The sequence below is a fragment of the Kitasatospora sp. NPDC056651 genome, assembly GCF_042792155.1.
In the GTDB taxonomy this organism is placed as follows: Bacteria; Actinomycetota; Actinomycetes; order Streptomycetales; family Streptomycetaceae; genus Kitasatospora.
This window is the reverse complement of sequence record NZ_JBHTWX010000058.1, coordinates 1-52,603: the sequence shown is the minus strand read 5'-3', so window position 1 is coordinate 52,603 and position 52,603 is coordinate 1. Positions and strand designations below refer to the sequence as shown.

The 52,603-nt window shown below is 72.2% G+C and carries 46 protein-coding genes and 3 pseudogenes; 22 read left to right on the top strand and 27 right to left on the bottom strand.

The genetic code is table 11. From position 1 onward, the window contains the following. Positions 1-208: 208 nt before the first annotated feature. Together ACFRAR_RS22550 and ACFRAR_RS22545 are read right to left on the bottom strand one after the other, a co-directional pair. Positions 209-1,777, bottom strand: coding sequence for a S8 family serine peptidase (locus ACFRAR_RS22550; protein ID WP_380699921.1), 1,569 nt, complete (start codon positions 1,775-1,777; stop codon positions 209-211). 417 nt (positions 1,778-2,194) lie between these two features. Beyond that, entirely contained in the window at positions 2,195-2,668 is a 474-nt protein-coding gene (locus tag ACFRAR_RS22545; protein WP_380699920.1) for a hypothetical protein, read from the bottom strand. A gap of 250 nt (positions 2,669-2,918) precedes the next feature. Between ACFRAR_RS22545 and ACFRAR_RS22540 the strand changes: the two genes are divergently transcribed. Together ACFRAR_RS22540 and ACFRAR_RS22535 are read left to right on the top strand one after the other, a co-directional pair. Further along, complete coding sequence (locus tag ACFRAR_RS22540; RefSeq protein ID WP_380699919.1) at positions 2,919-3,941, top strand: hypothetical protein; 1,023 nt, start codon at positions 2,919-2,921, stop codon at positions 3,939-3,941. Between the two features lie 168 nt (positions 3,942-4,109). Then, on the top strand, positions 4,110-4,529 hold the full coding sequence (locus tag ACFRAR_RS22535; RefSeq protein WP_380699918.1) for a hypothetical protein: 420 nt from the start codon (positions 4,110-4,112) through the stop codon (positions 4,527-4,529). A gap of 104 nt (positions 4,530-4,633) precedes the next feature. Here ACFRAR_RS22535 and ACFRAR_RS22530 read toward each other — a convergent pair whose 3' ends face one another. The 5 genes from ACFRAR_RS22530 to ACFRAR_RS22510 all read right to left on the bottom strand — a co-directional run bounded on the left by ACFRAR_RS22530 (position 4,634) and on the right by ACFRAR_RS22510 (position 13,108). Then, on the bottom strand, positions 4,634-6,031 hold the full coding sequence (locus tag ACFRAR_RS22530) for a hypothetical protein (protein ID WP_380699917.1): 1,398 nt from the start codon (positions 6,029-6,031) through the stop codon (positions 4,634-4,636). A gap of 370 nt (positions 6,032-6,401) precedes the next feature. After that, positions 6,402-7,736, bottom strand: coding sequence for a hypothetical protein (locus tag ACFRAR_RS22525; protein WP_380699916.1), 1,335 nt, complete (start codon positions 7,734-7,736; stop codon positions 6,402-6,404). A gap of 176 nt (positions 7,737-7,912) precedes the next feature. Beyond that, complete coding sequence (locus ACFRAR_RS22520; protein ID WP_380699915.1) at positions 7,913-8,077, bottom strand: hypothetical protein; 165 nt, start codon at positions 8,075-8,077, stop codon at positions 7,913-7,915. 75 nt (positions 8,078-8,152) lie between these two features. After that, entirely contained in the window at positions 8,153-12,742 is a 4,590-nt protein-coding gene (locus ACFRAR_RS22515) for an RHS repeat-associated core domain-containing protein (protein ID WP_380699914.1), read from the bottom strand. Positions 12,743-12,907: 165 nt separating this feature from the next. Continuing rightward, positions 12,908-13,108, bottom strand: a complete 201-nt coding sequence (locus ACFRAR_RS22510) for a hypothetical protein (protein ID WP_380699913.1) — start codon at positions 13,106-13,108, stop codon at positions 12,908-12,910. Between the two features lie 528 nt (positions 13,109-13,636). Between ACFRAR_RS22510 and ACFRAR_RS22505 the strand changes: the two genes are divergently transcribed. Both ACFRAR_RS22505 and ACFRAR_RS22500 read left to right on the top strand, forming a co-directional pair. Continuing rightward, a complete protein-coding gene (locus tag ACFRAR_RS22505; RefSeq protein WP_380699912.1) occupies positions 13,637-14,023 on the top strand; it encodes a hypothetical protein in 387 nt (128 codons plus the stop codon). Between the two features lie 335 nt (positions 14,024-14,358). Then, on the top strand, positions 14,359-15,429 hold the full coding sequence (locus tag ACFRAR_RS22500; protein ID WP_380699911.1) for a hypothetical protein: 1,071 nt from the start codon (positions 14,359-14,361) through the stop codon (positions 15,427-15,429). Positions 15,430-15,493: 64 nt separating this feature from the next. Here the strand turns inward: ACFRAR_RS22500 and ACFRAR_RS22495 are convergent, their stop codons facing one another. Beyond that, positions 15,494-16,027, bottom strand: a complete 534-nt coding sequence (locus tag ACFRAR_RS22495) for a DUF2716 domain-containing protein (protein WP_380699910.1) — start codon at positions 16,025-16,027, stop codon at positions 15,494-15,496. A 215-nt stretch (positions 16,028-16,242) separates the two neighbouring features. On the opposite strand from ACFRAR_RS22495, the gene ACFRAR_RS22490 reads away from it, so the two are divergent. Together ACFRAR_RS22490 and ACFRAR_RS22485 are read left to right on the top strand one after the other, a co-directional pair. Next, positions 16,243-17,526: an amidohydrolase family protein gene (locus ACFRAR_RS22490; protein WP_380699909.1), complete on the top strand. Its 1,284-nt coding sequence runs from the start codon at positions 16,243-16,245 to the stop codon at positions 17,524-17,526. Between the two features lie 54 nt (positions 17,527-17,580). Next, the gene (locus ACFRAR_RS22485; RefSeq protein WP_380699908.1) at positions 17,581-17,985 is read left to right on the top strand and encodes a hypothetical protein; all 405 of its coding nucleotides are present in this window, start codon (positions 17,581-17,583) and stop codon (positions 17,983-17,985) included. Positions 17,986-18,030: 45 nt separating this feature from the next. Here ACFRAR_RS22485 and ACFRAR_RS22480 read toward each other — a convergent pair whose 3' ends face one another. Next, the gene (locus tag ACFRAR_RS22480; protein WP_380699907.1) at positions 18,031-18,519 is read right to left on the bottom strand and encodes a GNAT family N-acetyltransferase; all 489 of its coding nucleotides are present in this window, start codon (positions 18,517-18,519) and stop codon (positions 18,031-18,033) included. 258 nt (positions 18,520-18,777) lie between these two features. Next, positions 18,778-18,945, bottom strand: a complete 168-nt coding sequence (locus ACFRAR_RS22475) for a hypothetical protein (RefSeq protein ID WP_380699906.1) — start codon at positions 18,943-18,945, stop codon at positions 18,778-18,780. A 219-nt stretch (positions 18,946-19,164) separates the two neighbouring features. Here ACFRAR_RS22475 and ACFRAR_RS22470 point away from each other — a divergent pair, with 219 nt between their 5' ends. Both ACFRAR_RS22470 and ACFRAR_RS22465 read left to right on the top strand, forming a co-directional pair. Next, positions 19,165-19,635 carry a hypothetical protein gene (locus tag ACFRAR_RS22470; protein ID WP_380699905.1) on the top strand — a complete coding sequence of 157 codons (471 nt, stop codon included), beginning with the start codon at positions 19,165-19,167 and terminating at the stop codon, positions 19,633-19,635. Between the two features lie 87 nt (positions 19,636-19,722). Next, positions 19,723-19,894 (top strand): annotated as a pseudogene (locus tag ACFRAR_RS22465) (IS701 family transposase); the annotation flags it as partial. Here the strand turns inward: ACFRAR_RS22465 and ACFRAR_RS22460 are convergent. Together ACFRAR_RS22460 and ACFRAR_RS22455 are read right to left on the bottom strand one after the other, a co-directional pair. Further along, entirely contained in the window at positions 19,875-20,435 is a 561-nt protein-coding gene (locus ACFRAR_RS22460; protein ID WP_380699904.1) for a hypothetical protein, read from the bottom strand. The pseudogene ACFRAR_RS22465 and the gene ACFRAR_RS22460 overlap by 20 nt on opposite strands. A 233-nt stretch (positions 20,436-20,668) precedes the next feature. Continuing rightward, entirely contained in the window at positions 20,669-21,022 is a 354-nt protein-coding gene (locus ACFRAR_RS22455) for a hypothetical protein (RefSeq protein ID WP_380699903.1), read from the bottom strand. A gap of 67 nt (positions 21,023-21,089) precedes the next feature. On the opposite strand from ACFRAR_RS22455, the gene ACFRAR_RS22450 reads away from it, so the two are divergent. Both ACFRAR_RS22450 and ACFRAR_RS22445 read left to right on the top strand, forming a co-directional pair. Continuing rightward, on the top strand, positions 21,090-21,227 hold the full coding sequence (locus ACFRAR_RS22450) for a hypothetical protein (RefSeq protein ID WP_380699924.1): 138 nt from the start codon (positions 21,090-21,092) through the stop codon (positions 21,225-21,227). After that, positions 21,197-21,343: pseudogene (locus ACFRAR_RS22445) on the top strand (IMP dehydrogenase); the annotation flags it as partial. The gene ACFRAR_RS22450 and the pseudogene ACFRAR_RS22445, both read left to right, overlap by 31 nt. A gap of 27 nt (positions 21,344-21,370) precedes the next feature. On the opposite strand, the gene ACFRAR_RS22440 reads toward ACFRAR_RS22445, so the two are convergent. From ACFRAR_RS22440 to ACFRAR_RS22430, 3 genes and pseudogenes are all read right to left on the bottom strand, one after another. After that, a complete protein-coding gene (locus ACFRAR_RS22440; protein WP_380699902.1) occupies positions 21,371-22,249 on the bottom strand; it encodes a hypothetical protein in 879 nt (292 codons plus the stop codon). A 107-nt stretch (positions 22,250-22,356) separates the two neighbouring features. Then, positions 22,357-22,434: pseudogene (locus ACFRAR_RS22435) on the bottom strand (XRE family transcriptional regulator); the annotation flags it as partial. A gap of 157 nt (positions 22,435-22,591) precedes the next feature. Continuing rightward, positions 22,592-23,185 (bottom strand): TetR/AcrR family transcriptional regulator, encoded by a 594-nt coding sequence (locus ACFRAR_RS22430; RefSeq protein WP_380699901.1) that lies wholly within the window; start codon positions 23,183-23,185, stop codon positions 22,592-22,594. 102 nt (positions 23,186-23,287) lie between these two features. Between ACFRAR_RS22430 and ACFRAR_RS22425 the strand changes: the two genes are divergently transcribed. After that, the gene (locus tag ACFRAR_RS22425; RefSeq protein ID WP_380699900.1) at positions 23,288-24,364 is read left to right on the top strand and encodes a Gfo/Idh/MocA family protein; all 1,077 of its coding nucleotides are present in this window, start codon (positions 23,288-23,290) and stop codon (positions 24,362-24,364) included. A 70-nt stretch (positions 24,365-24,434) separates the two neighbouring features. Here the strand turns inward: ACFRAR_RS22425 and ACFRAR_RS22420 are convergent, their stop codons facing one another. The 3 genes from ACFRAR_RS22420 to ACFRAR_RS22410 form a co-directional block, all read right to left on the bottom strand. After that, positions 24,435-25,766, bottom strand: coding sequence for an NADH-quinone oxidoreductase subunit D (locus tag ACFRAR_RS22420; protein ID WP_380699899.1), 1,332 nt, complete (start codon positions 25,764-25,766; stop codon positions 24,435-24,437). A 206-nt stretch (positions 25,767-25,972) separates the two neighbouring features. Continuing rightward, a complete protein-coding gene (locus ACFRAR_RS22415) occupies positions 25,973-26,569 on the bottom strand; it encodes a helix-turn-helix transcriptional regulator (RefSeq protein ID WP_380699898.1) in 597 nt (198 codons plus the stop codon). A gap of 136 nt (positions 26,570-26,705) precedes the next feature. After that, a complete protein-coding gene (locus ACFRAR_RS22410; RefSeq protein WP_380699897.1) occupies positions 26,706-27,155 on the bottom strand; it encodes an ATP-binding protein in 450 nt (149 codons plus the stop codon). A 266-nt stretch (positions 27,156-27,421) separates the two neighbouring features. Here ACFRAR_RS22410 and ACFRAR_RS22405 point away from each other — a divergent pair, with 266 nt between their 5' ends. The 4 genes from ACFRAR_RS22405 (at position 27,422) to ACFRAR_RS22390 (ending at position 30,475) form a co-directional block, all read left to right on the top strand. Beyond that, positions 27,422-28,681, top strand: a complete 1,260-nt coding sequence (locus ACFRAR_RS22405) for an XRE family transcriptional regulator (protein WP_380699896.1) — start codon at positions 27,422-27,424, stop codon at positions 28,679-28,681. Next, positions 28,678-29,190, top strand: a complete 513-nt coding sequence (locus ACFRAR_RS22400) for a GNAT family N-acetyltransferase (RefSeq protein ID WP_380699895.1) — start codon at positions 28,678-28,680, stop codon at positions 29,188-29,190. The genes ACFRAR_RS22405 and ACFRAR_RS22400 overlap by 4 nt, the downstream gene beginning before the upstream one ends. A 147-nt stretch (positions 29,191-29,337) precedes the next feature. Further along, positions 29,338-29,856 carry a GNAT family N-acetyltransferase gene (locus ACFRAR_RS22395; RefSeq protein WP_380699894.1) on the top strand — a complete coding sequence of 173 codons (519 nt, stop codon included), beginning with the start codon at positions 29,338-29,340 and terminating at the stop codon, positions 29,854-29,856. A gap of 319 nt (positions 29,857-30,175) precedes the next feature. Next, positions 30,176-30,475 (top strand): cytoplasmic protein, encoded by a 300-nt coding sequence (locus tag ACFRAR_RS22390; RefSeq protein ID WP_380699893.1) that lies wholly within the window; start codon positions 30,176-30,178, stop codon positions 30,473-30,475. Positions 30,476-30,508: 33 nt separating this feature from the next. On the opposite strand, the gene ACFRAR_RS22385 is transcribed toward ACFRAR_RS22390, so the two are convergent. Next, the gene (locus ACFRAR_RS22385; protein WP_380699892.1) at positions 30,509-32,896 is read right to left on the bottom strand and encodes a CAP domain-containing protein; all 2,388 of its coding nucleotides are present in this window, start codon (positions 32,894-32,896) and stop codon (positions 30,509-30,511) included. Between the two features lie 550 nt (positions 32,897-33,446). Here ACFRAR_RS22385 and ACFRAR_RS22380 point away from each other — a divergent pair. Then, positions 33,447-34,613 carry a methyltransferase domain-containing protein gene (locus ACFRAR_RS22380; protein ID WP_380699891.1) on the top strand — a complete coding sequence of 389 codons (1,167 nt, stop codon included), beginning with the start codon at positions 33,447-33,449 and terminating at the stop codon, positions 34,611-34,613. A gap of 112 nt (positions 34,614-34,725) precedes the next feature. On the opposite strand, the gene ACFRAR_RS22375 is transcribed toward ACFRAR_RS22380, so the two are convergent. Beyond that, positions 34,726-36,657, bottom strand: a complete 1,932-nt coding sequence (locus ACFRAR_RS22375) for a right-handed parallel beta-helix repeat-containing protein (protein ID WP_380699890.1) — start codon at positions 36,655-36,657, stop codon at positions 34,726-34,728. A 958-nt stretch (positions 36,658-37,615) separates the two neighbouring features. Between ACFRAR_RS22375 and ACFRAR_RS22370 the strand changes: the two genes are divergently transcribed. The 3 genes from ACFRAR_RS22370 (at position 37,616) to ACFRAR_RS22360 (ending at position 39,927) form a co-directional block, all read left to right on the top strand. Next, positions 37,616-38,125, top strand: coding sequence for a hypothetical protein (locus ACFRAR_RS22370; protein WP_380699889.1), 510 nt, complete (start codon positions 37,616-37,618; stop codon positions 38,123-38,125). Next, positions 38,118-38,831 (top strand): class F sortase, encoded by a 714-nt coding sequence (locus tag ACFRAR_RS22365; RefSeq protein WP_380699888.1) that lies wholly within the window; start codon positions 38,118-38,120, stop codon positions 38,829-38,831. Before ACFRAR_RS22370 ends, ACFRAR_RS22365 begins: the two co-directional genes overlap by 8 nt. 139 nt (positions 38,832-38,970) lie before the next feature. After that, a complete protein-coding gene (locus ACFRAR_RS22360) occupies positions 38,971-39,927 on the top strand; it encodes an aminoglycoside phosphotransferase family protein (RefSeq protein ID WP_380699923.1) in 957 nt (318 codons plus the stop codon). Positions 39,928-40,239: 312 nt separating this feature from the next. Here ACFRAR_RS22360 and ACFRAR_RS22355 read toward each other — a convergent pair whose 3' ends face one another. The 3 genes from ACFRAR_RS22355 to ACFRAR_RS22345 form a co-directional block, all read right to left on the bottom strand. Further along, the gene (locus ACFRAR_RS22355) at positions 40,240-40,722 is read right to left on the bottom strand and encodes a nuclear transport factor 2 family protein (protein WP_380699887.1); all 483 of its coding nucleotides are present in this window, start codon (positions 40,720-40,722) and stop codon (positions 40,240-40,242) included. Positions 40,723-41,029: 307 nt separating this feature from the next. Then, complete coding sequence (locus ACFRAR_RS22350; RefSeq protein WP_380699886.1) at positions 41,030-41,404, bottom strand: transglycosylase SLT domain-containing protein; 375 nt, start codon at positions 41,402-41,404, stop codon at positions 41,030-41,032. Between the two features lie 562 nt (positions 41,405-41,966). Continuing rightward, positions 41,967-43,622 carry a PxKF domain-containing protein gene (locus tag ACFRAR_RS22345; RefSeq protein WP_380699885.1) on the bottom strand — a complete coding sequence of 552 codons (1,656 nt, stop codon included), beginning with the start codon at positions 43,620-43,622 and terminating at the stop codon, positions 41,967-41,969. 568 nt (positions 43,623-44,190) lie between these two features. Between ACFRAR_RS22345 and ACFRAR_RS22340 the strand changes: the two genes are divergently transcribed. Next, complete coding sequence (locus ACFRAR_RS22340; protein ID WP_380699884.1) at positions 44,191-45,363, top strand: glycine amidinotransferase; 1,173 nt, start codon at positions 44,191-44,193, stop codon at positions 45,361-45,363. 153 nt (positions 45,364-45,516) lie between these two features. On the opposite strand, the gene ACFRAR_RS22335 is transcribed toward ACFRAR_RS22340, so the two are convergent. Together ACFRAR_RS22335 and ACFRAR_RS22330 are read right to left on the bottom strand one after the other, a co-directional pair. After that, on the bottom strand, positions 45,517-45,942 hold the full coding sequence (locus ACFRAR_RS22335) for a YjdF family protein (RefSeq protein ID WP_380699883.1): 426 nt from the start codon (positions 45,940-45,942) through the stop codon (positions 45,517-45,519). Positions 45,943-46,351: 409 nt separating this feature from the next. Beyond that, positions 46,352-47,269, bottom strand: a complete 918-nt coding sequence (locus ACFRAR_RS22330) for an NADP-dependent oxidoreductase (RefSeq protein ID WP_380699922.1) — start codon at positions 47,267-47,269, stop codon at positions 46,352-46,354. 590 nt (positions 47,270-47,859) lie between these two features. Here ACFRAR_RS22330 and ACFRAR_RS22325 point away from each other — a divergent pair. Further along, positions 47,860-48,564, top strand: coding sequence for a hypothetical protein (locus ACFRAR_RS22325; protein ID WP_380699882.1), 705 nt, complete (start codon positions 47,860-47,862; stop codon positions 48,562-48,564). Between the two features lie 69 nt (positions 48,565-48,633). Here the strand turns inward: ACFRAR_RS22325 and ACFRAR_RS22320 are convergent, their stop codons facing one another. After that, a complete protein-coding gene (locus ACFRAR_RS22320; RefSeq protein ID WP_380699881.1) occupies positions 48,634-49,314 on the bottom strand; it encodes a DUF4232 domain-containing protein in 681 nt (226 codons plus the stop codon). Positions 49,315-50,454: 1,140 nt separating this feature from the next. Beyond that, on the bottom strand, positions 50,455-50,640 hold the full coding sequence (locus ACFRAR_RS22315; RefSeq protein ID WP_380699880.1) for a hypothetical protein: 186 nt from the start codon (positions 50,638-50,640) through the stop codon (positions 50,455-50,457). 329 nt (positions 50,641-50,969) lie between these two features. Between ACFRAR_RS22315 and ACFRAR_RS22310 the strand changes: the two genes are divergently transcribed. Then, positions 50,970-52,559 carry an alpha/beta hydrolase gene (locus tag ACFRAR_RS22310; RefSeq protein ID WP_380699878.1) on the top strand — a complete coding sequence of 530 codons (1,590 nt, stop codon included), beginning with the start codon at positions 50,970-50,972 and terminating at the stop codon, positions 52,557-52,559. Positions 52,560-52,603: the final 44 nt, after the last annotated feature.

The window sequence follows — 52,603 nt, the reverse complement described above, 5'->3', positions numbered from 1 at the left end:
CCTCCCCGCCGGTCCGCGCCCCGGCCGGGGGCGGCCGCCGGGCCGCGGGGGCGGGGGCCCCGCGCCCCCGCTACGGCCCAGCCGGCCGACAGGGCGCCCGGACGTGCCGGGACGTACCCGAACGCGCCTGGAGGTGCCCGGACGCGCGCCCGGCGCGCACGCCCCGCTGCTGATTCCGGCGGCATGGCCTCCGAACGGGCGGTACCGGCTACCTGACCGCGCGCAGGGCGTTGACGATGCCGAAGCCGTAGAAGCCGTTGACGCGTTCGCCACCCGCACAGACGGCGTCCGCGGCGCCGTCGCCGGCCCCGGCGGCCCCGGCGGTCCCCGCGGCCCGGGTCGTCGGGCACCCCGGGTTGTCGGCCTGGGCCTTGAGCATGGCCTGCAACTGCTCCGGCGTCGCGTTCGGATGGGCGGACTTCAACAGCGCGGCCACACCGGCGACATGGGGCGTGGCCATGGACGTGCCCTGCTCGTAGCCGTACTGGTTGTTCGGCAGCGTCGACAGGATGCCGCCCGACCGGGACGGCGTGTCCGAGGCCTGGTACTGGTCGCCGCCCGGCGCCGCGACGTCGATCACGCCGAGGCCGTAGTTGGAGTAGTACGCCCGCGCGTTGGTGGCTCCGATCGCGCTGACCGTGACCACGCCCGGCAGCTGTGCGGGCAGGTCCCAGCAGGTGTGCGGGTCGACCGTCCGGCTCCCCGGGGTGGAGTCGTTGGGGCTGCCGCCGTCGGTGAAGCCGTCGGAGGCCAGGTCGTGGTTGGCGTTGCCGGCCCCGGCGACGTTGAGGGTGCCCTTGCGCTGCGCGTAGAGCTGGGCGCGGTTGACCGCGTCGATGATGGCCTTCTGGTCGGGGTCGTCCAGGCAGTTGTACTGCCACGGGTCCACGTAGTAGCTGTTGTTGGTGATCTGCACGCCGTGGTCGGCGGCGAACACGAAGGCGCAGACGACGCTCTCGGCGTAGATCAGCTGGCGCGGGGTGGGCTGGGAGACCGTGATGCCGGAGACCTTCACCCCGGGGGCCACGCCCGCGACACCGACGCCGTTGCGGGCCGCGGCGATCGTGCCCGCCACGTGCGTGCCGTGGAAGTAGTCCGGGTCCACCGGCCGCCAGGCGCCGTACGTGGTGTCGGCCTTGCCGCTGGCGCAGCTCGCGGACTGCGAGGGGGAGAAGTTCGGGGCGAGGTCCGGGTGGGTGTCGTCGACGCCGGTGTCGATCACGGCGACCGTGACGTTCCTGCTGCCCGGGTTGATCTTCGCGGCCTTGTCCGCGCCGATCGCCCGCAGCGCCCACTGCTCGGCTTCGAGGGGTTCGGTGCCGTCGCCGGACGCCTTCCCGATGCTCGCGGCCTCGGCCTCGGAGAGGCGCCGCACCGAGCCCGCGTCGGCGGCCCCCGCCGGGCTCAGCGGCGAGGTCCGGGTGGCCCCCGCCGACTGCACGCCGGGCACCGCGCGCATGCGCCGGGCGAAGTCGGGGTTCGCCGAGTGGACGACGATGACGCCGATCGCGTCGTGGGTGACGACGATGGTGCCGCCGGCCGCGGTGACGGCCCGCTGTACCGCTGCGATCGTGCGACGGTCGGTCCTGGTGTTGACGACGTACGCCAGCGTGTTCGCGTCCTCGGCCTGCGCGGCGGCCCGCGCGACGCCCTGCGCGGCCGACTGTGTTCCGGGCGTCGCCGAGGCCGTCGCGGGGAGGGCGCCGAGCGAGGCGGTCAGCGACAGCACGATCGGTGCGGCCAGGCCGAGCCGGAGTAAGGAACCTATTCGAGCCATGTGCTCTCCACATCATCCGGGTGCGGGACCCGGCCGGGAACGGAGTGCCGGCCGGGCTGGTACGGGACGGGTGGTGCAGGAGTGAAGCTAACCCGCCGTCTCACGAACCAGCAATGACCTTGCACAAACTCTCCCAACCGCGGCGAAGGAGGCTCTGGGGCCGATCGATGTCCTGGAGTTCAGCCCCAGCCCGACCGGGCCGATCACGCAGGCCGCCCAGACCTCGGTCGCCTCGGCCACCGCGCAGTTCGAGCTGCACGTGCTGGGGGCCGTGGTCGCCGTCCGTGAACGTCCGTTCCTTCACGAGCTTCCGATCCGCCGCCGCTCACGCGTGGGAAGTCGGCCCGCATCGGGACGTCACCACCGGCACATCGCCGACACGTCGCCGGCGCACCGTCGGCCGATCAGGCCGGCGGCCTACCGCAGCGGTCCGCACTCATCGACGAGCACGGTCGGCGCCGACAGGAACACGTCGGCGTCCACGGGGCCGTAGGCGACGTTGAACGTGTCCAGCCAGTACGACCAGTCCCGCACCCCGGCCGCGCTGCTGAAGCGGTAGTTCAGCTGCCAGCGCACCCACTGGCCCGGGCCGAGCCGCACCGCCGGCGGCCTGCGGGAACGAGGCGGCAGCCCGAACAGGGGATGCACGTGGGGAAGCACCCGCAGCCGGCCGTCCGCCTCCCGGAGGCTGACCTCCACCTCCCGGCGCTCCTCCAGGGTCTCCCGCGGCTCGAAACGATCGTGCTCGTGCATGCGGACGACGTGTGCGAAGGAAGCCGGGGCCGGAGGCGCGGCGAAGCCCACCGGGGCCGCGTTCCGTCGAGCGGCGGCCTCGCCTCCCCTGGACTGTTTCGTCCACGATGTTCTGATCCACTGCACCGTGATCTCCAAGGCGCCCACCTCCCGGCGAAGGATACGCAGTCCGGTGAGTGGGTGTCATCGCCTTTTCGGCACAAGGGGAGAGTTCGTCTGCCGACTGCCGTGACTGCCCGACCTGGTACGGCGTCAGAAACTATGTCATTATATGCCCGCTAAGTGGCGTCGCGCTGGCCTTGGTTCCTGGTGCTGCCGCTCACCTGCGAGTGGCCGCCTCACCCGTCTCCCCCCGCAGCCGCGTCTGCCAGTTTTGAAAGAGACTCCAGTGTTTCGTCGCAGCCACCCCACCGCCGTTCTGCTGGCCGCACTGCCGTTGCTCCTCGCCGGATGCTCCAGCGCGGCGCCGAGGGCCGGTGACGGTGATCCAGCCGGATCGGCCGTCGCGCCGCCGGCGAGTGCCTCGTCGGCGAGTGCGCCATTGGCAAGTGCGCCGTCCGAATCCGTGTCCGCCTTTCCGTCCGGCATACCGGTGCTCCAGTCGGCCAACGACAGACCACTGCCGCTCGACCCCTATCTTCTGAACCCGGATCAATGGGTGACGCTCAGCGGAGCGCAGGACAAGCTGTTGTCGCGCTGCCTGGCGCGCTTCGGTTTCAGTGAGAACCGCACGCCCATTCCCATGCGGCGTGACAGCGATGCTCCGAAGACCCGGGTCGACGGCCATTACGGCCGACAGAGCCCGGAGTTGATGGCGAAGTGGGGCTACCACCCCGAAGGCGGGGCCCGTCCCAGTCAGGTCGCCCCGGCCGAGCGGACGCAGACTCCGTCCGCGGAGATGCGGATCGCGCAGACGGGTTCTTCCGATGCCGGCCAGATGTTCGGCCCGGGTGGTCAGGTGATCGGCGGTCAGACCGTGCCCGATCACGGCTGCTTCGGCGAGATGACCCAGCAGCTCACAGGTGCCGTGGACGGCCAACTGGGCGACGCCAAGGCCGCCGAGGACCTCAAGTTCGCGACCTTGAAGGATTCCCGGGACGACGCACGCACCCGTGAGGCGTTCGCCCGGTGGTCGTCCTGTATGAAGGCCGGCGGCTACGACTATCCCGATCCGCCGGCGGCATCAGGCGATCCGGAATGGCCGAAGACTCCCATGCCGACGCAGCGGGAACTACAGGTGGCCACCGCGGATTCGGCCTGCCGGAGCAAGGCCAACGTGGTGGGCGTCTGGTACGCGGTGGACTTCGGCTACGAGGAGCAGGCGATCAAGGAGAACGCCGCTGCCATGGCGGAAGCCAAGAAGGGCCTGGAGGCCCAGCTCGCGGCAGCGGCGAAGGCGCTGGCCGGCTGACGGGCATCGGCCTGTCCGTTGCCGCGACGGTCACCGCGATCGGATCGTCATGCGCTTTCGCTTCCGCAGGTCAGCGGCTGGTCCGACGGCAATGCGGGGAATATGATGATCAATCATATGAACGTCAATTACTAATGATGTGACGTCCTTGAGGAAAGGGATTTTGCGATGCGATTCAAGAAGGCCATAGCCGCGGTCGCCATGGCGGGCGGCATCCTGGCCGGCGGGCTGGCTACCGCCGCACCCGCGTCGGCTCACGCCTGCCCCAACGCGCCGGGTGGGATCTGCCTGTACTACAACTCCGCGGCGAACAACCACGGGGCCTCGGTGGAGGTCGAGATCAACGACTGGTCCTACCACCCGTACACCTTCGCCTGTGACAGCCTCACCGGGAACTGCAACGGTGCGGGGCAGCCCGCCTACAACCGGGCGGCTTCGGTGAAGAACTACAGCATGCACACCTACGTGGTGTACTACAACAGCGGTTGGGACTGCAGCTACGCCTGCCAGACGATCGCCAGGGGGACCTTCCCCGACCTGAACCCGACCATGAAGAACAACAACGCTTCGGGGCAGTGGGTCCTCTAGCCGGTACTCCAGCCGCACTGCGGTGAGGCGGGAGCGGGGGCGGGGCGGCACCCGCCCCCGGCGCCCGTACGGCCGGGTGGGCGGGTGCGCTCCGGGAGGGGCGCCTACAACGGCGGCAGGCGGCGGACGAAGACGTCCTGGACACCGTTGGTGTCACCGGGGGTGAGCGTGCCGTCCTGGGAGACGAACAGGACCGTGCTGCCGGTGGCGTCCACGACGGGGGCGGAGGAGGCGCCGGGGGTCTGGGAGCCGTCCGGGGCCACGCTCACCCGTTCCGTGCGGCCGGTCCACAGGTCGTGGCGGAAGACGTCCGCGACGCCGTTGGTGTCCCCGGGCACCAGGTTCTCGGCGTCGGAGGCGAAGACGACCCACCGGCCGTCGAGGCCCATGACGCCGTTGCGCGAGGAGCGCGTGGTGGTGGTGCCGGGCAGTGGGGTGCTGACCTTCGTCACGGTGCCCTGGCGCAGGTCCCGGACGTACAGCTCCAGGTGCGAGCCGGGGCCGTCCGGCGGGCCGCCGGGCTCGTTCAGGGTGAAGACGGCGTACCGCCCGTCGGCGCTGAGCGTTCCGCCGAAGTCGCCCAGGCGGCGCAGCGCGCCGTCGGCGTCGATGCTGGCGCCGCGGATGCGGCCGGCGCGCGCGTCGTAGACGTAGTACGGGTCGTAGCGGGGGGCGGTGAGCCCCGGCGGGGTGCCGGCGGGCGACGGCGGCGGGGCGGCGGGTCCGTCCGGGGCGAGGAGGTTGGTGGCCGCCGAGCTGAAGCCGATGGTGGCGCCGTCCGCGCTGATCGTGACCGAGCCGGAGCCGGCGTTGGCCGGGGAGCCGTCCGCGCCGACGGTGATCAGGGTGGTGGTGCCGGTGCGGCGGTCGGTGACGAAGTCGTTCCAGGCCCAAGGCCGGTAGGCCGCGCCGGGCACCAGGTCGGTGCGGGTGGAGCTGAAGGCCACGTACCGGCCGTCCCAGCTGAGGACGGGATCGAAGGAGTTGCGGCCGCTCTGGTCGGACGCCGGGTCCCCGGTGGTGACCAGCTCGGTGCGGCCGGTCCGCAGGTCCCGGACGTAGACGTTGGCGATCCGGCCGGGGTGTTCCCCAGGGGCCACGCCGCTCGCCTCGGTGCTGAACGCGACGTACCGGCCGTCGCCGCTGATCGCCCCGCCGCTGGTGGACTCGGCCGGCTGGGTGCCGTCGTCGGCGAGGTTGACGCGTTCGGTGTGCCGGGTCCACAGGTCCCGTACGAAGAGGTCGCGCCGGCCGTTGGTGTCGCCGGGCACCAGGTTGTCGGCCTCGGACATGAAGAGCGCGTACCGGCCGTCGCCGCTCAGGCCGAGCGTCTTCGACCAGCCGTCGGACTTCGCGCCGTCGGGGCCCACGCTCACCAGCTCGGTGTCGCCCCGTCCGGGGGCGGCCTGCGCGGGCGCCGCCGCCGTGCCGGCGAGGAGCGCGGCGGCGAGGGCGCAGCCGGCGCGGATCAGGCGGCCGGTCCTGCTGTTCGGTTGTTCCATGATGGTCTGTCCTCCCCGGTGGCGAGGTCGGACGGCATGCCCCGGCCCCTCCGCGGCCCCCCGTGGACCGGCTCGGGAGAGCCGGCCGCTGCGGGGTCCGGTCCGTCGGCGACCCCGGTCGATGGTTGGCGTGAACCCGCCAACAAGGCCAGTGTGCACGACAGTTGGCGGGTCTGTGGGATTTCGGTGAAGTCGGTGTCCGGTGCGGTCGCCGCGCTCCTGGCGGGACGGTGAGCGTTCCTGTGAACCCACCCGTGCGGAGCCGGCCATGCCCGCCCGCCCGCCCGGTCCCGTTCCTGGGCACGCTCCCGGGAACGGGGCGGGCGAGCGGCTCGGCCGCCCTGCCGGGGCGGCCCTGACCGGTCGACCGTCAGCTGTTCTTCAGCGAACGGAGGTAGACCTGCCAGTCGGAGCCCGTGCCGCCCGGAAGGAGGTTGGAGCTGTTGTCGCCGAACAGCACCGTCCTGCCGTTGTCGGTCACGAACGGCTCACCCGCCGCGCCGTCCTTCGGCGTGCCGTCGGAGGCCGTGGTGAGGAGCTCGGTGTGCCCGGTCCGCAGGTCCTGCCGGTACAGGTCGAAGCGCGCCTGGCCGGCCCGGATGATCGTGTCGGAGCAGCCGCCGGAGAAGTAGATCCACCGGTCGTCGGTGGTGATGGCCGCCGACGGTTCCCCCCAGCAGATCGCGTCCGGGTTGGTGGAGGTCCTGATGCTCTGGACCCGGTTCGTCCGCAGGTCGTTGACGAAGAGTTCGGTACGGGACTTGCCGCCCGGCAGCGGGGTCGCGCTGAGGGCGTAGGCGGCGTAGCGGCCGTCGGGGCTGAGGCGGATGGTCGGGGCCGCCGCACCGGGCGTCCCGTCGGGGTTGAGGCCCGCGACGACGGTGGTGCCGCTGTCGAGGTCGGTGGCGTAGAGGGTGGTGAAGCGCAACCGGGCCAGGCCCGCGGTGCCGGCGTCCGCCGCAGGCAGGAGGTTCCCGGCCTTGGAGGTGAAGCCGACCGTCCGGCCGTCGCCGCTGATCGTCGGGTTCTCCGAGTCGCCGTCGGCGGCCTGTCCGCCGGCACCGACGCTGACCAGGCGGGTGGCGCCGGTGATGCGGTCGGTGACGTAGACGTTCCGCTTGTTCGGTGTGACGGGTGCTCCCGGCACGAGGTCGGTGCGGGTCGACATGAAGGCGATGTGCCGGCCGTCGGCGCTGATGGCCGGGTCGTAGGAGCCGCCGTCGCCCGGGCCGGCCGCGGTGCCGTTGGTGACGGCGCTGGTGCGGCCCTTCACGCGGTCGCGGACGTAGACGTCGAACACCCCGTTCGCCTCGGCGGAGAACACGATGTAGCGGCCGTCGCCGCTGATGCCCGCCGCCTCGGTGGCTGAGCTGAACGCGGTGCCGTCGTCGGCGCGGCTGACCAGCTCGGTGCGGCCGGTGCGCAGGTCGCGGACGTACAGGCCGAAGGCGGGGCTCGCGTCGGCCACCAGGTTCGTCGCGGACGAGCTGAACAGCGCGTAGCGGCCGTTGCCGCTGATGCCCAGGCCGATGGACGACTGGTTCGCCCGGGCGCCGTCCACGCCGAGGTCGACCTGGGTGATGGGGCCCCATACCGGGGCGGCCTGGGCCGGTGCGGCGGTGACGGTGACGGCGGCGGCCACCGCGAGCAGGGCGGCGGCGCGCGCCAGTCGGCGGCCTCGGGTGGTGCGGTTCTTCGGTTCCATGGTGCTGCGTCCTCCCCGGATGGTCGGTCCGGCCCGCCTCTGCTCCCCGTCGGCGGGCCCGGGGACGAGCCAAGCGCCGGACGCCGCCGACGGTCAATGGTTCGGACGGAAACCGGCCGAGAATACGCCCCTGGAGCCCTGGACGGATCATCCGTCCAGGGCTCCACGACTACGGTTCAGCGCCGGCGCCGTTCGAGGAACCAGGCCGCGATCAGGAGCGGGACGGACACCTCGAACGCCGAGGTGCCGTCGCCCCGCTCGAAGACCAGCTCGAACACCGAGCCGACCGCGGCCAGGGCGACGCCGCAGCAGAACACCACGACGGACCGCGAGTGACGCATCTCAGTACCGCCTGCCGCCGTCGGGACGGGCCGGCCCGGAAGCCCCGGGCCGGCCCGCTCGTGCTCGGACAGGGCCTAGCAGCTCGCCCGCCAGGGGGTGGCCCAGGACCCGTAGGCGCTGTACGGGATCTGGGTCCAGCGCCCGACGACGAGCGCGGCCCCGGCGTTGATCGCCAGGCACTCGCCGCGGTTCTTGGCCCAGAGCGCGGTGCCCTGGACCCACGCGCCGATCACGCCGATGGCGACGCCGATCACCATGCCGGGCGGCCCGAAGAGCGAGGCGATGAGGCCCGCAGGGCCGTAGATGAACACCGAGTAGTCGGCGATCCGCTGGGTCCAGCGCTTGTTGAACACCGCCTGCGCCTGGATGTAGCCGTAGCCGCTGCCCCAGCCCCCGGTCCACATCTTGGCCCAGACCCGGCCCCAGTCGAAGTACCAGGTGCGCGACCAGGACCAGCGTCCGTCCAGGTCGGTGCAGTTGACCGGGTCGCCGGAGCAGTACTCGTAGGCGTTGGTGTTGCCGCCGTACACCGGGTCGATCGACTGGAAGCGGCCGCTGCGGCCGTCGTAGAGCCGTGCGCCCATCAGGAGCTGGCCGCTCGGCGTCTCCGCCGAGCGCTGGTTGCCGCCGAGCCAGCCGTAGCGGGCCGCGGTGCCGGCCGCCTGCTGCCCGCCGAGTTCGTCGCTCTCCAGCACCACCGGGGTCTTGGTGGTGTCCAGCGGGAGCACCACGTTGACGTCGCCGTGGATGTTGGTCAGGTAGAGGACCGTGCCGCCGGTCTTGTCGGTGGTCGCGGCCAGCGTCCCGTCGACGCCCGCCACATTGCGGGTGACGGTGCCCGCGGCGTCCTCGACGATCCACCGCGGGGAGTCGTTGTCGGCGCCGTAGTGGTTGGTCTTGACCCCGGTCCGGGTCCAGCCGCCGGAGGCGTTGGACTCGGTGGTGGCCGCCCGGCGGCGCAGCGAGGGGTCGAGCGACCAGGTCTGCCGGGTGCCGCCCGAGGTCTGCTGCTGGACGAGGTCGCCGACGTAGTACGTGGTGGTGCTCCCCGGCGCGCCGGTGGTGCGGCCGAACGCGTCGTAGGCGTACCCGGCGTCGACCAGGCGGTCGGCGCTGTCGTAGGCGTGCGTGACGGACGCGCCGGGCACGGTCGGGCAGGGCGCGCCGAGCGGCACGGTGGCGGACGTCTGCGAGGTGCGGTTGGCCCGCTTGTCGTAGGTGTAGGTCCGCAGCGAGCAGCCGGTGGTGGCGGTGTCCCGCACCTGTGCCAGACGGCCGGCCTTGTCGTACCCGTACACCTGGTTGGCGCGGGTCGCGGAGTTGGTGTGGGCGGTCACCTGGCCGTGGATGGAGCGGGTCACGTTGTCGGCGGCGACCACCGCCCCGTCGGAGTCGCGGGTGTAGACCCGGCTGACCGGCTCGCCGACCGTGTTGGCGGTGAGCTGGAGGGTGTACCCGCCGGGCAACTGCTCCTTGCTGACCTCGCCGCTCGCGTTGTACGTCGCGGTGAAGGTGCCGGCGACGGAGTCCACGGCCTTGACCGGCAGGCCGCGGGGTTCCGCGGTGTTGTCGTAGGTGTAGGTCGTGGTGGAGGGGACGTTGTCGCCGGTGCTGACGATCCGGTCCAGGCGGTCGTAGACGGTGGTGGTGGTGCCGCCGTCGGCGTCCGTGTAGGAGATCGGGCGGCCGAGCTTGTCGAACACTCGGGTGACGGTGCCGCCGGAGGCCATGGTGGTGGCGACCGCCCGGCCGGTGGCCGGGTCGTAGCCGGTGGTGGTGGCGGACTGGGCCTGGCCCAGGGTGCCGGTCACCGTCACGGTGGTCTGGCGGCCCGCCGCGTCGTACGCGGTGGTGGTGGTCCGCTCGGCGCTGCCGGAGGTGTCCGTGGTGGCGGACGGCTGGCCGTAGCGGGTGTACTCGTAGGTGCTGTCCGGGAGTTGGGCCGGGTTGCTGCCGCCGCCGGTGATGTCGCCGGCCGGGCCGGTCCAGCAGACCTGGTCGGCCCACTCCGGGCGGCCCTTGCACCAGCCGGTGCCGGTGGCGGACCAGTAGACGGTCACCTTGGCGCCCGCGTCGTTCGAGGTGGCGCCGGGCAGCACCTGGTTGACGATCCGCCCCTGGGCGTCGTAGCCGGTGCCGGTGCTGATGTCGAGGCCGCCGGAGTCCCGGGTCTTGATGACCGGCAGGCCCTTGGTCCAGTCGTACTGGGTCTCGTCCACCCGCTTGTCGGCGAGGATCGAGTCGTAGCCGTTGACCCGCAGGCCGTAGGTGGTGATGGTCAGCAGGTCCTGCGCCTTGGCGGTGCCGTCGGTCGGACGGCCGGTGTCGTACTCCTTCACCGCCCAGGAGCGGGCGGCCACCGAGGAGCCGGCCTTGAGCAGCACGGCGCCGCCCGAGGTGAAGTCGGAGGTCAGGGTGACCCGGTGGAGCGGCCCGAAGGTCTCTCTGGCGCGCACGCCGGTGGAGTCGAAGTAGCTGTAGTCCTCCAGGAGTTCGGCCCGGTCCTGGCTGCTCAGCGACTGGATGCCGAGGTCGAGCTGGACGGCCTGGTCGGCCGGGGTGAGGCCGAGCGCCACGGCGCGGTTGGCCGGGCTGAGCGAGCGGACGGTGTTGCCGAACCGGTCGTACTGGTTGGTGCTGAGGTACCCGCCGGGCGCGGCCGTGTTCACCTCGCGGCCGTCCGCGTCGGCGTAGACCACGGTGGCCCGGCGGTAGTCGGCGGCCGACAGGCCGGCGCCCGCGTGGGAGGCGGGCACCACGTCGGCCGGGAAGACGGCCGTCGCGTCGGCGGGGACGTCCCGCTGGTTCCACGCCAGGACGTCGGAGGCGCGCAGCTGGTAGGGGGCGTTCGCGCCGCTCAGCGGGATGTCGTAGACCACCGAGGAGACGGCCGTTCCGTCGGTCTGGGTGGCCGAGCCCGGGGCGAGGGTGGGGCGGGAGACCGCCAGCAGCATGCCGTCACCGGCGGTCGCGCTGTTGCCGGCCTGGCCGTAGGTGAAGGTCCAGGGCAGTTCGCCGGGGGTGGTGAGGGTGGTCACCCGGCCGCCGGTGTAGGCGTAGGCGGTCTTCAGCGGGGTGGCGAGCCGGGGGTCCCAGGCCTCGCGGAGCTGACCGGCGGAGTCGTACGCGTACGCGGCGACGGCCTCCGGGGTGGCCGCGGCGGCCCCGGGGTCGGTGGCCCATGCCCGGATCTGCTTCACCTGGCCGGTGAAGTCGCCGAGGGCGGAGCCGGTCGCGGTGGTGGACGCGGCGTACACGTACTCCAGGACTCGGCAGCCCTTGGTGGCGGGGGTGGTGGCGCAGGTGTCGGCGGCCACCGCGGTGGTCGGCGCGACCACGTAGCGGGGGCGGGCCACGGTCCTGCCGCCCACCACCGTCTTCTCCGAGACGACGGTGGTCGTGGAGTTGCCGGTGGCGAGGTAGGTGGTGGCGAGCGTCCAGGTGGTGGCGGCGCCGTCCACCTTCGCGAAGGTGGCCGTCCGGCCGGTGCCGTCCTTCAGGGTGAAGGAGCCGGCGAAGGAGCCGGTGAGCGTCAGGTCCTCCGCGCCGGGCTGCGGCTGCCAGCCGCCGCCGCTGGTCGCGGTGAAGCCGAGGCGGTCACCGGTGGAGGTCACGACCACCGCGGACGAGGCCGAGGCCTGCTGGATCTCGGTCCAGTTGGTCTCGGTGGTCCTGCTGACCACGCCGGCCGTCCACTGGGGGCCGAAGATCGGGGCCTGGCCCTCCTGGGCGGCGCCCGCGTCCGGCTGTCGGGACGAGGCCGTGCGGGCGACGCCGACGCCGAAGACGTTGGTGTCGGTCGCGGTCAGCGCGTAGTCGCCGGTGAGGGTGTTCAGCGAGCCGGGGCCGAGCTGCTGGTGCGGCGCCGTTCCGGCCCGCCGGTCCACGGTGACGGTGCCGGCGGGAGAGTACCCGGTGGTGCCGGCGGCGGTGAACTTCGCGCGGACCTGGACCGGGCCGTCCTTCGCGATGGTCCCGGTGATGTTCCAGGTCAGGGCCGGCGCGTCGCCGCCCGACACGGCGAGCGGCCAGGTGACCGCGGAGCCGTTGGAGGACCTGACCACGTCGGACGCCGGAACGGCCTTCCAGCCGTCGGTCTCGCCGAAGCGGTACTCGTACGCGACACCGGAGTACTTCGGGCTGCCCTTGGCGCTCAGCGTGGTCCGGCGGGCCGAGACGGCGCCCTGGGCGGGGCTGAGCAGCGAGGCGCCGTCCGCGCCCACGCCGAAGGAGAACGCGGTGGTGTCCGCCGAGAGGTTCCCGGCCGCGTCGACGGTGCGCGCGTAGAGGGTGTGCCAGCCCTCGGCGGGCGAGATGGTCGCGTTGAGGCCGTGCCCGCCGGTGCCGCTCGCGGTGTCGTAGAGGCGGGTGGAGGCGGCCGGGTCGTCCAGACCCCAGCTGTAGCCCAGGCCGTCGGTGGAGGTGGTGGACAGCGTGCACTGGGTGCCGGCCGGCACGGTGGCCGTCCAGGTGTCGGCCGGCACGCCGGCACAGGACACGGTGGGGGCCGCGGGCAGCGAGCTGTCCGAGACGAAGGACGTGTAGGCGCTCCACGCGCTGTAGTCGGTTCCGTCGTAGGCGCGCGCCCGGAGCCGGAGGTGCTTGCCGTCCGGCAGCGCCTTGGCCTGCGGGACGACGAGGGTCGCCGGAGTGCCGGAGTTCACCGCGTCGGACTGCGCCGTGAAGGTGTAGGTGGTGTCGGCGGAAGCCGGGTCCGGCGATATCTCGAACTCGACCCGGTAGGTGCCGCCGTCGGGGTCCGAGGCGGTCGCGCGGAGCGTCGGGGTCGGGCTGCTGGAGTAGCTCTGCTGGTTGTACGGGTTGACGAACTAGGGCGCGGCCGACAGGTCCGAGGGGACGGTCGGCGCGGTGTTCCCCGCCGTGGCCGCGGCGGCCGGCTGGGTGGCCACGGCCATTTCGGTGCCCTGGAACAGGGCGACCGACAGGGCCAGTGACACCGCGGCGGCGACGGGCCGAATGCCGCGGTCGATGGGGGTGGGCTTTCGGCCCCGTGATCTGTGGGCGCTCACGTGCGCAATTCCCGCCTTGTCATGATCGTAGCGAACAGGTGGGCAAAGGCTAGGGGTGATGGCGATCTTGCGGGGGATGTCAGTTGATTACGGTTCAGCAAAATTGCCGTTCGTGATCCCACGGAAATTGATTGGTTTTTACACTTTTCTCATCGCCCCCCCCGGGTGGGAATTCGACCGGCTTTTGGGGTGTCGATTACCTTTTCGCCCGAATCGATTCGCCGCGATTGGGGTGGATTCGCCGCGGGCGCGCGGCCGGGCCGGCCGCCCTCCTGGCGGTTCCTGTCCTCCCGGCTGCGCCTCCGCCGCCGAGCCGGAGGACGTCGACGCCTGCCCGGGCCTGCCGTGAAGACCATGTGGTTCGCATACGAGATTCCGAATGCGCCGGAAGGCGCTCGCCGCCGGCACCTGATCAGATGACTCCCCGGGCGGGACGGTGCGCCGCGCGGCCCCGGCTGGCTAGCGTCACCGGCGTCCCACCACTTCGCGGCGTACCGGCGCCGCGAGCCGACCCCCGGAGCGACCACCATGCGCCGTACCGCCGCCGTCATCGCCGGAGCCGTCGTCCTGTCGGCCTCCTTCACCGCCCAGGCCGTCGCGGCACCCGCCGAGATCGTCGCCCCCAACGCCAGGGCCGCCGCCGAGGTGGACTCCAAGGGCGGGCTGGAGCGGCAGAAGAACGTGGTCGACAGTTTCGCGTACGGCCCGGGCGTCTACTGCGTCATCGTCGACCAGGCGGCCGGCATCAACCTGTCCACCGCCCTGATCCTGGCCAACGGCGGGCCGGGGAGCACCAGCGTCTCGACGATCGGGAAGCCCACCACCTCGTGCGGCAGCCGGCGTGACGCCGTCACCGTGGTGACCCTCAAGGACGGCCTCCCCGCGCCCTCCAGCTTCACCCTCGCGATCCTGTAGCCGGTCCGCGCTCCACCGCCCGAGCGGGCAGTCAGCCTGCTCGGGCGACCGCACAAAGCGCCGGATCGACCGGGGACCAGAGTCACTCGATGGGCTGATTGCGCATCCGGCCGCCGGGTGGCAGTGGCCGACGGCGCCGAGGTGCTGCCATCGTTCGGAGATCACCAGCGAGGGGCCTCATGACCGATACGACCGACACCCCGCCGAGGACGGCCGCCGATTGCGTGCCGCCCGCCCGCCTGTTCCTGGGGGTCGGGCGCCGTACGAGTTCCCCCGGGACTACGGGTTCCGCCGGGGTTCCGAGTGCTGCCAAGACCGCGGGCACCGCCGAGGCCGTGAGCACCGCCGGGATCCCGAACCCCGTCGAGCCCGCGCGCACCGCCGAAGCCGTGAGCACCGTCAAGCCCGTGAGCACCGTCAAGCCCGCGAGCACCACCAAGCCCGCGAGTACCGCCGAGACGCTGCCGAGCGTCTACGCCCCTCTGGTGGCCCTGATCCGGGAGGCCATGGAGGCCGGGGATTCGGACCTCGCGACCCACCTGGCCGAGGAACTGCACCGCCGCGTCGCCCTGGAGCGCGGTGCCCAGCATCCGGAGGCGCTGCGCGCGCAGGAGGTGCAGGCGTACGTCGCGGCCGTCGGCGGCGACCCCCGGCGGGCGGCCGACCTGTTCGCCGGGGCCGCCGCCGCGTGGGCCGGGCTGGGTGCGTCGGAGCAGTGGGCGGCGTCGCGCAACGCGGAGGTCTGCCGGCGCCGGGCGGAGGCGGTGGCGGCGGCCGAGCCCGCGGCGGTCCCCGCCGCCCGGCGCCTGCCCTTCTCCCCGGGGCTCCTCCCGTCCTTCTCGCCGTCGCTGGCCCGGGCGTTCGGGCGCGGAACCGTCGTCGCGGTCGTCCTGGCGACGGCCCTGGTCACGGGAGCGACGGAGGTCGGCCCGCTGGCCCACCTCACGGCGGGCCCCCGGACGGCGGCCGACGACCAGCCGACGGTGCCCGCCCTGGTGGCCGCGCTGGAGTTCTCCGCGCCCTCGGCCGCCCCGGACCCGGGCCAGGCGGCGGACCTGCCGGAACCGGCGGCGGAGGAGCCCGCCGCCGAGCCGGACGCGGCCGAGGCCGCTGACGAACCGGAGGCACCGGCCGCCGACCCGAGCGGCGGACACGGGCCCGGGGCCGGGCGGCGGCACGACGCCCCGGCCACCCACCCCCGGCCGAAGCCCGCCCCCGAGGCGGGCGGGCTGTCCGGCGGCCAGGGCGCCGACGCGGCGGAGCTCTGCGCCACCGCCAAGACGTACGGCGGCCAGTATCTCGGCCCCCTCGTCGACCTGTGCCGACGCGCCGCCTCCGCGTCGGGCAAGCGGTCACTTGCCCCCGAGTTCGTCGTCCGGGAGGGGCCGGCCGGCCGCTCCGACTGAACGCGGCGGCACCGGCTGCGCACCCGTCCTGCGGGAGTCTCGGCGGGCCGTCAGGCCCGCGCCCTCACACCGGCAGGCCGTCGCGGCGCAGCGCGCGCCCGAGCACCTGGTCGACGTCCTCGGAGACCGCGGCCAGGAGTTCGGCGCCGAAGACGCAGAGGGAGTTCTCCCAGGGGTGTCCGAAGGTGCCGAAGCGCAGGTCGTCGGCGAGGAAGACGGCGTAGTCGGCGTCCGGGACGGGGCCGAACGGCCAGCCCTCCCGCGAACGCCCTTCGAGGACCCTGGAGAGGAACATGTCGGTGGCCGGGAGGTCGGGGCGCAGCCGGTAGCAGGTGTGCTGCCAGTCCAGGATCCAGAGCGACTCCCCGGGGCGGCAGCACTGCGCCAGCCCGTCCTGCACCACGTCGACCAGGCGGTCGAGCTTCCGGTCGCCGGGGTCGTCGTCCAGCGCGTCGAGGCTCCAGGTGACCGACGGCGAGGGCTCCGTGATGCCGGGGAACACGTGCATGCTGGGCCGGAAGCCGAACCCGGCGTGGAAGCGGCCCCAGATGTCGGTGTACTCGGGGTCGTAGAGCCGCCGCAGGGCTTCGCTGGTCATCCGGTGAAGCTACCGGTCGGGCACCAGGATGGCGAACCGTTTCGGCAGGGGGTATGACACGCCGCGTTCGGAGCAGTGTCGTCGACTGCCGCGGTCGGCGGCGACACGCTGTGCTCCTCGGCCGCGCCGAGCGTCCGTCACGTCGCGTCCCACCCGTGGGCCCCGGATCCCGTCGAGCCGCCGGCTCGCACCCAGCCCGCCACGAGAGGAAGACCGTGACCCCGCAGCAGCCCCCCGCGTCGATCCTGATCGAGAACGTGCGGGTCTTCGACTCCCTCCGCTCCGGGCTCACCCCGCTGACGTCGGTGCGCATCGAGGGCCGCAGGGTCGCCGCGATCGGCGGCGGAGCCCCGGGGGCGAGGACCACCGTCATCGACGGCGGCGGGCGGGTGCTCATGCCCGGCCTGACCGACGCCCACGTCCACCTCTTCGCGGTCGGGACCTCCCTCGCGGGCCTGACCACGGGCCCCACGGGCACGGGCTACTACAACGCGCTCGCCGAGGCCGAGCGGATGCTGATGCGCGGCTTCACCACCGTCCGGGACATGGCCGGCGACGTGGCCTCACTGCGGCAGGTCCTGGACGCCGGGACGTTCCCCGGCCCGCGCATCTACCCCAGCCAGGCGGCGATCTCCCAGACCTCCGGACACGGGGACTTCTCCGACGTCCACGAGAGCGCGAGCACCTTCTCCTGCGGGGCGCACTCCCGCGCCGAACAGATCGGCTTCCTGCGGGTCGCGGACGGCCGCGACCAGGTGCTCGCGGCGGTGCGCGAGCAGCTGAAGCGGGGTGCCTCCCAGATCAAGGTCATGGCGGGCGGCGGAGTGGCCTCCCCCTACGACCCGCTGGACGTGCTGCAGTACACGCCGGACGAGCTCAGCGCCGCGGTCGAGGCCGCCGCGGACTGGGGCACCTACGTGTCCGCGCACGTCTACAACGACGAGGGCATCCGCCGCGCGGTCGCCGCCGGGATCAGGTCGATCGAGCACGGCCACCTCGCCGCCGGTCCCGGCACCCTCGAACTGATGGCGGACGAGGGCGTGTGGCTGAGCACCCAGCCCTTCGTCGAGAGCGACCACGAGCTCACCAACCCGGAGAACGCCGCGAAGAACGCGCAGATGTGCGCCGGCGTCGCGGACACCTTCGGCTGGGCCCGGGAAGCGGGTACGAAGATCGCCTTCGGCACCGACCTGCTGCTCGAACCCGAGAAGGCCGGTCTCCAGAACGAGATGCTCACCCGGCTGTCCACGCGCTTCGAGTTCCCGCCCGCCGAGGCGCTGAGCATCGCCACCTCCGGCAACGCCGCGCTCTTCCGGCTCTCCGGAGAGCGCGATCCCTACAAGGCGGCCCGGCTCGGCGAGATCACGGTAGACGCCTGGGCCGACGTCCTCCTCGTCGAGGGCGACCCCACCAAGGACCTCACCGTCCTCGGCGACCCGGAGAAGAACCTCGTCGTCATCATCAAGGACGGCCGCATCCACAAGAACACCCTCGGCTGACGGACCGGCAGGCCGGGCCTGGCACCGTGCCGCCGGACGGAAAGGAAGACCCTCGTGCGCAGAAACGTCCCTCTTCCGGCCCGTGCCGCCTCGACGGCGCTGGCCTGTCTCCTCCTGGGCGCCCTGCCCATCCCGGCCCTGCCCGTCCCGGCCCGGGCCGCGGCCCGCGAACCGGCTGCGGCCGCCGGCCCGTTCACGGTCAGCGCCCAGGACTGCGGGCCCTGGGGCTGCCAGTACGCGCCGCCCTACTTCGTCCTCGACGACCCCGCCGGCTGCCACGCGGTGCCACCCGCCCCCGCGACCATCAGCTCGCGCTGGACGCGGTGGTGGAACGGCACGGACCGGAACGCGTACCTGTTCACCGACGGCGCGTGCACCGGGGTGGCCGATGCGGTCCTGGACGGGACGTCAGGGATCGAGTTCGGCCAGGCCCCGTACCGCTCGATCCGCTTCGACTGACCGCCGGGGTGGCGGCGGATGCCATGCGGCGTCACGCGTCAGCGGTCACAGATCCGTCGTCCCGGTCCGCGTCCGGCAGCGGAAGAACAGCTCGGGGTCGCCCTCGTCGAGGCCGTGGAGAAGCCCGACCGGCTCCCACCCGGCCCGTTGCAGCAGCCGCTGCATCGGCAGGTTGGACACGTTGGTCGAGGTGAACAGCTTCGGGGTCGCGCACGAGGCCACCGCGGCGTCCAGCAGCCGGCCGCCAACTCCCGTGCCACGGGCGGACGGTGAGACCATCAGCAGCGTGACGAAACCTTGCTCGAAGAACGTGTACTCGGTCACGCAGTAGCCGAGCGGGCCGGACGGCCCTTCCGCCACGACCACCAGGCCCTGCCGGCACCACCGGCGGATACTCGCCGCCCGCTCCTCGTCGCCCTCGGCCGCGACCGAATCGATGGCGATCAGCGCGTCCGCGTCCGCGTCCGCGTGTGCCTCCGCCTCCGACTGCCTGACGCGACGTACGACGAGTTCGCCGAGATCTGCTGCATCCATGGGGCCATGCTGTCAGGTCCGTGCGACATCCTGATCCCGTGAGCTCTCCGGCCCACCGCGACCTGACCACCGAGGTTGGAACAAGCGCTCTCCCACGGCCTCGTCAGGGTCCGGCCCGGTTCCGTTCGACGATCAGCGCCGCGATGCGCGGACGGGCCGCAACGCCGGAGAGGCTCCGCGTCGACCGACACACCGAGTCCTCAGCACGTCACGCGGGAGCCCCGGCCGCTGGGACGGCCGGGGCGGGGACCAGCCTCGTCAGGACTGCCGGGGAACCGGATTCTCCGGGGAGTCCAGCCAGGCCGTCCGGCCGTCGACGGTGACTGTCAGGCCGAACCGCTCATGCCCGGGGCGGCCCTGCCCGTCCCACCAGCGGTAGGCCGCCTCCACCTCGTCCCAGAGGTTCCGGGGGCCGGACTGGTACACCGCATCGTGCGGCTTCCCAGGAAGTATGAAAAATGGGCGGCGGGGCTCAGTGCCCGTGATCGGCTGTCCCAAGAGCTCCTGGGCGATCTGCCACAGTTCTCCGCCGCGCGAGACCTCCAGGAGCACCTTGTCCCCAGGGCGGACGATGGACTCCAGGTAGTACTCCGGCTGTAGATCGTGACCGTGTACGCGAAGGGCGGCTGCCGGTAGCCTGCCCGGATGGCTGAGGTTTGGGATGAGCGGCAGTTGGCCGCCGACGGGTTCGAGCACGTATACGCCGAGTTGGACTGGTATGACGGTCCCCGCAGCGGGCTTGTGGGCATCGGTGGAGCACCTCACTACTTCCAGTGCCATGACGTCGACTTCTCCGTTGCACCAGACGAGTACTTCGTGTGGCCGGCGGACGAGAAACTCGTCGCGCTGGAGCGGGAGCAGTGGGCAGTCTTCGTTGAGTGGAACCAGCGGCACGAGGAAGGTTCCGCCGGCATCGATCGGGACCCCGGCCAGGGAGGCGTCGACGCCCGGTACGACGAGCTGACGGCAGTGCTCACCCCGTACCGGCAAGCGCCCGCAGACGCACAGTTGCTGGTTGCTGAGTGGCGCTACGACGGTGGGGAGCCTTACCGAGCCGATGGGGTCTACTACTGGGTTCGGTGGCATAAGGCGCGAGATGCTCAGGCTTCATCATGATCTGTTGTGTGGACAGTTAGCGATCAAGCACCGGCCTCGATGCCCGGAGTCAATTCGGCCCGGTGGCAGGGGTCCTTCGACAGTCTCATGAGCCGGATCGCAGGATGCTTCAGGCGAGTTGAGTCACGGCGTCGGGCAAGGCGGCTGGTGCTGGGCCTGCTGTCGGATCTCCCCGCAAGAACTGCTGGACGATCGCGAGCACGCTGGTGATGCGAGCCCGGCCGGCATGCAGCATCTGCTCAGCCGGGCGGCGCTGGACCGTTGAGGAGACCTTCCAAGCCGCCAAGGGCCTGGCCGGGCTGGATGAGCACCAGGTCCGCTGCCGGACCTCCTGGCACCGCTGGACCACCCTGGCGATGCTCGCTCACGCCTTCCTCGCGGTCACCGCCGTCACCGAACGGTCCGGGCGCCCAACATCGCCCGACCTCAGCCGGAGTAGTAGGCCGCGGCGGTGTGGCCACGCCGCCCGTGAGCGCACCGGCAGTCATCCGGACGACGTTGGGGCTGTTGCCGACAACGATGAGCTGATCGATTCCCTGTTCGCCGACCATGCGTCCTACGGCCTGGTGCTCGTCGGCGGCCGTCTCGCCCAGCTCCAGCATTTCGCCGAGCACGGCGATGGTGCGGGACAGGGCCGGAAAGACGATGCCTCGCCCGCTGTAGGAGGTGCTGAGGCGGCGGTCGCACGGGTTGAGGACCTCGAACCGCAGGCCGGCCTCGCCGAGTGTCCGGCTGAGCGCGGTGATGGAGAGCTGGTCGATCGGGCTCTTGTCGATGTAGAGCCGGTCCTCCTCGCTCACGGGGCCATAGACCAGCGCGATGTTGAGGTCCGGCCGGCTCTGCCGCCCGCCAGAGTCACGGGGTGGGGGTGGGGCCTGGCGTCACGCGGTACTTCTCCCCTTCCTCCGGCGGCGGGAGTGGGACGGCGATGGACCGGTCGACGGCGACAGCCCGGCGGGTGCGGTAGCCCCGGCGGCCGGGTCGGCGCCACCTCGCCGCGCGCACAGGACTCGGGTTTCGGGCCCTTGCTGGCTCAGTTGCCGGTGAAGGTGATCGAGAGCAGTGTCGCCCCTCCGGTGTAAGGGCTGCATCCCCCCCGGGGGAAGGAGTATGTGCGGTTCGCAGCGTCCGTCACATATCCCTCGTAATTGCCATGAGAGCACGCATACGTGGAAGTCTTGATGTTCATCCCGCCCACGTAGCCGCTGGCGTAGTTACCGTCCCAGACGTAACAGTAGTTGCCGCTGGCGGAGTTGACCGTGACGACGTTCGACAGGTTGCACGTGGAGTTCACGACCTGGGCGTTGGCCGGGGTCGCGGCGGCGAAGCCAGTGGTGGCGAGGCCAGCCGCCATTACTCCGGTTACCAGTTTGCGGACGAGGTGCATTCGGACTCCTCAACTCGGCTACCCGCCCCCTGCGGGTAGACTTTGAATAGCTAACCACGCCCTGTGCATGACAACAAGGCCATGTCAGGTCGTCGGCGGCTGCCAGGCCGAGTACATCCGCATCCCGTGGGCCGCCGGCACCCTGGTCGCCACCCTCGACCGGCCCACCGAAGCGCAGCGCCCGACCTCGTCGACCGCGTCATGACTGGGCGCATCAACCCCGGCAGCGTTTTTGACCGCACCCTGCTCCTCGACCAGGCCGCCGAGGGCCACAAGGCCATGGACGAACGCCGCGCCATCAAGGCCCCCCTCCGCCCCTGACCAGTCTGAACAGTGCCGCGATGAGGGCTACTTGGGCAGCTTGGCGGTGCGCTCAGGGCGGGCGGCGCAGACGTAGCGCATCGCGGTCTGCTCGGTGATGCCGAACAGCCGCATCAGCTTGAGCGGGTCTCCGGTCTCGAACGCCTCGTTGAGGATCCGGTCCTGGCGCAGGCCGTCCAGGGTCAGGTCTTTCGGGAGGTCCAAGCGAAGCAGGCCGAGACTGACGGCTGGCCGGTCGGTGTCGAGGGCGGTCTTCTGGCTGACCAGTAGGTGGGGGTTGGTCGAGGCAGGCCAGCGTCGGTGACGGTAGGTCAGCCACTCGCTGGCGAGCCGGTGGGTGAGCTCCTCCAAGTAGAGGGTGTGCCGCAGCAGGCCTCGGCGGATTTCGAGCGTGCCGCGGGCCAGGCGCAGGTCGGTGGTCAGGATCGTGCGGATGTCGGTGCCGGGGACGGCATGGATGGCAGCCAGGGAAACGACGAGTCGGCCAAACGGGGTCTTGGCCTGGTTGAGCAGCCCCGCGAGCCGGTCGCTGGGAACGGACTGCGGTATGCCCTTCAGGTCGCCGACGGGCAGGTTGCGGGCCGGATCGCGGAAGATCACCTTCTCCCGCTTCAGTGCCCGGAACAGGCTGCGCAGGGCGATGGCGAGCTGCCGGCGGCTGTGTCCGGTGAGGCCCTCGACCGCATTCTCGACCTGGTCGTGGGTGATCTCCCGCAGCGTGACCACGCCGGCCGCTGTCCAGGCCACGAGGGCCCGTTGGATGGCGGTGAGGTAGCGGCGGATGCCTTCCCAGCTGCGGGGCTCGTTCTCGCGGTGGCCCTGGCTCCGCAGGACCGTCACCCAGGTTCGGACCTCGCTCGTGAGGGTCTCGGGCAGTGCGGCGAGCAAGGTCTCGATCCAGGCCAAGTCGGCGTCCTGGTGGAGCTCGGGGTCGTCGTGAAGCAGGCTGCGGGCTCGCAGGAACTGGCAGACCGACTTGGCCGAGAGGTTCTGGTCGAGCTGGGCCAGGTCGTGGAGGGGCTGAACCCCACCTGCTGGAAGGCGGCCAGCACCTGGGTCGGCCGCCACAGGTCCCGCGGGGCGGCCGTCATCCGCACCGTAGGTTCCCCTTGTCCATCACCAGTCGTTGGGCCGCCCGGGAGCTGGCGGCCAGGTTCGCGTGCTCCGGGTCGGCGTGTGCGGTCGCTGACGGTGGAGTCGGGTATTGGAACTGCCCGATGTCGGTGAGGTCGAGCCCGCACGCCTCGCTCACCCGCAGCCCGACAGTCGGAACAGCGTCCGCAGCGCCAGGTCGGCGGCCTGGCGCAGCTGTTCGCGGGTGTGGCCGCTCGCCGCCTGGACGGCGATGCCGTCGGTGAGGGTGTGCACCAGCCGGGCCAGGACCTGCGGATCGCAGTCCGCCGGCAGGTCGGCGGCCTGCTCGAAGCGCCGGCGCAGCGCGGCCTCGCCGGCCATCCGCCGGGCGATCACCTCCTGGCGGACCGGTGCGGAGTCCGGGGCGCAGGCGTGGACGCTGTTGACGCTCAGGCAGCCGTGGGGCGTGTGCGGTCCGGTGGTCAGCTCGATGGTTCCGAGGAGCAGCCGTTCGACGACGGCCCGGGCGGTGGGGGCTTCCAGGGCCTCGGCGGCGAAGGCTCCGGGGCTGGTGACGTAGCGGTCGAGGGCCTGGTGGAAGAGCTGTTCCTTGTTGCCGAAGGTCGCGTAGAGGCTGGTCCGGTTGATGCCCATCGCGGCGGTCAGGTCTGCCATGGACGTTCCTTCGTAGCCCTGCCGCCAGAAGACCTCCAGCGCCCGGTCGAGCGCGGTGTCCGGGTCGAAGGCGCGTGGGCGACCGCCTGGCATTCCGTACCTCCTGAGTTTTTTACCTATCGGTACGTTACCCCTTGAATCCGGGCTCCCTCTGCCTTAGTTTCGGATCGATCGGTACAAAACTAGGGAGGGCACATGATCAGGGTCGGGATCGTCGGAGCCGGCGGCTGGGCCGAGGAGTCACACCTGCCCGCACTCGCCGCACTCGACGGGTTCGAGGTGACCGCCGTCGCGACGACCAAGCAGGCCAGCGCCGACAGGGCGGCCGCAGCGCACGGCGTACCACTCGCCTTCGCCGACGCCGGGGCCCTCGCCGCCCACCCCGACGTCGACCTGGTCGTGGTGTCGGTCAAGACGCCCGGGCACGCGGGGGTGATCAGGGCCGCGCTGGCGGCGGGCAAGCACGTGTTCTCCGAGTGGCCGCTCGGCGTGGACGCCGCGGAGGCGGAAGACCTCGCCCGGGCGGCCGCCGCGGCCGGTGTCGTCCACGCGGTGAACCTCCAGGGGCACCACTCCCCAGACGCCCGGTACGTCGCCGACCTGCTCGCCGCCGGTGCGATCGGCCGGCTCGAATCGGCCGTCCTGGTCGCCGCCGGCGACCCGCTGGGCGGCCCCCGGATCGCACCGGAGCTGGCCTGGTCCACCGACCCGGCCGCGGGCACGTCACTGCTGACCATCATGGCCGGCCACTTCCTGGCCACCCTGGACCGGATGGCGGGCCGGCTGGTCGAGGTCTCCGCGCGGCTGCCCCGCCCGTACGACCGGGTCGAGGTCACGGGCACCGGGCGGACGGTGCCCAACGGCGTGCCCGCCCAGGTGCTGCTCCACGGCGTCCTGGAGAGCGGCGCCACCGCGTCCGTCGCCGTGCACGGCGGCAGCGGGAGCCCGGACGGGTTCTTCGTCAAGCTCGTCGGCTCCGAGGGCGTCCTGACGGCCACCCCCACCCGGCCGGGCCGGTACCCGCACTGGACCGACTGGGACATCCGGGTCGACGGCGAGCGGGTGACGGTGCCCGAGGACTACCGGACCGTCCCCTTCGACCCCGCCGCCGGACCGGTCGCCAACGTCGCGGCCGTCTACCAGGAGATCGCCCGGGCGATCGAGGAGGGACGCGGCCCCCACCCGGACTTCCACGCCGCCGCGGCCCACCACCGGGTGCTCGCCGCCATCGAACGCGCGGCGGAGACCGGCGTCGCGGAGAAGGTCCACTGACGGGTCCGACTGCCGGTGCCGACGGTGACGGGCAGGCGCGAAAGCCGATGATGAGCAGCCGGCTCCTCTCTCACCGGTCCACGCCTCCCATCACCGGGTCGATGCTCGCCACCGCGACGACGACGTCCGCGACCTGCCCGCCCTCGCACATCGCCGCGATCGTCTGCAGGTTGGTGAACGACGGGTCGCGGAAGTGCACCCGGTACGGCCGTGTGCCGCCGTCGGAGACGACGTGCGCGCCCAGCTCGCCCCTGGCCGACTCGACCGCCGCGTAGGCCTGCCCCGCCGGGACGCGGAAGCCCTCCGTCACCAGCTTGAAGTGGTGGATCAGCGCCTCCATGGACTCGCCCATGATCTTGCGGATGTGGTCGAGGGAGTTTCCCAACCCGTCTGGTCCGAGGGCCAGTTGGGCGGGCCAGGCGATCTTCTTGTCGGCCACCATGACCGGGCCGGGGGTCAGCCGGTCCAGGCACTGCTCGACGATCCGCAGCGACTGGCGCATCTCCTCCAGCCGGATCAGGAAGCGGCCGTAGGCGTCCGCGCTGTCGGCGATCGCGACCTCGAAGTCGTAGTCCTCGTACCCGCAGTACGGGTCGCTCCTGCGCAGGTCGTGCGGCAGCCCGGTGGCGCGCAGGATCGGGCCGGTGACGCCGAGGGCCAGGCAGCCGGCCACGTCCAGGAAGCCGACGTCGACCAGCCGGGCCCTGAAGGCCGGGTTGTGGGTCGCCAGCTTGTCGTACTCCGGGATCCGCGAGCGCAGCAGCCTCACACCCGCGCGGATCTGGTCCGGCGCACCCGGCGGCAGGTCCTGCGCGAGGCCGCCCGGCCGGACGTAGCCGTGGTTCATGCGCAGGCCCGTCACCAGCTCGAAGATGTCGAGGATGACCTCGCGGTCCCGGAAGCCGTAGACCATCAGCGTGGTGGAGCCGATCTCCATCCCGCCGGAGGCCAGTGCCACCAGGTGCGAGGAGATTCGGTTGAGCTCCATCATCAGCACCCGGATGACGCTCGCCCGCTCCGGGACGTCGCCGGTGATCCCGAGCAGCTTCTCCACCGCCAGGCAGTACGCCGTCTCGTTGAACAGCGGCATCAGGTAGTCCATCCGGGTCACGAAGGTGGTGCCCTGGACCCAGTTGCGGAACTCCATGTTCTTCTCGATGCCGGTATGGAGGTAGCCGATGCCGCACCGGGCCTGTTTAACCGTCTCGCCGTCGATCTCCAGGATCAGCCGCAGCACCCCGTGGGTGGACGGGTGCTGGGGGCCCATGTTGACGATGATCCGCTCGTCGTCGGCCCGGCCGACCGCCTCGACCACCTCGCCCCAGTCGCCGCCGGTGACGGTGAAGACCCGACCCTCGGTTGTGTCCCGTGCCTCTGCCGACTCGTGCTCGATGCCGCTCATCAGCCGTAAGACCTCCGCCCGGGGCCGCCGGTCGCGTCCGTGGGCCCTTGCCGCGGCGAGTGACCGGGCACGACAGGCCGCGCCCCGTCCCGACCGGCCGGCCCTCGCACCGGCCGCACGGGCATGCCTCGGCGGCATGGGCTGCTCCAGTCCAGGATCGCGCACATCCGCCATGAACACCCGGCTGAGAACCGTCAGCACGCTGGTCACGCCGCCGCGACACCCGTCGCGCAGACCGGGCAGGTGCCGTCCAGGACACCGGGCACCACGCCGTGCAGGCGGAAGACCGCCGCCGGGGCGCCACGGGTGCGCATCCGGTGCCGGACCGCCTCCAGATGCTTCCCGGCGGTGGCGGGCGCGATGGCCCTCAGCGCGGCGATCTGCTGGTTGGTGTATCCGTCGACCAGGAGCTGGAGCGTGAGCACGGCCGTCTCGGGCAGCGGCGCCGTCAGCTCTCCCCGGGGCGGGAGGAGCAGCTTCATCCGGCAGACCGTGTCCACCATCTGCACCCAGCTCCGGGCCCGCGTCTTCTCCCGCAGCGAGTTGAGGTGCCCGCGGACCGCCTCGGGCGTCGTCCTCAGGGCGTTGTGGCGTTCCGGTAGGGCGTTGACGGCGTCCGCGATCTCGATCGCGTTCAGGTCGGTGACCAAGTGGCTCAACGCCAGGGCCTCGGGCTCGGTGACCTCTTCGGCGTTGTAGTGGCCGCATCGGAGGACCCTGGGTTCCTGGACCGCCGGCAGCAGGCGCGGAGGGGTGAGGGTGGTGGTCTTGAGCAGCTTCTTGGTGCACGTTCCGACGCTCACGGCGCAGTCCTCGGGGTGCGGAGTGGACGAGCGGGAGGGGTGGGGGGTGGGGGGGAGGAGGGGCGGGTGCCCTGGGTTCCGGTGACGCCGGCGCGGCACGGCAAAGGGCGTCACCGGAGGCCTGCGGGGGTGCCGGTCACGCGGATATCCGGTCGAGCGACGGATGCCCGGGCAGCGTGGTGATGGCCGGCCGAGGCCGGGACTGCCGCAGGACGGTGTCCGAGCGCAGCACCGCGATTCGCAGGCCGACCGGCTCACCGGCCGATGCCAACGGGCATGCGGGAGCGGGCAGTTCGAGCTCCGCCCAGACCTCCTTGCCGCCTTCGGGGAGGGCTTCGATGCCGAACCGGGCCGCGTGGGCCATCACCAGGGCGAGGCCGCGGCCACAGGTCTCGTCGCTGCCGGCCCGCCGGTACTCCGGTAGGCCGGTCCCCGGGTCGGTCACGGACACCCGCAGCGTCCCGGGGGAGTACGTCAGGGAAGCAGTCAGCCGCATGTCCGGCCGGTCACCGCCGCAGCCGTGCACGACGGCGTTGCCGCCGAGCTCGGACAGCACGAGCTCCACCTCGTCCCGTACGGCGTCCACCTGCCGGCCGTCGAGGCCCCAACTGGGGCAGGGCCGCCTTCGCCCAGCGGCGGAGGTCGCCGATCCGCGCTCGTTCGGCGGGGAACCCAGTGGTGATGGTGTGCATGGCGGCTCTCCCATGAGGTGAGGTCATTCGAGCGGCGCGCTGACACCTACTCAACTCCCAAGACCTGCCGATGGGGAGTGAAATACCTCGGCGGGATGGTCCTGTCGGGAGGGAAATTTTGACCCACCCTTTACCGGCGACTGTGCGCGGTGCGTAGCTGTTGAGCTACGGTGAGTTCGTGGGTGGGAATCCTGAACTGCGCGCCGTGATGAGGGATTTGGGGCTGACACGGGTCGACCTGGTGCTGCTGATCAATCGCGAACTCGTCGCCCTGGGCTGTCCCGGAACCCTCACGGTGAGCACCTGGCTCTCCGGGCAGTCCCGGTGGCCGCAGGGCAGAATCCGCATGGCGCTCGAACGTGCGCTGAACCGTACCCCTGAGCAACTCGGCTTCATCCCGCCCAGTGCCGTCAAGCCCCGAGTACCGCCGGAGGAACCCGTGCTCCGCCGCAAATTCCTCGCTGTTTCCGTCACCGCCGCCCTTCCGCCTGCCGTCTCCAGGGGCCATGCCGTCGGACACTCCGACGTCGACCGACTCCAGGCCAGCCTCAAGTCCCTCATCGAACTCGACTACTACCGTGGCGGCCATGGGTCCCTCGAGGCCACAGCGCGCACTGGCGCGAACCAGGCGCTCAGCAGAGTCGAGTGCGCGGTCAGCGAAGGGGTGCAGAGGCGCCTCTACAGCCTCGCGGCCGACTACATGGCCACCGCCGGCTTCTCCTGCATCGATGACCGCCGTTTGGAGCACGCCGAGCATCACCTGGAAGCGGCTCTGCGCCTCGCCGGGCTCGGGAACGACCAGGTGACTTCCCTTCGCGTGTTCAACTGCCTCTCCATGGTCGGGTTCCAGCGCAGGACCCCCGCGGCCGCCCTGTCGGCCGCCCGTGCCGCGCAGGACACCCAGGCGACCCGTCGTGATCCCTTCCTCGCCTCACTGGCTCACGCCCGCACGGCAATCGCCCACTCCCTCGCAGGTGACCGACAGGCCGCCCTGCGTTCCCTCGGACACGCCACCGACTCGCTCGGGCGCGCGGACGATCGCGCGCGTCCGGCCTGGACGAGCTTCTACGGGGGTGCCGAACTGGCGGCGCTGAGCGCCGTCGTGCATCAGCAGCTCAACGACAGCGCGGCATCCGAGAGCGCGTCACACCGTGCCCTGGCGGGCATCCCCCAGCAGCTGCGCCGCAACCGCGCCTCGGCCACTGCCCGCCTCGCGCTCGCGCAACTCGGCCAGGACGACATCGAACAGGCCGCCGACACCGCCGTCAGCGTGTACGTGCTGATGGGAACCGACCCGCTCCCGCCCCGACTGCGCACCCTCATGGGGGACTTCCACCGCGGCTTGATCACCCTGGCGCCGGCCTCACCCGTTACGAGAGAGTGGACCGACCGTGTCCACGCCCAGGGAGTTCTCCTGTGACGATAGCCCTCCGCCGCTACGACGCCGGAAGCCTTCCGGCCGACCACGCACAGCTGCTCATCGACGTCCACGCGGACGCGTACCAGGACCAGGCCGACGACCCCTTCGTCCAGCGCTTCCCCTGGTTCGTCACCCACTGGACCTCTCTCCCCGGCTACAGCTGTGTCGTCGCCTACGACGCCGATGAGCCGATCGGCTACTCCTACGGCGCCCCGCAGGAAGACGGGCGCGAGTGGTGGCGCCGGCACATGCCCGCGCCCGACAGCGCGTCGACCTTCGCGGTCTCCGAGGTCATGGTCAGGCCCCGCTGGCGGAAGCTGGGCATCGCCGAACAGACCCACGAAGCACTGCTCGCCGAACGGCACGAGCGCCTGGCCGTGCTCTACGTCGACGTCACCCACCCCCGGGTCCAGGCGATGTGCGAGCGTTGGGCATACACGAAGGTCGGCGAGCACCGTCCGTTCGAGGACGCCCCGCTCTACGCCGTCATGGTCCGCGACCTTCGGTAGGACCTCGGCGGCACCCGGCGGATCTCCGGCAGTCGACTCCGGCGCTGACCTACGCCACCGTCGTGGCCTGATCACACTGGTGCCCGACTCGCGGGAGGCGCTGGAGTATCGGGGCCCCATTCGCACCAATGAGGAGACCGACCAGCCGTGACAGAGATCCGCCGCTTCCACCAGGGAAGCCTGCCCGAGGGCCTGCGCCAGCTGCTCCTGGACGTCCACGAGGACGCCTACCGCGACCGGCTGGACGATCCGTTCGTGCAGCGGTTCGCCTGGTTCGTCGACCACTGGAGCCGGAAGCCCGGGTTCAGCTGTGTGGTGGGCTACGACGGCGACGAGCCGATCGGCTACGCCTACGGCGCCCCGCTGACCGAGGGGCGGGAGTGGTGGCGCACGTTCATGCCGGCCCCCGCGCGCTCCGTGACCTTCGGCTTCTCCGAGCTGATGCTCCGCCCCCGCTGGCGCAAGCGGGGCCTCTCCCAACAGCTGCACCAGGCGCTGCTGGCCGACCGGACCGAGGCGCTCGCCGTCCTGTCCGTCGACACCGCGCGCCCCAAGGTCCAAGCGCTGTACGAGTCGTGGGGCTACCACAAGGTCGGCGAAGAGCGCCCGTTCGAGGACTCTCCGCTCTTCGCCATCATGGTCCTCGAACTGCCGGACGCGCTCTGATCGGGGCCGGGGCGCCGTGGGGGTCGTGATCCTGCCGCCGGAGGATGCGAAGAGTAATCGCCATGTTGCCGAGAGCTGAGTCACCGGGTGCGGATGGTGGCGGAGGCCGCCAAGATGGAACTACTGCACCCTGACGATGCGGACCTGGTCGCCCAGCAGGTCCTGCCCGTGAAGGCTGTGCACCATGGGGCGACCTCCTGGGTGGGACGGAAGGTACGCGAGTGTCGTTGTGACGGGTGCGGGCCCAGCGGCCGGTGCTCGGGCCAGGTGAGGGAGGTCTGGTCGCCGGGCCGTCTTTCTGCGGAATCGAGGAACCGCTGTGGATGACAGCCTGCACCCAACCGTGACCGACCCGGAGTTCTACCAGGTCGTCTTCGAGAACGACAAGGTACGGGTCGTGGAGCTCCGCGATGTCCCGGGCGCGCGTACCCGTCGGCACCGGCATCCCGACAGTGTGCTGATCACGTTGAGCGCCTTCCGCAGGCGCATGACGACCGACGGGAACACCGTCGAGGTGGACCGTGGCCCGTTCGAGGCGGGATGGATGGCCGGACTCACCCACGTCGGAGAGAACGTGGGGGACACCCCGACGCACGTGCTGTTCGTGGAGATCAAATAGACCGTCGGAACAGGGATCGGTTCGGAACGAGGATCAGCGCGTACCCGCGTCCAGCGTCCAGTAGTGCTGGATCTCGGTGCTGCCCGGCGGCCGGGTCTGGTGGTAGTACCCCACACCGGCTTCCAGGGCCGCGCAGTTGAGGATGAGGTTGCGGTGCGCCCAGTGCCACGCCGAGTCCCGTTGCATCCAGTACTCCACCGCCTGGGCGGGACTGGGGGCGGGTTCGGGCTGCCCCCACTGGAAGTAGACGTTCTCCGCGCGGTAGGTGTGGTAGCCCGCGAGGTCCATGGGCTCGCCGCTTTCCCACACCAGCTTCCCGTCGGGTCCCCGGTGCATGTTCGAGTCCTGCTGGACCTGGGCGCTGGGAACGGTGGCCAGGTAGGCGCTGTGCTGGTACGCGATGTCCCTGAGCTGCTGGGAGAACTGGAAGGGGCTGGGGCAGGCGGTCAGTTTCGCCTCTCCCAGCGGATCGGGTTCGAGGAGGGGGTACAGCTCCGGGTGCGTCCGTGCGCGGTTGACGAGGTCGAAGAGCTGTTGCTCCAGCGGATCCGTCGTGGGGCCGGCGCCGGAGGTGATCTGTCCGATCCTGTCGCCGGAGTACTCGGTGAACCACAGGTTGCCGTCCGGTCCGGCCGCGATGCCGTACGGGTGGCCGTCCGCGGTGGGCAGCGGGTACTCGGTGACGGCTCCCGTCGGGGTGATCCGTCCGATCCGGCCGCCCGTGGACTCGGTGAACCACAGGTTCCCGTCGGCCCCGGAGGCGATGGCGTACGGGGAGCTGCCCGGGTTGGGCAGGGGGTACTCGGTGACGGACCCGGTCGGTGTGATCTGCCCGATCCGGCTGCCCCTGGACTCGGTGAACCACAGGTTGCCGTCCGGTCCGGCCACGATGCCGGTCGGCCCGCTGTCGGGGTCCGGCAGGGGGAACTCGGTGACGGACCCCGTCGGGGTGATCCGTCCGACCTGGCCGCCCCAGTACTCGGTGAACCACAGGTTGCCGTCCGGCCCCGCGACGATCCCCAGCGGGCGACCGCCGGTGGTGGGCACGGCGAACTCGGTGATGCTCCCGGCCGGCGTGATCCGCCCGACGGTGCCGCCCCAGTACTCGGTGAACCACACGTTGCCGTCGGGCCCGGCGGTGATGCCGAACGGGAAGGCGTCCGCATGGGGTACGGCGAACTCGGTGATGCTCCCGGCCGGAGTGATCCGGGCGATCTGACCGCCGAAGTACTCGGTGGACCACAGGTTGCCGTCGGGCCCGGCGGTGATGCCGAACGGGAGGCTGACCGCGGTGGGCAGCGGGAACTCGGTGACGGACCCGGTCGGTGTGATCTGCCCGATCCGGCTGCCGGTGGACTCGGTGAACCACACGTTGCCGTCCGGTCCGGCCGTGATCCCGAGCGGATGGCTGTTCACGACGGGCAGGGGGCACTCGGCGATGGACCCGTCCGGGGTGATCTGCCCGATCAACCCCCTGTCGTACTCGGTGAACCACAGGTTCCCGTCCGGTCCCACGACGATCCCGGTCGGCCCGCTGTCCCCGGGGGGCAGGGGGAATTCGGTGACGGTCCCGTCCGGGGTGATCCGCCCGACCCTGCCGCCGAGGTACTCGGTGAACCACAGGTTGCCGTCCGGCCCCGCCACGATCCCGGAGGGCTGGCTGCCCGCCGTGAGCACGGGGAATTCGGTGGCGGTCCCGTCCGGGGTGATCCGTCCGATCCGGTTGCCGGCGCCCTCGGCGAACCACAGGTTGCCGTCCGGGCCGGCCGCGATGGCCCAGGGGGAGCTGTTCGCGGTGGGGACGGCGAATTCGGTGACGGTCCCGTCCGGGGTGATCCGTCCGATCCGGTTGCCGGTGGACTCGACGAACCACAGGTTGCCGTCCGGGCCGGCCGCGATCCCCGTCGGCCCGCTGCCCGCGTCGGCCAGCGGGTGTTCGGTGACGGTTCCGGCCGGGGTGATCTGCCCGATCACCCCGTTGTTGTACTCGGCGAACCACAGGTTGCCGTCCGGGCCGGCCGTGATGCCCCACGGGAAGCTGTTCGGGCTGGGGGTGCGGTACTCGGTGACGGTTCCGTCCGGGGTGATCTGCCCGATCATGCCGCTGTCGTACTCGGTGAACCACAGGTTGCCGTCCGGGCCGGCCGTGATTCCCGTCGGCCCGCCGTCCGGGGTGGGCAGGGGATATTCGGTGACGGCCCCGCTGGGGGTGATCTGTCCGACCAGCCCCCTGTCGTACTCGGTGAACCAGAGATTGCCGTCGGGCCCGACCGCGAGGTCCCAGGGGTAGGAGGAGCTGCCCGGGGTGGACAGGGGGTATTCGGTGACGATCCCGGGGAGGGCCGCGGCCGACGCGCCTGCCCGGAGGGAGTGTGACCGGAGACCTCGACGAAGGCCGTCCGGGGTGAAGGGTGTGGGCATGGGAAGACCTCATCCGCGTCCAGCGCGGCGGCACCGGCCCCGGTGCGGGGGCGTCGCCGCGGCGTAGTGGCCGCCCGAGCCGTGCCCGGTGCCGAACGGCGGCGCCGACCCGGGGCGAGCCGTTCGTGGTCGCGTCCCTTGCGCGCAGCGCGTGCGGCGAGCACGGCGGGGGTTCGACACCCGTCCTGCTTCCACGTTCAGCCTGTTACTCCGAACGGGTGATCGCAACTTGCGCGGTCCCCGGCCTGTCGACGTCGAGGTCGGGCCTGGCGGCATCGCCTTCGCCGCACGCCTCCCGGCTGCTCCCGCGCGCCGTACCGCCCGGAGCGGTGCCGCGCCAGAATGAGCCCACCGGTTGTGACTGTCGTATCCAGGAGGGCCTCATGGGTCAGCACGAGAAGCCGCCGCCGCCTCCGCAGGAGGGGACGCCGCCGCCGAACAACTCGGACAGCCAGGTCCCGCCGCCACCGCCGAGCACCGGGAAGCGGAAGAAGTGACGGCGAGCGACGGCGGCGGCCCGGGCGGGTCTTGGCGGCGCCTGGAGAGGCAGATGGAGCAGCACGGGGTGTGGTCGGCCGATTCGCCGTGGCTGCGGGAGGCCTTCGCCGCACTGCCGCGTGAGCGGTTCGCGCCGGGCCGGTTGTGGCGGTGGAACGGCCTGGCCTACGCGCCGGTGGAACTCGCGGACGATCCCGACGGGTGGTTCGGCGAGCTGTACTCCGATGCCGACGCGTCGGTCGTCACCCAGCTGACCGACGGTCGGCCGTCGTCGTCGCTGTCCGCGCCGTCCGTGGTCGCGGACATGCTGGACAGCCTCCGGCTGGAACCCGGCCACCGGGTGTGGGACGTCGGCACCGGCCAGGGTTGGACGGCGGCGCTGGCCGCCTGGCGGGCCGGCCCTGGCTTGGTGGTCTCCACCGAAGTCGATGAGCGGCTGGCCGAGTTCGCCCGCTCCCGGCTCGGCGCCGCCGGCCTCGACGTCGAGGTGCTGGTGGGTGACGGCACCGCCGCCGAGCCGCCCGGCGGCGGCCGGGTCGACCGGGTCCATGCCACCTACGCCGTCGAGGCCGTGCCCTGGTCCTGGGTGGCGGCGGTACGGCCGGGCGGGCGGGTCGTCTATCCCTGGGGACGGCTGGGGTACGTGGCCCTCACCGTCGCCGACGACGGTCAGCGCGCCACCGGATGGGTCCAGGGCCTGGCCCAGTTCATGGGCGACCGACACGGCCCGGCCCAGCCCGCCACCGGCAGCGCCGCCTACGCCGCGGTTCGCGGCGACGCCGAACCCGAGGCCCGACGGACCGTCGACCGCGACCTGGCCCCGCTGGAGGACTGGGGCCTGCGGTTCGCGCTGCGGGTGGCCGTCCCGAACGCGGTGCTGTTCACCGCCCGGGACGCCGACGGCCTCAACGCCTGGGTCCACGACGGCCACCAGTCCTGGGCCACGTTCGTCGCCCAGGGCGACGGCGAGCCGTCGCTGCTCCTCCAGGGCGGGCCGCGCCGGATCGGCGACGAGGTACTGGCCGCCTGGGCCCAGTGGGAGGACCTCGGGCGCCCGGACCTGTACGACTACGGCGTCACCGTCACCCCCGACGCCCAGTGGGCGTGGCAGGGCGACCCGGACACCGGCCCACGGTGGCCGATCGGGCACCCGCACCCCGCCACCGCGCACACGCTCCCGGCTGCGAACACGCTCCCGGCCGGGATCAGCTCCCGGTAGGTCCCCCGCGCGTCCGGCCCGACCGGTTCCCGGCCCGTTCCCCCGTCGCCACGAGACGAGTCCGGCCCCACCGCACGGGCGGTGGGGCCGGAACTGACATCTCACCAGGCTTCTAGACCAGGAGCTCGACCGGAGTCTCCTTGCCGGCGACGACCTCCACCGGCCCGCTGCAGGGCTTGCCGAACCGGCCCGCTCCGCGCTCGAAGCCGGCCACGCAGACCCGGTAGGTGCCGGGCGGCAGGTTCTCGACCGTGCAGGTGCCGGTGGCGTCGGTGGTGCAGGTGCCGACCACCGTGCCGGCGGCGTCGACCACGTTCAGCTTCACGCCCTCGACGGGCTCGCAGGTCTTGCCGTCCAGGACGGTGGCGATGATCGAGCCGTCCTCCTGCTGCTCGAAGTGCAGGCAGACCGTCTGGTTGTCCACCGTGGCGCAGATGCTCTGCGGCCGGGGCTGCCCGGCGGGCCAGGTGGTGGTGGCATGCAGCAGCGCGTCGGTGGTCACCTGGCTGGGCGTCACCATGCCGGGGTTGGCGCTGAAGGTCGTCAGCACCGGATGGAAGAACGGGCCGGGCACGGTCTGGCCGTTGGAGTCGGTCTGCAGGCTGGCGGTGATCTGGGCCTGCTGCCCGGCCGCGATGTCCGCGGGCACCGAGGAGATCGACAGGACCAGCCAGGGCTGGAAGGCGATGCCCGCGACCGCCGTGCCGGCCAGGTGGTCGCAGCCCGCGCCGTCCGGCATCCGGTTGCAGCCCCACCAGTTGAGCCGGGCGTCGATCTGCGCGTCGGGCGCGTCGTTGACCACGCCGTATCCGGAGCCGCTGTCGACGATCCGGTTGTACTGGACCGTCATCGGGCCGGTGTAGGCGCCGTCCGTGACGACGATGCCGGACCCGGCCGACCCGGTGATGGTGTTCTGCGTGATGGTGGTGTCGGAGCTGGGCACGGTCTGGCCGCGCAGGGTGAAGCCGATGGCGTCCTCACCGCTGTCCACGATCAGGTTGTTGCGCACGGTGACGCCGCTGCTGCGGGAGATCTCCACGCCGTAGCGGCCGGGGATCGTCGCGGTCCGCTCGATGGTGTTGTCCGCCACCGTGATGTCGGTGTTGGTGAACGCCGCGAACCCGGTGAAGAGCAGCACGGCGCCGCGGGTCTTGTCGGTGATGGTGTTGCTCGTGATGCTGATGCCGTGGCAGGCGCCGGACACCTGGACGCCGCTCCAGCCGCCGACCATGCTGTTGCGCGTGATGGTGGTGTTCGAGAGCGCGACGAGCGTGACGGGGAACTCGCCGTTCATGTCGTTGTCGGCGATGGTGATGTCGTGGGTGCCGCCCGCGACCTCGCCGCCGGAGATGTTGATCGACGCGTTGCCGTTGCCCCGGAACGTGCTGTCCTCGAACGTCGCGTTGGCCAGCGGCCGGTAGGTGAAGACCCCGTTCCCCTCCTGGCCGGGGTGGAGCGTGCTGTTGTTGTTGTCGACGTACAGGTTCTGCCGGAACACCGAGGGGCTCGCGCCGTTGGACGACGGTGCGAAGCCCTTGAGGTTGTCGCTGAAGATGTCGTTCTGCACCACGTAGCCGCTGAAGCTCTCGCTGGTGGTCACCCCTGCGCCGTCGGCGTTGCCGGTGAAGGTGAAGCCGTCGATCGACACCCCGTCGGCCGAGGCGAGCCACATGTCGTACCTGATCGCCGCTCCGGGGGCCGTGGTGATCACGGTCTCCCCGGCCCCGCCGGGCGTCCGCGTCCGGGCGTCCACCCCGGCCTGGGCCCCCTCGAAGTGCAGGCCGGCCTTCCTGATGGACAGCGGCGCCGTCATCACGTACGTCCCGGCCTGGACCCTGATGGTGTCTCCGGGGGCCGCCTGGTCGTTGGCGTACGGCACCGACGCGCAGGGGGCGGCCACCGCACCGCACCCCGGCGCGTCGGTGCCGGTGGTGGCGACCTCGATGACGCTCGCGGCCGCGGCCGGCGGCGCGGCACCGAGCGTCGTCCCCAGCGCGACAAGGCACCCCACCAGGAGGTGGGCCAGCCGTGGTCGGTTCTTCATCTCAGCTCAGGCCTCCCATGCCCAGCCAGGCCGCTGGAGCACATGACGGAACCGCGCGAACGCGCAGAGTAATGGCCCGGAGGCTAACACCGCCCCCTGTGGCCCGCGGGGAGGCCCTTGGCGACGCCCGCGCTGTCACCCGCCTGCCCGAAGGGGCGGCCGGACCGCTTCGGGGCGAAGGTCGGTCCAGCGATCGGGAGCCCGGTCCGGGCCGTCGTGGGGCGGGCGCCTCCCGCCCGGACGGCCCTCGAGTGCCGCGCCGGAGCAGGGCGTCGACGGCGAGGTTGCCGGCGTGCCCGGTGGCGCCGAGGACGGCGGTCCGGGAAGCGCCGGGAGGCTTTGAAGAGGGCGCGCTGGAGCCTGATGTTGCGCTGACGGGGCATCCGGTAGGGCAGGTGGCCCGGCGGGAACTTCCGTTGCCACGCGGTGATCCTGTCGGTCGACGGCAGGGAGAAGCCGTAGGACGGGGAGCGCTGCGGCATCGTCACGTGCCGCGCCTTGTCGGCGGACCGCCGCCACCGCGTTCGATTCGTAGGGCCGCCCGGGTCGAGTGGCCCCGCCAGGCGAGTGCGGCCGTCAGTCGCCCGGCGGACACGCCCGGTTTGAAACGAAGATGGTTTTCATAACCATACTTTCGACCCGCTGGCCGGGAGTGCGGCGTGACGCCTTGTCAGGCGTTCTCGGCCTTCCTACGAAAGGAACCCACGTGATCGCCAAGCTCGGTATGGGGCTGGCTGGTGCTACGACTGCCGTGACACTCCTGGGTGTCGGCAGTCCGGCCCTGGCGATGCCCGCTGACGGAATGGGCCCCGCGTGTGCCAAGCACCCCACCCACTGCGGCAAGGAACCCGCCGGCGCACCGGGTGCCGGGTCATCCGCCCCGACGACGCCCCGGCCCGGGGACCAGGGAGCACCCCGGCCCGCTGACCCAGGAGTCCTCCAGCCCGGCGTCTCGGGAGTGCCCAGGCCCGCCGACCCGGGGGTCCTGCAGCCCGGCCTCTCGCAGACCCCCCGGCCCGCCGACCCCCCGGCGTTCGCGGATCCGCTGTCCGCGCTCACGACGGACCCGACGACCGCACGCCCGGGAAGCGCCCTGCGGGTCCGCACGTCGGCGCCCTGCGCGAGCGGGCCGGAGACCGCCGTCTCGCCCGCGTTCGCGGCGGCGGTCCTGCTGTCGCCCTCCAGCCCCGCCGGCGAGGCCGTCATCCTGCCGACCGTGGCTCCGGGGAGCTACCCCATCACCGCCACCTGCGGCGGCGTCACCGTCGCCGTCGGCACCGTCACCATCGCGCCCGCCACCGCCCTTCCCGCGGGCGGCGGTTGGGGTGCGGACCAGGACGATGCCGGGCCTTCCGCGGCCGTGGCCGTAGCCGCCTACAGCGTGCTCGCGCTGACCGGTGCCGCCGCCACGGTCGCCGCACTGCGACGGGTCCGTCGCCGGATCGGCCAGGGTGCGGCCAGTGCCTGATCGCCGGCCGCGCCGGGTCCGACGGGTCTGTGAAGCCCTGTCAGGCGCCCTGCTGTTCGTCGCCCTGGCCGGAGCCGCCCGGAACGCCTTCCTCGTTCCCGGGCCGGCACCGTCGATCCCGGCGCGGCCTGCCCCCCGCACACCGTCCTCCGACGTCGCCACCCCCGCCCCCACCTCCAACCCGACCTCCACCCCCACCCCCGCTCCCAGCTCCGGGGGGCGTCCCGCCGATGCCCACGCCCCGCTGCCGCCCTCCACGCCCTTGCGCGTGGGCATCGCCTCGATCAAACTCGACGCCGCGCTGCTGGCGCTGGGCAGCGACCCCAAGGGCAGCCCGGAACTCCCGCCCTACACCATGCCGGAGACGGCGGCCTGGCTGCGCGACACCCCGGCGCCGGGCGCCGTCGGGGCCGCCGTGCTGGCCGGCCACGTCGACACCCCGACCGGACCGGCGGTGTTCTGGAAGCTGTCCGCCGTCCCCGCCGGCTCGACCGTCGACATCACCCGCATCGACGGCTCCACCGCGACCTTCACGGTGGACCGGGTCAAGGCCTTCCCCCGCAGCACCTTCCCGGCCGACCTCGTCTACGCCCCCACCGCCGCCGCCGAGTTGCGCATCGTCACCTGCGGCGGCGCCTACGACCGCGCCCACCACGAGTACTCCGACAACGTGATCCTCTTCGCCCACCTCACGGGTGCGCACTGACGGCGCTCCGGGCACCCGCCGCGTGGTTCGGCCGGCGGCGCGCGGCCGGCCGGGAAAACCTCTCGACAGGCGAGTGCCCGAGCCGCTGTGATGGTCCGACTGCCCGCCGTACGGGACGGGCCCACCCCAGGAGTTGCTCCTGGCGACGGGGAGAGCCGTGGACCATCGACCCGCGATCGACGCCGCACTGGCCAGGCGCCTGGTCGACGCGCAGTTCCCGCAGTGGGCCGGGCTGCCTTTGCGACCGGTCGACCGGGCCGGTTCGGACCACGTGATCCACCGGCTGGGCGAGGAGCTGTCCGTCCGGCTGCCCCGTCATCAGGACGCCATCGGCCAGGCCGCCAAGGAGTACGAGTGGCTTCCCCGGCTCGCCCCGCACCTGCCGCTGGCCGTCCCGGTGCCGGTGGCGGTGGGCGAGCCCGGTTTCGGTTACCCCTGGCCGTGGGCGGTGTCCCGCTGGCTGGACGGCGAGGTGGCGACGGTCGAGGCCCTGGCCGACTCGCCCCGGGCGGCCGCCCGCCTGGCGGAGTTCCTCACCGCGCTCCAGGGCCTCGGGACCGAGAACGCCGGCGGCGAACTCACCGGTGAACCGTCCGGCGAGCTCACCGGTGAACCGTCCGGCGAACTCACCGGTGAACCGGCCGGCGAGCTCACCGGTGAGCCCCTGGCCGACCGGGACGGTGACACGCGGGCCGCCATCGCCGAGGTCGCGGGCGTCTTCGACGCCGCGGCGATGACGGAGCTGTGGGACGCGGCGCTGAGCGCCCCCGGATGGGACCGTCCGCCGGTGTGGTTCCACGGCGACTTCCACACCGGCAACCTGCTGACCACCGACGGCCGTCTCAGCGCGGTCATCGACTTCGGCGGGCTCGGCATCGGCGACCCGGCCTGTGACCTCACCATCGCCTTCACCCTGATGTCCGCCGGCAGCCGGGCCGCCTTCCGCGCCGCGCTCGGCGTCGACGACGCCACCTGGACCAGGGGCCGGGGCTGGGCCCTGGCCACCGGCCTGAACGCCTACACCTCCTACGCCGCCGTCGACGCCCGGGTCGCCGCGCAGACCACCCGTCAGATCACCGAGGCTCTGATCGGCTGACCGCTGACCAGCCGGTCGGCAGGACGGGCGGGGTCCACGGGGCCCGTCGGACAGGGAAATCGGGTCCGGAGGGCCGGCAGGCCGGTGTGCGATCGGGAGATGGCGAGGAGCGGACGGACCCAATCCTCCCACGAGCCGCTGACGGTGCGTCAGGTCGTTCTCGTGGACCTCGTGGACGACGCGCAGTTCGGTTCCGTCCCGATGCCGCTTCGACCGGCGCTCGACTTCGGCTGACCCTGGCCGATCACTGCGGCCCGGGCGACCTTTCGGTCGCCCGGGCCGCAGGAGTGCGTCATGAGCCGCAGGAGTGCGTCATGAGTCGTGTGGTGCATCCGGGGCGGGGAGTCGCTCGGTGTCGGCGCCGAAGGGGAGGAAGACAGTGCGGCCGGCGAGGAGCCAGGAGCCGTCGATCTTTCGGAAGGCGTCCTCGTAGTGGCCGACGTTGGCCGGGAGCCTGGGCGCGATCATTCCGCCCGTATAGCCGTCGACCCGGTACGTCGTCAGGTATGAGACGGCCCGCGCCGTCGTCTCGGACTCCACCGTGACCAGGATGTTTGTCATCAGACGACGGGACAGCCTGTCCGCCGGGCGGGAGGCGAAGTAGCGGCGCAGGGCCTCGCGTCCCTCGATGCGCCGGTCCCCGTGGGGCCAGTGCCAGAAGCCGTCCGAGGTGAACAGCTCGGCCACCGAACTCGGGTCGCCGAGGTCGAGGCGGTGGATGAAGTCCACGATGACGCGCTCGCAGGCGTGTTCCGCGAGCATTCGCTCGACCTGGGGAATGATCTTGTCGTCCATGCCCCCTTCTATCAGCACCAACGGGCTTCAGGGCAACGAGTTTTCCGCGTCAGTCCTGGCAGGGCGAGCTCTTCGCTCCCCACCCTCTCTGCGTCGGCCCTGACGAAGAGCCGCGGCCTTCGGGCGCAGGGTTCCGCCGCATGACGCTGGTGCGAACCGCAGGGGAGCGGCGGAGGCGGCGGGCGGGTGAGCTCGTCGAGGAGCCGCCGTTCCAGGGGGCTCGGGGGCGTCCCCGTTTCGGCGGCCTCACCGAGGGCCGAGCCGGCCGCCGGCGGAGTCCGCGCGGCGGGCCGTCCAGGCCTGGTTCTTAGTACCAGTGGTGGTTCTGCCAGAAGTTCCAGGCGGCGTTCGGGCTGCCGTAGCGGGTGTTCATGTAGTCCAGCGCCCACTTGATCTGGGTGGAGGGGTTGGTCTTCCAGTCCGCGCCGGCCGAGGCCATCTTGGAGGCGGGCAGCGCCTGCCCCAGGCCGTACGAGCCCGAGCTCGGGTTGGTCGCGGTGACGTTCCAGCCCGACTCGTGGGAGATGATCTGGCCGAACGAGGCCAGCTGGTCCGCCGGGACGATCTGGGCGGCGAGGGCCTGCGGGGAGGCGTCCGCGGCGGAGGCGACGGAGGGGACCGCGGCGGCACCCAGGGCGGTCAGACCGGCGGCGCCGGCGAGAATCGCGGCAGAGGTGCGCATACGGAGCTTGAAAGCGGGCATGTAGAGCAAGACCTCAATCGGGTTGGGCCGGTGCCACACCCCGTCTCGACCGTGGCCGGACAGGGGCCAGACGGTCGCGGGGTGTGCCTCGGCGGGAAGCCGTCCACCGGCGGGACAGGAGCCGGTGTGGCTGGCGACGAATGCCAAGGTGCCAGACCGGATCGGTGGCGGCCAAGACCCTCTCGCTACGATCCGCCGTCGTAGCCGACGGACCGGCTCCGATTCGAAGGAGAGCTCCCGGTCGGCGCCTCGAACCCCCCTGGCCTGCGCGAATGCCTCCCAGCTCTTGGCAAAAGGCGGGCAAAACGGGCAGTGCTAGCCGTCGTCGTCCATCGCATCCGGGTGTGAGCGCCCTCACCGCCCGGGGAGCGTCGGCATCGCCGACCGGCTCGTCTCCGTCACGCCGGGTCACCGCCGACCGGCCCTCGTTGAGGCGCCCGTCACATCCCGTCGAGCCGGGAACGGCGGACGGCGCCCGCCCCCGGGTCGGGAAGGACCCGGGGGCGGGCGCCGTCGCGTCCGAGTGGGCCGTTCCGGTCGCTCAGCTGAACCGGAACAGGGCGGTGTGGACGGTGCCGTCGTTCAGGCCGAGGGTGAACACCTGGCAGGTGCCGGCGAGGGCCCGTCCGGTCTTCCAGACATAGGTGTACGTGCCGGAGCCCGCGTCGTACCGCAGTGCGCCGTCCCCGGAGGTGGCGGTGGGCACCGGCGGGTCGAGCGGCGCGCCGGTGGCGCAGTCGACGTGCCTGGTGACCGGGTGGTCGCGGGCGATGGGCGCCGGGCCGCGGTCGCCGCCCAGGGAGAACTTGATCGGGACCGCCCGTCCGGCGTTCATCCGGTTGACGGCGGGCGGGTCGGCGACCGGCGGCCGGAAACCGCTGAAGGGGTACTCGTAGGTGTACCGGCCGGCGACGGCGGTGGCGCTGGTGCCGGCCGGAGTGGTCACCGTGACGTCGACGGTGCCGCCGGCCCCCGCGGGAACGGTCGCCCGGAGGGTGCCGTCGTTGACGACGGTGACGCCGGTCGCCGGTGTGGCGCCGAACCGGACCGCCCCGGTGCCGGCCAGGTGGGTGCCGGTGATCGTGACGGTGTCGCCGCCCGCCGCGGGTCCGTGGCCGGAGCGCACCCCGGTCACGGTGGGCGCGACGGTGGCGACGGCCAGGGCGTACGGGGAGCTCCCGGCGGTGGCGGTGCGGGAGACGGTGCCGGTGGCGGTGTCGATCACCGACAGGGTGCCCCCGCGGCTGTTGGCCACGTACACCGCGCCGCCGGCCGGGTCGGCCAGCACGCCGACCGGGACCGAGCCGACCGGGACCGAGCCGGTGACCGCGCCGGTCGCGGTGTCGATCACCGACACCGAGTTGGAGTTCTGGTTCGCCACGTAGGCGCGGGCGCCGTCCGGGGCGACCGCCACGCCCCCGGGGCCGGCCTCGACGGGGATGGTGCCGGTGACCGTGTTGGTGGCGGTGTCGATCACCGAGACGTTGCCGCTGTTGAAGTTCGCGGTGTACACCCGGGAGCCGTCGGGGGCGACCGCCACGGCGGCCGGCATCAGGGCCCGGCTGTCGACGATCGATTCGGCCAGGGTGTTGGTGGCGGTGTCGATCACCGAGACGGAGCCGCCGATGAGGTTCGCGACGTACGCGCGGGCGCCGTCGGGGGTCACGGCGATGCCGAAGGGCTGGGCGCCGACCGCCACGGTGGTGGTGACCGCCCGGGTGGCGGTGTCGATCACGTCGACGCCGCCGACCCCCGGGCTGACGTAGTGCCCGACGTAGGCGTGGGCGCCGTCCGGGGAGAAGGCGACCGGTCCGGGCAGCCGGCCGACCGTGATAGTCGAGGAGAGCGTGCCGGTGGCGGCGTCGATCACGGACACCGTGCCGCTGCCGTTGTTGACGACGTACGCCTGGGAGCCGTCCGGGGAGACCGCCACTGCCTGCGGACCGGTACCGACCGGGATGGTCGCGACGGCCGCGTTGGTCGACGGGTCGTAGGCCGTGACCGAGTTCGCGCGCGGGTTGGCGATGTAGACCAGCCGGTGCGCGGCCGTCTCGGCGGTGGCCGCGTGCGCCGACGGCGCGGGCGCGACCACGGTGAGGGCGCCGAGCAGGCCGGCCACCGAGGCGACCGCCGCCCGGTGCCGTAACCGCCGTGGACGGCCGGGCGATCCGGTCCGTCCGCTGGGGACCGCTGTCATGGTGACTCCACCTCTCTGTTCGGCGCGCATCGACCGGGGATCCGTCCCGTCGGGCGCCGGGGCCGTGGGGGTGTGGGGGGTGCAGGGGGGGTGGGTGCAGGTGCCCACGGGAAGCGTGGCCGACCGGGGCGCGTCGCACCAGGGCGCACGATGGCGGTGCCGTGTCATGCGCCGGGCGCACAACCCCGGCGCGCCGCCGCCACGGTGGCGCCGGGTGCGTCGGGCCGCCGTGACCGGGCCTCCGCGCCGGGGGGAAAGCGGCCGGCGCGCACTCGCCGGGCCGATTCGGGAAATGACCGTCCCGGTGATCGACAATTTCCCGCAATCGGCTTCCTGGCCTGCGGTTATTTCGATGGGAATGCGGTCGTATCGATCTTCGGAGTGGGCTTCGAAGTGGGGTGACGAAAGGAGTTGACAGTGTATTGACGAGGAGGATGGGGCGCCGTAGTGTCACTGATCAGTAGGGCCGGGCGGGGGCTTTGATCCGGCGGAGATCGATTTCTGTGTGCATCAGGAAACGGATTCACGTCATCCGGAAAACGCACCGCACCGGTGGGACGGAGATCGAATGCGACTCAACAGCTATGACGACTGGTCGCCGCTGCGAGAAATCGTGGTGGGGTCGGCCGAGAACTATCTGTCTCATGAACGCGACATGTCGTTCGACCTGTTCTTCTACGACCAGCTGGCGGACGACGAGAACAACTTCGACAAGATGTACTACCCGAGCGTCCGGCGCCGGACCGCCGAGGGCGACGCTCCCGAGGACGACGCTCCGGCGCGGGGACGGCACCGGATCAAGCAGCGCTACGTCGACGAGCTGGTCGAGGACGTGGAAGGCCTGGCCGAGGTGCTGCGCCAGCTGTCCGTCACCGTCCTGCGGCCCCAGACGATGCGTGCGGACCAGCGGATCAGGACCCTGGCCTGGGAGGCCGACGCCATCCCGCCACTGAACATCCGCGACAACGCCCTCGTCCTGGGCGACGAGATCATCGAGACGCCGCCGCAGGTGCGGGCGCGCTACCACGAGAACCAGTTCCTGGCCGAGATCTTCGGCGACTACTTCGACGACGGCGCCCGGTGGACGGTGATGCCGCGGCCGCTGATGACGGACCGGTCGTTCGACCGCTCGTACGCCGCCGGCTCACCCGGCGGGCCCGCCGAGTACATCGACGACCCCCGGCCGTCGGCCTACGACGTCGGCCTGGAGATGATGTTCGACGGCGCGCAGTGCCTGCGGCTCGGCGGCGACATCATGGTCAACATCGCCACCGCCAACCACGAACTCGCCGTCCGCTGGCTGGAGCGGCACCTCGCGGGACGGTTCCGCATCCACCGGGTGCACAACCTCGCCGACAACCACATCGACAGCAAGGTGATCGCGCTGCGGCCCGGACTGCTGCTGGTGCGGAACCAGGCGGTGGCCGACATGCTGCCGCCGCAGCTCCAGAAGTGGGACATGATCATGGCGCCGCCGCCGGACGCGAACAACTTCCCCGCCTACGACGACGGCGAACTGATCCTCACCAGCAAGTACATCGACATGAACGTGCTCTCCGTGTCGCCCGACACCGTGCTGGTGAACGAGGCCTGCCCCGAGCTGATCAAGACGCTGGAAGCGGCCCGCTTCACCGTCGTCCCGGTGCGGCACCGCCACCGGCGGCTCTTCGGCGGCGGCTTCCACTGCTTCACCCTCGACACCGTGCGCGAGGGTTCGGAGCCCGAGTTCTACCTGGACTGACGTGGGCGGGCACCTCCGCGGCCGACTCGTCGAGATCCACGATCCGCTCCGTGCGAGGGATCCCGGCCCGACCCGGCTACCGCCTCACACCGACTTCTGCCGGCCCCTCTCCCGTTCCGACGACCGCGCCGGAACGGGAGAGGGGCCGCCGGGCTATCGCCCGCGGTGCCGTTCCTTGGCCTGCCGCCGGGCCGACGCCCGCCGCTCGTGTGCGGCCTCGGCCGCCCGGCGCTTGGCCGCGGCGCGGTTGAGGTGGCCGGACTCCTCGTGCGCCCGGGCCAGCGCCGCCTCGGCGGCGGTGCTCAGCGGCCGGGTCGCCTGCTCCTTCGCGGCCTGCCGGGCGAGCCGCTTGGGGCTGACCGGTCGCCGCCGCGCCCGCCGTTCGACGGCCACTTCGGGTGAGGCGAGCGCGGCGTCGAGCAGCCCGTCGAAGTCCCGGCGGACGAACTCCAGCAACTCCGCGTTGCCGGGCTCGGTGCCGAAGACATGACGTGCCGCGCGGACCCCTCCGGGGCCCGCGACCTCCAGCACCCCGACCCAGAACCGGTCGTCGTGGAACACGCTGAACGTGCTCGGCATGGTGCGTCCTCCCATGGTTGTTTCGCCACGCCCCGCGCACGATCGCGCGGGGGAAGGAACGCACCGGACACCCTGGGAGGGAGGTTACTGACCGTCAGCCGGGGCCGACGGCGCCCGGACTACCGACCGGGCTGTGATTTCGTGCGCTCCGGCCGGGATGCTACCGGGACTCGCCGCTCGGTCCCACAGGTTTTTCCCGAGGGCCCATGGCGGGAAGACGGCATCCGGCGGAGGGGTCAGCTCGCGAAGCTCCAGAACGCGATGAGCGGGCCGGCACCGGCGATGAGGCAGACCAGGACGGCCGCCGCCCACGCCGGGAGATCAGCCGGACGACGGCGGTGAGGCTGTCGAGGCCCGGCAGGATCCGCCGACCCGCCCCGGGCGGCGCAGGGGCGGGCGGGGCTCCGGATCAGACCTTGATGACGATCTTCCCCTGGGTATGGCCCTCCTGGTTCAGCGCGAAGGCCTCGGCGAGGCCCGACAGGGGGAACGTCGCCGCGACGTCCACCGTCAGCCGGCCCGCGGCCGCGAGCCGGCCGAGCTCCGCGAGTTCCTCGCCGGACGGGCGGACCCAGATCCACTGGCCGCCCGCGCCGAGCACGGTGTCGTCGGCGATGGAGGCGTGCCGCCCGCCCTCGGCGAGGACCGCCAGCGTGACGTCGAGGACACCGCCGACGCAGTCCGCGACGACGGAGACCCCGTCCGGGGCCAGCGCCCGGACCCGGTCGGTCAGCCCCTCCCCGTACGCGACGGGCTCACAGCCCAGCTCGCGCAGCCGCGCGTGGTTGCGCGGGGAGGCGGTACCGATGACGCGTGCTCCGAGCTCCCGGGCGATCTGGACGGCGAAGGAGCCCACGCCACCGGCCGCGCCGTGCACCAGGACGGTGTCACCGGGGCCGGTGCCGAGGCGGGTGACGAGCTGGCCGGCGGTCAGGCCGGCCAGCGGCAGGGCGGCGGCCTGCTCCCAGCCCAGCGAGGCGGGCTTGGCGGCCAGGGAGCGGACGGGCACCTTGACGTACTCCGCGAACGTGCCGCCGTGCACGTAGTCCTGGCGGGCGTACGCCATCACCTCGTCGCCGACCGCGAACTCGGGAACGTCGATGCCGACCCGCTCGACGGTGCCGGCGACGTCCCACCCCGGCACCACGGGGAACACGACGTCCATCAGGCCGTCCAGCCCGCCCGCCATGAGCTTCCAGTCGACCGGGTTGACCGCGGCGTACCGGACCTTGACGAGCACCTCGCCGGGCGCGACCTTCGGCAGCGGGAGCCGGGTCTCCTTCAGCACCTCCGTCCCGCCGTAGGTCTCGTAGGCCATCGCCCGCATCGTGTCCTCGGACATCCTCGTCACCTCTCGTCAGACGGTTCGTATCGGCTCCATCCCATCACGGGAGTCCCGGTCGCGACCCGTCGTCGGCCGGCTGCGGAGCGGTCCCGGCGCTCCCGCGAACACCGGACGGAGCGACGGCGTGTCGCAGGCGCCGCCACCCGGTGGGCCCGGTGGCCGCCCTCCACGCCGGAGCGGAAGACACCCCCGCGGCGGCCCCGGGCGGCGCACCGGGCTCGCGGCGAATCCGTTCGCGGGGCGGTCCCCCGGCCGCGTACGGTCTGCGCATGACGAGGACCACGCCGGCCAGGCCGGTGTCCGTGGAGGCAGTCTTCCCGGAACTGGCCCCCTACCGGGCCCGGACGACCCGGTTGCACCCCAGGCCCGGACGGCCCGGCAGGCACGACAGCCACATCGGCGGGCCGATGCTGTGGCCGGAGGACGAACCATGGCCGCTCTGCCACGAGCCGCACCGGAGTGAGAGCGAGGGGTACTCGCCGGAGGACATCCGCCGTGCCCGGGCCGCGGGTGCCTGGCCGTCGAGCCGGCCGTGGCCCCGCCGGGCAGGCGCGGAAGGAACGGACGGTCCGGTGCCTCCGGTGCCCTTCGTGGGGCTGGCGCAGTTCTTCCGCCGCGACATCCCGGGCCTCGCCTGCGGGCCCGACGGCGCCGATCTGGTGCAGCTCTTCCGCTGCCCCTTCACTCACGGCCCGTACCTGGAACGCCGCTACCACCTGCGGTGGCGACAGGCCGGGCGGACGGAGCACGCGGCCCGCTTCCTCGCCGACCCGCCCCACGTGCCCCTGCTCCGGTGGGAGGACGAACTCCCCGAGCCGTGTGTCCTGCATCCGGAAGAGGTGGACACGTATCCGTGGGCGGAGGGCGACACGCTGCCCGCCTCGCTGATCGCGCGCATCGACGCCTGGGACGACGCCCGGGCGGCGGAACACGGCCCCGACGCCCCCAACTACCAGGACGACCTGTCGATCCCTCCCGGCTGGCGCGTCGGCGGATTCCCCGGCTGGGCGTCGACGGGTCCGCTGGCCGTCGACTGCGCCTCCTGCGCGGCCCCCATGCGGCTGCTGCTGACGGCCGGGGGCGACGAGATGGACGCGGGCACGCACAGCTGGATGCCCCTGGAGGACCGGGACCCGACGCTGAGCGGGAAGGCGTCGATCCGGGGCGGCCGATCCGTCGCCGAGCCCACCCGGCTCCGCTTCGGCCGGGACCGGGACCTGCACGTCTTCACGTGCCCGACCGACCCCGGGCACCCGCCCCGGTGGGTGCTCGCCTGAAGGTCGTCGCCGGAGCCCGGCTCACTTTCCTGGCGGGCCGGGCGGCCGCCACTGGGCGGGCGCAGGCGGTCAGTTGCCCTGGCCCGCGCTGCCCATGGGGCCGAACTTGACGGGGGAGCCGGGGGTGTTCGTGGCGGGCAGGGAGGCCGCGCCCGGCCAGGGGAGGGTGACCGTCTTGTTGTCGTCCGGCGGGGTCACCCGGAGGCCGGTGATGCGGACGCCGGAGCCGCCGGACTTGTTCTCCGGGTAGGTGATGCCGAAGAAGGTGGACTTTCCGTTCTTGAGGACGCCCGGGACGACCGGTTCGCCGGACTGGTCCGCGGTGAGCGGGCCCGCGGTGGTGTTCAGGTCGACCTTCGCGTAGCCGGCGATCGAGCAGTCGTGGCCGCTGTGGTTCTTCAGCTCGACCACGACGGTGCGCTCGCGGTCGCCGTCGATGGTGCGGTCCGCGGCCGTGATCGTCAGGTCGGCGGTCTGGCACTTGCCGCTCTTGTCGGCGGCGGGGGAGGTTCCCGCGGAGGTGGGCTTCTTGCCGTCCGGGGTCGGCGTGGTGGCCGAACCGCCCGTCGTGGACGGGGCGGTGGCCCCGGTGGTCGCAGTCGTCGCGGCCGGCGTGGACGGGACGGTGGTGGCGGTCGGTGCGGACGTCGGCTTGGCTTGGTCGGTGGTGGCGTCGTCGTTCTGGCAGGCCGTGAGGGAGAGGCCGGCGGCGAGGGCTATGGCGGCGAAAGTGATCTTTTGGGCGCGCATCGTGTTGTCCTCGGGTTCGGGTGGCGATCGCCAGGTGCGGGAGGGTGTTTCCGGTGAGCAGGACTGCCCGGTCGGCCGGGCCGTTCCGTTCAACCGGCCTCCAGGACAGGGCTGTTACACATGAGGCGCCGGACAGGGCGCCCGACGCCGCCGGCTCCGCCCCGGTCGGCCGGGCGGGACGGGGGTTTCCGGCCCCCCGGAGGCCCCCGCTCGCGAGGGCGTGCGCTGGGACGGATCCGTGACCCGGCGGAGCTTGACCGCGAACAGTCCCGTCGTGGGATGTGACCTTGCCTTCGCCGCGCCACCGAGAAGATCCCTCTCCTCGCCACCGTCCTCCGGGGACTCTCGCAACGGGCCCAGGACTGATGACGTTTCGGCCGCGCGAGAGGTCGACGATCGCTGATGTGTGACGGAGGGTCAGGCAGGGATGGCCGGAGGGCGGTCACCCTCGGATCTGATGCCGGCGATGCCGGCGGGTCTCCCGGGGGTCCTACCAACGTTGGTAGGACCTAGGAACGTTCCTATGGTGGTGCCTCCAGGGGGCCTCGCAGCCTACTAGACCAGTAGGCTGCGAAGGTCCGTGTCGCGTGACGCGGGCTACCGTGGGACCAATTGGTCCCACGGCCTCGGGGGTGACCGTCTCGGACTGTAGGTCGCCGGGCCGGGTGGGCGGGGCCGTGAAAAGTTTTAACAGTCGAGGGAAGTTCGGTTGCCCGTCGACTCCCTCACATGAGGGGTTGGACGATTCCGGAGCCGTGCGCGGTCGAGTCCCGGCCTGGCCCCCGTCGTGATGAAAGTGCGATTTCATCGACGATGCGCGGCATGCTCGATGTTTGCTACCGGGGCTTTGTGGTGGGTAGAGTTCAATGGTCGTCACGAAGTTCGACGCTTTCGGGTCGCCGTCAAGGGGCTTGAAGGAGGCTCGGACCCATTTGCTGGAGCTCATCAGCTGCGGGATCGCTTTTGATCGAAAATGCAAAAAAGTGATCTCGAATCAGACTCCGACGCTCAGGAGTCGGAAAACGGTGAAGGCCCGTCCGGCCCCCTCGCGCGAAGGTTGTCCGGACGGGCTGGGCAGGCCGCGCGAGCGCGGCTGATCCACCGGCGGCGCGGCAGGGGTGCCACCCTGTCGCGCCGTGCCTAATCGCTGCCGAAAGCCTTGGTCAGGGCCGTCAGCAGCCTCAGGCACTCGATGAACAGCCTGCGGTTCTCCGTGCGACGTCCCGTGTCCTCCGGCTCGGTGGCCTCGTCGGACTCGTCGTTTCCCGCCGCGTTGCGCGGGGGCGACTCGTCGTCCTCACTGGGCCTTTTCCTCCGTTTGGGCATGGGGCGTGCTCCTCCCTATCGATTCGCCCGAACTGATGTCGGGCGCCGGGCGAACCCAGAACATGGGGTGGAGCCCAGGGAACTCCCTGGAGGGCGCTGCGAATGCGATCCTAACGGCGCGTCAGCTGCATTGACAAACCCGCAGCGGGAGGCGGGGCGAATCATATTGCCGCGAAATTGACAAAAGCGATCCGCGGAAATCACGCCAGGCGGTGGAAGTCGCTGTCAGCGGCGTGACGGTGGCCGGACAGCGGCCTGGCGGTGTGCTGACAGCGCTCGGCGGAAGACTCGGTGACGCCCGATCAGGAGATCGACGAAGAGAGCCGCCCATGCCCCGACCCCGCCTCGCCGCCGCATTCCGCGTCGCGGCCGCCACGGCCGCCGCGCTGCTGCTCGCCGGCCTGACCCCCGCTGTCGCGGCCGCCGCGCCCTCCCCGCCCGTGCCGAGACCGGACTGGAAGCAGCCCTGCGCGGACCCGCACTTCCAGTGCGACACCGTCGCCGTCCCGTTGGACTACCGCGACCCGCGGGGGCGGTCGATCCGGCTGTCCGTCATCCGCCGTCCCGCCGGGGACCGGGCGCACCGGATCGGCTCGCTGTTCTTCAACCCGGGCGGCCCCGCCGTACCCGGGACCGCGGCCCTGCCCGCCGTGTACGGCCTGCTCCCCGAGCAGGTGCGCGAGCGGTTCGACATCGTCAGCTTCGACCCGCGCGGCATCGGCGCCTCCACCACGCTCGACTGCTTCCCGGACCCGGCCGCCGAGCAGAGCCTGCTCGGCCGGCTCCCGGCGGGCTTCCCGGTCGGCGCGGAGCAGCGGTCGGTCTGGGCCGACACCTACGCGCGCCTGGGCCGCCAGTGCGCAGACCGTGACCGGACCGGCCTGATGGCCCACCTGTCCACCGCCGACGTCGCGCGCGACATGGACGTGCTGCGCCAGGCCGTCGGCGACGAGCGGCTCGGCTACCTCGGCACGTCGTACGGGACGCTGCTGGGCGCCACGTACGCCAACCTGTTCCCCGGCCGGGTCCGCGCGATGGTCCTGGACAGCGCCCTCGACCCGGTCGCCTGGTCCACCGGCCGCGGGCCGCGTGGCCGGGAGCTGCCCCCGTTCCTGCGCACCGGCAGCGACCTCGCCTCGGCCCGCGCGCTCGACGCCTTCCTCGACCGCTGCGGCGCCGCCGGCCCCGAGGCCTGCGCCTTCTCGGCGGGCGACGCGGAGGCGACCCGCGCCAAGTTCGACCGGCTGCTCGACCGGCTGCGCCGGGGGCCGGTCACGGTCGGCGCGTCTCCGTGGGCGGTGACCCACGACTACGCCTCCGCCGTGTCCGCCGTGGCATCGAAGCTGTACGCGGCGGCGCCGGTACCGGGTGTCCCCGACACCGGTTGGGCCGCGCTGGGCGGGTGGCTGCAGCAGCTGTGGACCGCCTCCGACACGCCGTCGGCCCCGCCGCCGACCGGTGGCCTGCCGGGGCAGGCGCAGGTCCTCGGCGTGCTGTGCGCCGACGCCGTGAACCCGCCCGCCGGCGCCGACTACGGGGCGCTGGCGGACCTCGCCGGAGCGCGCTCCGGTGCCGTCGGCCCGTCCTGGGTGTGGCAGACCCAGCGCTGCGCGGCCTGGCCGTCCGAGGCCGCCCGGGACCGCTACGACGGCCCCTGGGACCGTCCCACCTCCGCACCCGTCCTGGTCGTCGCCGACACCGGCGACCCGGCCTGGCCCTACGAAGGCTCCCGGGCGATGGCCGACTCCCTCGCCCGCGGCCGGCTGCTGACCGTCGACGGCTACGGGCACACCGTCCTCGGCAACCCGAGCGCCTGCGCCGCCGGTTACGAGGAGCGCTACCTGGTGGACGGCGAACTGCCGCCGCGCGGGAAGGTCTGCGCCCCGGACCACCAACCGTTCGAGCCGCGGGGCGCGTAGCGTCCGCGACACGGCCCCCGCACCGGACCGGGACACCGGTCCGG

Bases quoted from the DNA above. Each gene is read 5' to 3' on its own strand.
- ACFRAR_RS22550 (WP_380699921.1), bottom strand. From the start codon at position 1,777: ATGGCTCGAATAGGTTCCTTACTCCGGCTCGGCCTGGCCGCACCGATC.
- ACFRAR_RS22535 (WP_380699918.1), top strand. From the start codon at position 4,110: ATGCGATTCAAGAAGGCCATAGCCGCGGTCGCCATGGCGGGCGGCATC.
- ACFRAR_RS22530 (WP_380699917.1), bottom strand. From the start codon at position 6,031: ATGGAACAACCGAACAGCAGGACCGGCCGCCTGATCCGCGCCGGCTGC.
- ACFRAR_RS22525 (WP_380699916.1), bottom strand. From the start codon at position 7,736: ATGGAACCGAAGAACCGCACCACCCGAGGCCGCCGACTGGCGCGCGCC.
- ACFRAR_RS22520 (WP_380699915.1), bottom strand. From the start codon at position 8,077: ATGCGTCACTCGCGGTCCGTCGTGGTGTTCTGCTGCGGCGTCGCCCTG.
- ACFRAR_RS22505 (WP_380699912.1), top strand. From the start codon at position 13,637: ATGCGCCGTACCGCCGCCGTCATCGCCGGAGCCGTCGTCCTGTCGGCC.
- ACFRAR_RS22495 (WP_380699910.1), bottom strand. From the start codon at position 16,027: ATGACCAGCGAAGCCCTGCGGCGGCTCTACGACCCCGAGTACACCGAC.
- ACFRAR_RS22480 (WP_380699907.1), bottom strand. From the start codon at position 18,519: ATGGATGCAGCAGATCTCGGCGAACTCGTCGTACGTCGCGTCAGGCAG.
- ACFRAR_RS22470 (WP_380699905.1), top strand. From the start codon at position 19,165: ATGGCTGAGGTTTGGGATGAGCGGCAGTTGGCCGCCGACGGGTTCGAG.
- ACFRAR_RS22455 (WP_380699903.1), bottom strand. From the start codon at position 21,022: ATGCACCTCGTCCGCAAACTGGTAACCGGAGTAATGGCGGCTGGCCTC.
- ACFRAR_RS22450 (WP_380699924.1), top strand. From the start codon at position 21,090: ATGACAACAAGGCCATGTCAGGTCGTCGGCGGCTGCCAGGCCGAGTAC.
- ACFRAR_RS22430 (WP_380699901.1), bottom strand. From the start codon at position 23,185: ATGCCAGGCGGTCGCCCACGCGCCTTCGACCCGGACACCGCGCTCGAC.
- ACFRAR_RS22425 (WP_380699900.1), top strand. From the start codon at position 23,288: ATGATCAGGGTCGGGATCGTCGGAGCCGGCGGCTGGGCCGAGGAGTCA.
- ACFRAR_RS22420 (WP_380699899.1), bottom strand. From the start codon at position 25,766: ATGAGCGGCATCGAGCACGAGTCGGCAGAGGCACGGGACACAACCGAG.
- ACFRAR_RS22385 (WP_380699892.1), bottom strand. From the start codon at position 32,896: ATGCCCACACCCTTCACCCCGGACGGCCTTCGTCGAGGTCTCCGGTCA.
- ACFRAR_RS22380 (WP_380699891.1), top strand. From the start codon at position 33,447: ATGGAGCAGCACGGGGTGTGGTCGGCCGATTCGCCGTGGCTGCGGGAG.
- ACFRAR_RS22375 (WP_380699890.1), bottom strand. From the start codon at position 36,657: ATGAAGAACCGACCACGGCTGGCCCACCTCCTGGTGGGGTGCCTTGTC.
- ACFRAR_RS22355 (WP_380699887.1), bottom strand. From the start codon at position 40,722: ATGGACGACAAGATCATTCCCCAGGTCGAGCGAATGCTCGCGGAACAC.
- ACFRAR_RS22350 (WP_380699886.1), bottom strand. From the start codon at position 41,404: ATGCGCACCTCTGCCGCGATTCTCGCCGGCGCCGCCGGTCTGACCGCC.
- ACFRAR_RS22345 (WP_380699885.1), bottom strand. From the start codon at position 43,622: ATGACAGCGGTCCCCAGCGGACGGACCGGATCGCCCGGCCGTCCACGG.
- ACFRAR_RS22340 (WP_380699884.1), top strand. From the start codon at position 44,191: ATGCGACTCAACAGCTATGACGACTGGTCGCCGCTGCGAGAAATCGTG.
- ACFRAR_RS22335 (WP_380699883.1), bottom strand. From the start codon at position 45,942: ATGCCGAGCACGTTCAGCGTGTTCCACGACGACCGGTTCTGGGTCGGG.
- ACFRAR_RS22330 (WP_380699922.1), bottom strand. From the start codon at position 47,269: ATGCGGGCGATGGCCTACGAGACCTACGGCGGGACGGAGGTGCTGAAG.
- ACFRAR_RS22320 (WP_380699881.1), bottom strand. From the start codon at position 49,314: ATGCGCGCCCAAAAGATCACTTTCGCCGCCATAGCCCTCGCCGCCGGC.
- ACFRAR_RS22315 (WP_380699880.1), bottom strand. From the start codon at position 50,640: ATGCCCAAACGGAGGAAAAGGCCCAGTGAGGACGACGAGTCGCCCCCG.
- ACFRAR_RS22310 (WP_380699878.1), top strand. From the start codon at position 50,970: ATGCCCCGACCCCGCCTCGCCGCCGCATTCCGCGTCGCGGCCGCCACG.